This window comes from Pseudoalteromonas sp. L1 (assembly GCF_021728095.1).
Classification (GTDB): Bacteria; Pseudomonadota; Gammaproteobacteria; order Enterobacterales; family Alteromonadaceae; genus Pseudoalteromonas.
On sequence record NZ_JAKKCT010000007.1, the window covers coordinates 115,343 to 173,013 of the forward strand.

Here is a 57,671-nt window from a genome sequence, read left to right on the forward strand (position 1 = left end):
TATAAATAGCTTCCTTGAAATTAATCCGCAGTGTGAAAAAATGCGAGCTTGGTTAGAGTCAGCAACATAAACTATAAGCCTGCCTATTTGGGCTTTTATTTAATGAGCTTGCAAACTACCTAGTGGGTTATTGCTCAGATCCCTAAAATACCTTCAAGATTCATTTTAAAACGGCGCGATAAATTTAAAATCGCATTGCTTTTTAAAATGACTTTATAATCACCACAGTCGGTCGGTATCAACTCACTGATTGCTTTTTTACGAACTAAAGTAGAGCGATGAATACGAATAAACCCTTTACTTGCCAGCTTCTCTGTTAAGTTTTTCATCGTTTCGCGATGTAATATTGGACGAGGACTATCTTGGCAATGCAACTCTACATAGTTACCAGCCCCATTTATCCATACGATTTCTTCAATATCTACGAGCCTCACTTTGCCTACATCCCGAACGATTAAGTGAGAGTTTTCTTGTTCTTCTAAGTACCTTTGATGATGTGCGTTGACAAGCGGACACAAGTGAATAAGCTTTTCAAAACATTGGTTTATACGCATAGAATTTGCAGTCGTAAGTATAAAGTCAATAGCGCCTATTTCATAAGCTAAGTTCGCTAATTGCGCTGAGTCAGCAACAATAACGAGCTTTAAATGCTTGGCTAGCTCCGTTAGTTGTAGCAACTCAAGTGAAATAGGTGACGAGTTAAGTTGATAAAACGCAACGTGAGTATTTTCAAAATTAAAGTTACTAATGTTATTAATAACAGTGACGGCGTTAAAGCTATGATGCCGTGTTATTGCGCTTTCAAGCACTTGTGCAAATTGCGGCTCAGTTATATTTATTATGCTGTTAAATAAAATGCTTTGCATTGTAGCTCCGAATGTAGCGTACCTGTTAAAAACAATAAGACCGTGTCTGTTCCTATTTTCTATTCAAATTATTTTACAATTTAGTTATCCCTCAAAATATTCCACTTATCCCTAATTTTAATCCGCTTACAAAATGCAGCTATCTGAAATGCATAAAGCCCAATAATGTGGCGAGCTGTAACTAAGTGGTTACAAATAATTTTCAGGGGAATTACCATGATAAAAAACGAAAAAAATCCACGTCCATTATTTGTCTATTCTGCAATTGCGATGGCAATGATGGGAGGCGTGTCGGTAAATGCGGTGGCACAGGATGAAGAATTAGAAAAGGTTGAGCGTATTCAAGTGACAGGGTCGCGAATTCGCTCTGCAGAAGCTATGTCTTCAGCCCCTATTCAAGTTGTTGATAGCTCGGCTATTGATGCTTCAGGTTCATTAAACATTCAAGACTTATTACTTGAAAACCCAGCATTTGGTACACCGGCAATTAGTCGTACAAACTCAAACTTCAATACTTCAAGTGCAGGTGTTGCGACGGTAGATTTACGTAACTTAGGCTCGAACAGAACGCTTGTACTTGTGAATGGCCGACGTTATGTCGCCGGTGTTCCTGGTAGCTCAGCCGTTGATTTAAATACCATACCAAGTCAGTTTATTGAACGTGTTGAAATTATGACTGGTGGTGCATCGTCGGTGTATGGTTCTGATGCTGTAGCGGGTGTAGTTAACTTTGTCCTTAAAGATGATTTTGAAGGAATAGAGTTTGAAGGCCAGTATGGTGAGTCTAAAGAAGGGGATGATCAATCTAGACAATTCTCAGTGACTTCAGGCTTTAGTGGCTTGGATGATAAAGGGAAAGTGATGTTTCACCTAGGTTATTCTGACCAAGGTGGTGTTTTCGCTCGAGACCGTTCACGCTCTTCTGTTGACCAAATTGCTCAAATTGCTTTTGAAAATAGCGAAACAGGTCAAGCGAGTGATATTTTTGAAGCTGTACGTCCATTTTTCTCATCGTTTCCTCCACAGGGACGATTTGATGCGGGTGACACGCGCTTTACGTATAACAGTAACAACGTCTTACAAGACTCATTCAGCACCAATGGTGGTGACGGTGTTGAAGCAAATGGCTTTAACCGAAATGGTGTAAGGGCACTCGCAATTCCTACAGAGCGTTACTTGTTTGCATCTAACGGCAGCTACGATATCACCGATAAACATACTTTCTTTTTTGAAGGTACATATGCATCAACATCAACTCAATCTGAGCTAGAGCCTTTCCCTTTTGCTTCAGATGATATTTATGCTAACGGGCGTGTTCCTATTGAATTTTTGGTTAATGATGAGCTACTGCGCAATGCATTTGTACCGGATGAAATCTATAACGCAGCAACAGACACTGATGGTGATGGTTTAAGAGATATATTCTTTGCAAAACGACTCTCCGATATTGGTAATCGCGGCGCACGAGCTGAGCGTGATACTTTCAGACTAGCAGTTGGTTTCCAAGGTGAAATTAACGATAGTTGGTTTTATGACACCTACTATGTATACGGTAAAACAAAAGAAGCGCAGCTTTCTAGTGGTTTAGTTAACGTACAAAGCTTTCGCCGAGGTTTAGAGGCTGTTATTGATAGCCAAGATTTAGATAATGATGGAATTACCAACGAAGCAATTTGTTTGGATGCCACTGCGAGAAGCTTTAATTGTGCTCCAGTCAATATTTTTGGTTTTAACTCTATGTCGCAAAGTGCAATAGACTTTGTTCGAGCGCCAAGCATGTTGTCGACTTCTGTAGAGCAAGAGATTATCGGCGGTAATATCACTGGTGATTTATTTGAATTACCTGCCGGTATGGTCGGTATTGCAGCAGGTTTTGAATATCGTGAAGAGTTCTCACGTAGTGAGTTTGATGCACTACAACAAGCGGGCCTAAATGCAGGTAATGCAATTCCTGCTACAGAAGGTGAGTTTGATGTAACAGAGTATTATGTAGAGGCTAATATTCCAGTACTTGAATCTGTTACCATGAATGCAGCAATTCGTTTGTCTGATTATTCAACAGTAGGAAACACAGAAAGTTGGAATGTGGGTGTTGATTGGGAAGTTACTGAGGATTTACGTCTTCGTGCAACACGTGCTCGTTCTACTCGTGCTCCTAATATTGATGAACTATTTTCACCGCCTTCTCAAACTTTCCCTAGTGGCTTAAATGACCCTTGTGTAGGTGTCTCTAGTACGGGTGATGGTGCTCTAGGTGATGCGTGTCGTGCCGATGTTGGTATTGCAAATAACATCGCGACAAATGGTGAGTTTACGCTAAACCAGTCAGATTTACAGGGTATCAGTGGTTTCAATCGTGGTAATCCTGATTTAAAAGAAGAAGTGGGTGATTCCGTAACCGTGGGTGTTGTGTTTACACCAGAAAGCTTAATCTCTGGCTTAGATATCACAATCGATTATTTTGATATCGAGGTAACCGATGCAATCGTTCCAACACCACGCCAATTTATACTTTCGCAGTGTTATGGTGGCGGTGACGACAGTTTCTGTAACTTTATTACTCGTCGCAGTGCAGCAGCAGGTAATAACAGTGCTGGCTCACTTGAGTTTATTGACAGTGGACAATCAAATAGTGGTGGTATAAGTACTGAAGGGGTTGATTTAACCTTAACTTACTCTAGTGATATCGGTCCTGGTCAATTCAGAACGCGTTTAGCGTATACTTACCTAATTGATGGTTACACAATTCCACTACCGGGTGCCGATAAAGATGAATTTGCTGGTGAAGTAGGCTCTTCTGAGCATAAGGCTAACTGGAACTTTGGCTACAAGTATAATGATTTTGACTTTAATTGGAGCTTAACATTTATTGGTGATGCTGCTTTTGATGATCAATTCTTAAATTCGTTTGATAACATTCCTGCAGGGTCTGTAGGAGTTGGTTCCGTTACTTACCATGATGTTCAGGCAAGTTATCATATAACTGACTCAATAGAGTTGTATGCAGGTGCAAATAACTTATTTGATAAAGAACCACCACGTATCATTTCAGGTGTAACTGGCTCAGATACAGGAGCTGAAACTGATGCAGGTACGTATGATCCTATCGGTCGAACTGTCTATGTAGGTTTTAGAAGTAAGTTTTAAATAAGTGATTTAATGCCACTTATACCAATAAAAACGCCACTGATAACAGTGGCGTTGTTGTATCGAATAAGAGGCTTTAATGTAGATCATGAATCGCTTGTTGTTTAACGATTTTCCCTACGTAAAGCCCTCTTCTGAGGGCTTTTTATTTGCTCAAAGATTTATCATTTCGACTCTATAAATATTCATATTTACAAGTTATTTGGTCATCCAGTTGGATTTAAAAAAGGATATAGCGAGCAGGCTAAAATACACTTTATGAATGCAACCCGTTAAGCCCAATAAAAACGCCACTAATAACAGTGGCGTTGTTGTATGGATACTCAGAGTCTAATGTAGAAAATGAGTTATTCGTTATTTAACTATATTTCCTACGCAAGCCCTCCTAGAGGGCTTTTATATTTAACCTAAGTAAGATTTTAGCATCCAAACTAGTTTCTCTTGCTCTTTAATGTAGTCACTCATCAGCGCCGCAGAGCCTTCATCGTCAGCATCACCTGCTTGAGATAAAATATCGCGTTGCATTTGGATGAGTGTACTGTAGCCTGCTAATAAGTTTTCTACTGCAGCAGTGCCTTCAGTAATATTTTTTGCTTCGCTTATTTTACTTGCTTCAATGTACTCTGAAAATGCGTGTACTGGTGTGCCGCCTAAAGTCAGAATACGCTCCGCAATTTCATCAACTTTTTCAAGTAATAAGTTATAAATTTCTTCAAATTTAAGGTGTAATTCAAAAAAGTTACGACCTTTGATATTCCAATGAAAGCCACGTGCGTTCATGTATTGAATTTGGTAGCAGCTTAATAAAGAGTTTAGTGACTTTACGATATCTTCACTTTTTGCGCTGTTTAAACCAATTGCATTTACCTGTGACATAGATTGCTCCTTAAAAATAGCTGTTAATATTTTACTTTACTTGCTAGTGCGTGAGATTAAGTATTAGCCATTTCCAGTAATCTGTAAAATGGTTTAATTCGAACATGGTGATAGTTTAAACCTATCAGTGGCTGTTTTAGTTAATTTTCACACTATCAATATAAGATTGGACGACCTATTACATAGGTTTGGGGCGAGAGAGCAAAAAATCTACCTAAAAGCGTGATTATTTTAAAATAAGGCAGATAACATGATCTAAAACAAGGTTTAGATTGGCAAGCAACTAGGCTGATTTAGAAATTGATTTAGGTCAAAAAAACAACATTTCAGAAGCGCATAATGAGTTTACCGCATTTATTTAGGAGAAGAAAAATGGACGGTAAAACAGCGAAAGAAAACAAAGCTGAAATAGTGGTTGTAGTGATTGCATTACTTGCTTTTGTTATTGGTTTAGTAGGGCATTTAGCAGGTGCTAGCTTTGCAAATTTTGATACCTTTGGCTATATCGCTGCGCCTATCCCGCTTATTCTGGGTATTATCGTACTGATTTCATACAAAGTGGCAGCAAGTGCTGAAAAATAAGGCGCAACTAGTCTTTGTTGATAAGCTTTATAATGTAATCCATTACTTGGCGTGAGTAGATCATACTGGTGTGACTTAAATGAAACACCTTGTGCTCTGCCATGCCATTGAGCTTGGTTTCATCTATTAGCACTGTGCCATCGGAGACACTGCCTTTAGAAATTAATGGCATGAGTCCTATAGGTAAATCCCCAGCGATACTGTAAAGTTTCGCTTTAAATGGCCAGTCGCCGTTTTCAGACAATAAAAACTCGACACTATTTTTAAGTAGCATATCGAATCCTTTTTGCTGTATCTGTTTAGCAATATGGCTGCCTTTGTGTGGAGTGCCGAGCGTAATAACTTTTTCTACATACTTGCTTTGCGAAGAATTCGCTTCAAGGTAAGCGCGTGCAACGAGCCCCCCCAAAGAGTGACACACCATGGCTGTTGGTTTGTCGCCAATGAAGTGATCAATTTTATCAAAAATAGCCGCTCTATTAGGGGATAGCGTGTTGTAGGTCAAATTAAGTATTTTTAACCCAGACTTTTCAAGGCGTGTACACAAGGGGCGCATGACAAAACCTGACATATAAAGTCCATGTAACACTACAACTTGTCTAATTGCCATCGCATACCTTACATTAATTGCTGAGGTTTAATTTCAATATTTGCTGTATCTGAGCTTACCCACACCTCGCCATCTTGAATAGTGATTGTGAGCTTAATATTGCGATCTGCCAGTGCAGCTAATGCTTGAGTCGCTGCATAATCGAGACTAAAAATACGCAAGTTTTTAAAATCATACAACTTAGGTTGATGTTTTTGCCACCAAATAGTTTGGTTATTCTCGCCGTAAGTATACAAAACAACCTGTTTGGCTTTATTACAGGCTTTTTTCAAGCGCTTTTCATCTGGTAAGCCGAGCTCAATCCAAAGCTCAATTTCTTCGCTGTAGTTTACATGCCAAAGTTCGGGTTCATCATCAGCGCATAAGCCTTTAGTGAACTCTAAACCTTCACACGCATTTAGCGCAAAAGCGAGTAGGCGGATCATCAGTCTTTGCTCGGTCTCTGATGGGTGCTGTGCAAGGGTTAGATTGAAATCTTGATAAAGGTGGCGGTCCATATCGCTTAGCGATATTTGCGCTTTGATAATAGTTGATTTAAGAGCCATAACTGCTTACTTGAAAAAATTTGTGTCATTATAGCGCAATTCCAAGCTGAGCCAGTTAAAATAGCATGCAATTTATTTTTTAGGAGTAAAATATGGCCATCCAGTGGTTCCCAGGGCACATGAATAAAGCCCGTAATGAAATCAAAGAAATTATGCCACAAATGGATGTGATCATTGAGGTGCTTGATGCCCGTATTCCTTACAGCAGTGAAAACCCTATGGTAACAGCGCTGCGTGGCGATAAGCCGGTCATTAAAATCATGAATAAAGCTGACCTTGCAGATCCTAAATTAACGCAAGCATGGAAAGACTACTTTGAGCAGCAAAGTGGCGTTAAAGCGATTGATTTTGGGAATGATAAAGCAGGTGAAGTACATCGTATTAATGAGCTTTGTAAAAAATTAGTGCCGCATAAAGTGGGCGCTGATAAACAAATTAAAGCCATGATCATGGGTATTCCCAATGTTGGTAAATCAACACTAATTAATACCCTAGCAGGCCGAATTGTAGCAAAAACGGGTAATGAACCTGCGGTAACTAAAGCTCAGCAACGAATTAAACTTGATGATGGCATTATGCTTTACGACACGCCAGGCATGTTATGGCCAAAAGTAGAAAACGAAAACTCAGGTTACCGTTTAGGGGCAACGGGTGCAATTCGTGATACGGCCATTGATTATGAAGAGGTGGCAAGTTACACCGCCGAATATTTACTGCATGCATATCCTGAGCTTTTAAAAAGTCGCTATAAAATTGATGAGCTACCAGAGTCTGACTGGGAGTTTGTAGAAATGGCAGGCAAAAAGCGTGGCTGTATTCGTGGTGGAAATCAGATCGATACTTATAAAATGTCTGAAATTCTTATTAATGAATTACGAGATGGCATTATTGGTCGCATTACTATGGAAACACCAGCCATGCGTGAAGAAGAAGAGCAAATGGTTGCACAGCTTCGCGCCGCGTTAGAGGCAAAAAAAGCTGCTAAAGAAGAAGAGAAAAAGCAGCGCCGTGCCCGAGCGCGTAAAAACCGTCGTTAAAATTAAAACGTTAATTTTTAGACATAAAAAAAGCCCTGAAAGGGCTTTTTTAGTTTCATATCTACCGTCACCGATATGAGCAATGTAGCAAGTAAAATAAGTAGGGGTGCCCACATATTGCCAACATCAAGGGGCGTTGCGGCTAGCAATATGTGAGCTAAGCTTTAACGTGGCGACACGTGTTTCAGGGTCTTGAAACAATCAGGTTATCCCGTACAAGTCGTAATGCTCTTCCGGCTTGTTGATATTGATTATCAGTTAGATTTAATAAGCTGTCAACATCTAAATAAAAATAATTATCATTTCAGTGTTTTATTTTTCGACACATTGATTACTTTGTTTCAGGCATAAAAAAAGCCCTGCAAGGGCTTTTTTAGTTTCATATCTACCGTCACCGATATGAGCAATGTAGCAAGTAGGTGATCACCTGTTGCCAACATCAAGGGGCGTTGCGATCAGCAACAGGTGATCTTAGCTTTATCGTGGGCCACACGTGTTTCAGGGTCGAGAAACAAATCAGTTTATTCCGAACAAGTCATAAAGCGTCACTGACTTGTTGATAGTGATTATCAATTAGATTTAGCTATGTGTCAACAACTAATTGAAAATAATTCTCATTTCTTTGCGTTTGTTTTTTAACCTTCTCAAATACAATGCATTAGCACTAAAGTTGGGCTGTAAATTATGACTAATAAAAACTATGCTGAAGCTATAATAATTAAAATAATCAAATGCGATGTTCTCAATTTGGTCAATAAGCCTACTTGCGATTGTTTACCTAGCAATTCTATTTGCTGTTGCAGGCTGGGCTGATAAAAGAAAAGTACTGCCTTTTAAAGGCTTAACCTATGGTTTATCGCTTGGGGTATATTGTACTTCTTGGGCGTTTTTTGGCACCACGGCACAAGCAGCATATAACGGCTGGTGGTTAGCACCGACTTATGCTGGCACTATTTTACTGTTTATTTTTGGCTGGCAGGTATATTGTCGCATTGCACATATTTGTCGGCAGCAAAAAATAACGTCGATGGCAGATTTTATTGCCACCCGCTATGGACAATCTTCAAGCTTATCAGGGCTAATATCACTTATTTCTGTGATTGCGATTGTGCCTTATATCTCTTTACAGCTTAGTGCGACCGCACAAAGTATGAATTTACTTACCGACAAAGCCGTCACACAAAGCCATGAAGTGTGGGCCGATAGCACTTTTTACATCACCCTTGTTTTAGCGTTATTTGCTATTTTGTTTGGTGCAAGGCGGCTAAAACCCAGTGAGCATAACCCTGGCCTTATTGCGAGTATTGCTTTTGAATCAGTGGTTAAGTTATTGGCATTTGTTGCAGTGGGTTTATATGTGTGCTTTGCATTATTTGACAGCCCTATGGCACTGTTTGAAAAAGCACAGGCGCTGAATATCGATCAGCAAGTAGCTGTAACACAAAGCCCAACCTATGTGTATGTTGCCCATACATTACTCGGTATTTTGGCAACCCTATGTTTGCCAAGGCAGTTTCACATGAGCTTTATCGAAAAAAATAACGATAAAGAGTTGGCTTCGGCACGTTGGCTATTTCCGATTTACTTATTACTTATCAATCTGTTTATTTTACCGATTGCATACGCCGGATTAATTTATTTTCAAGGTCAAGAAGTTGGCTACGATACCTTTGTACTGGCACTTCCTATGGCAGCTGACAATGCTTTTGTAGCATTACTGGCATTTTTAGGCGGCTTTTCAGCTGCAACCAGTATGGTAATTGTGTCATCAATTGTACTTTCTGTGATGATAACCAATGACTTTATAAATCAGTTTATTTTACGCCGCTCGCAGCTTACATCGAGTAGCCGTGGACTCGATAAAAATAACCTTCTACACGCGCGTAAAATCGTTATCGTACTCATTTTATTACTTAGCTATTTCACTCACCGGGTACTGGGCGAGAGCACAACGCTTGCTAATGTTGGTTTAATGTCGTTTACCTTGGTTGCACAATTTTCACCAGCTATGATTATTGGTCTGTGGTGGCGACAAGCCTCTTGTAGAGGTGCGCAGCTTGGTATACTAAGTGGCTTTATCATCTGGGGTTACACGCTATTACTGCCAAACCTAGCAGGCGGATTAGGTAACGATAGCTTGTGGCTCGTGAATGGGCCTTGGGGGATTAGCTGGCTTGCACCCACCAATTTATTCTCATTAGGCATGGAAAGCATTAGCCAAGCCTTGCTGTTATCGTTAGGTGCGAACTGTTTAGTGTATTTTTTGGTGCCGTTATTTAGTCGTGCAACTTTGGCTGAACGCTTGCAGAGTAATAAATTTGTTTCTCAATTAAGTGACTCACGGATCAGCAACCACCTACATCCACTTAGTTATCATGATTTAGGAGCTTTATTGCAGCGATTTGCCGAGAAAGAGGCCGCGCAATCTCTGGTAAACCATTATTTCCCTGATGATAAAGGTAAGTGGAAACGCCCTGCTAATGTTGAATTAGAGCTACTGGTTGAGCGTGAGATGTCAGCGGTGATTGGCGGGGCATCGGCACGGCTTATTTTAGATGTAGCTAAAAATGAGCAGCGCCAGCCACTAGAACAAGTTGCTGAGTTTGTTGATGAAGCAAGTCAAGTTCTTAAATTTAATCGTGACTTACTACAATCAACCATAGAAAACATCCAACAAGGGATCAGTGTAGTCGACAGTGAACTGCGACTTGTAGCGTGGAATCAAGGTTATAAGAATATGTTTGCTTACCCTGACGATGCTCTATATATAGGGCGTCCGGTGGCTGATATTATTCGTTTTAATGCTGAGCGTGGCCTGTTCAGGGGCGAAAGTGTGACCAGCGAAGTCGAAAAACGTTTAGCGTATTTACGCCAAGGCAGTGCATATAAATACCAACGTTCGCACAATGATGGCCGTGTGTTTGAGATGCAAGGTAATCCACTGCCAGGGGGAGGGTTTGTAACAACCTATACAGATATTACTGAATTTGTTAAGCAACAGAAAGCGCTGACAGAAGCCAATGTCAGCCTGGAGGAAAAAGTAACAGCACGTACATTAGCACTTACTCAAGCAAATCAAGAGCTATCAAAGGCAAAACAGGTGGCGGAACAAGCAACAGTCAGTAAAACACGCTTTTTTGCTGCTGCGAGTCATGATTTACTTCAGCCCTTCAATGCCGCGAGTTTGTTTTGTTCATTAATGAATGAAAAAGCACAAAGCACTGAGCTTAAAGAATTAGCGATGAATATTAAAAATTCATTAGGCAGCGCTGAAGAACTGTTATCGAGTATTTTAGAACTAACGAAGCTCGACTCAGGTTCGTTTAAAGTACAAATGAGTGAGTTTGCAGCCAGCTCACTTGTAGAGCCGCTGCGCAATGATTATGAAGCGCTCGCAACTGATAAGGGCCTAAAGTTTATAATTGAGACTTGTGATGTGCGTTTGCACACAGATAAAGCGTTGTTACGCCGAGTATTGCGAAACTTACTCAGTAATGCCATTCGTTACACTGAGCGAGGCGAAGTACGCTTAAAAATGCATCATGACGATGATGATCATGTGTCATTCATTGTTGAAGATACAGGAATAGGTATTGCTGCAAGTGATCAGCAAACCATTTTTCAAGAGTTTAAACAGCTTGGTGCTAAACCAAGTGCTGAAGGGTTAGGGCTAGGGCTTGCAATCACAAAGCGTATTTGCGACCTCTTAAAAATCCCTTTAGTGATGGGCTCTGAGCTTGGAAAAGGAACGCAGTTCACTTTAACACTGCCATGTAAGGTCAGCCGTCAAGTGAGTAAAGAGCAAAGCGCAGAAGCGCAGCAAGAAACAGAGCTTGGTCAACTGCGTATTTGGCTGCTTGATAATGACCGAAATGTGTTAGAGGCATTAAAGCAGTTACTAGAAAATTGGGGCTGCGAGATCTCCACAGCCACTAATTTAGCAGACCTTGAGCAGTTAAAGGCAAGCCAAGCACTACCGCAATTACTGATTATCGATTATCAGCTGGATGATGGGGTAACGGGCCTTGAAGTGATTGAGCAAGCGGCACTAACACGCTTACCTGCCATCGTTAATACCGCGAATCATGATGAAGGTATACGTGAGTTAGTGCTCGATGCGGGCTACCCATTGCTTTATAAGCCTCTGAAAGCGCCTGCCTTAAAACGCATGATTAAGCGACTTACTTAATCAGCGTTTTGCTCAGTTGATGGGGCATTGGCTTTCATTAAGCGCTCTACCTCAGCGACAAATTTTTTATCTAAACCATCTTCATGACTTAAAAATAACATCATTTCATCACCATTGTGGTCAATTACCGTTACCGTGGTGGTTAGTAGGGCACTTTTAGCATAATCGACGTTGAGCTTTTTAATGTCACTAAAGCTGCGCTGATCTTTTTCGAGCACACCTTGCTCATTTTCCCAGTAACTAAAAATTGTGTTTTCTGTGATGCCGTTTCCATCAGTTTTAAAATCAACAAAGGCATCACTATAAAAGTATTGCACATTCTCATTTGCTGGGATGATCTCTTTTCGTTTTAAAAAGTTAACTTGATACGACCATAGCTTATCGCCGGTTACTATGGTTGAATTTGGCAACAAATATAGCTCATAAATTAAGCCATAAAATAACCAAGGCAACATGAATATCGACATGATAACCTGCCTCGCTCGCCATTGAGAGTGGTACTCAAGAGCCTGTTCAGGTTGCTTGAGGTTTTGAATGTAATTAACCAGCGGCAACCATAAAATAGGTGTCACTAAAAACAGCCAGGTACCATATTCCCAATTATAGCTTACGACTTCAGAAATGATAATCGCCAGCCATAACACGAACCCAACCGCAACGGGCATGATCTTATTTTTGCCAAAGGTTTGCTCGCTATGCTTGCAAAGCTCAAGTAACAACGGAATAAAAAACAGTGGTGCAAATATCCCTCGGGCAATCGGCATTATATGGCTTTGTTGCTGCTCTTTTATCGCTTTCCAGTTGCGATAGCTCCAGTAGTTAATGAATATTCCTAAGCTCAATAAGCTGTAAATAACAAACTTACTGTTACTGACAGGGTAGAACTGTTGCTCAGCAAAAAATGGGCGGTTACTTGCTTCTATACGCCAAGCGCCGATGAAAAAGATGATTGCTGCCAAGTAACTTAAAATAAAAACGCTATACCAATTGGTTTCGTCATCCACTGGTGTGGTTGTGGCGCTATTTGTGCCGTATTTAATGATGCCGTAATGGGTCGCGTTATTGAGTTTTTTGCGTTCGCTTAGGTAAAGGTCTATTTGATCGGCTGGAATATGATCCTGCTTAGCACTGTAATCAAAGAATAAGGTCAACACCGAGTCTTTAAATGTCACGCGTTTTTCGAGATGAAAAAATGGGTTATCGATCGTGACCTGCTCATCATCAAACTGCCAATTAGAGTCCGTAAAAGTAACCTCTATTGTTGTTTCGATATTATTGGGGTAACGAAACCACATTGGTGCCTTGTTACGTTCTCGCTGTTCAGGTTTATAAACCGAGCTTCGAATGTCACTGGCGTAAAAGTTGTTTTTAAAATCATTACCATCAGGTCGCCAAAAGTTATCAATAGTATAGTGCTCATTGGTAATTAGCTGACCGGTGTCCTCTGGAGATTCAACCAGCATAGGTTTGGCTGTTTTTAAGCCTTTGTAGGTATCTTGATAATATTCTCGATAATCATCTTCTACGCTTTTTAAGCTGTTTTTAGCGATTGAACTACGACGATTTATTGCTTCAAAGACGCCGTATTTATATTGAGTTGAGAAACTAACTGGCTCGTCAATACCTTCTGGGATCTGATAACTATCAAAAACCTGTATGCGTTTTAGGGCAGGCTCTGTGAACATATCTGTAAAGCCTGTTTCACCTTGCTTAATTATTAACGCTACATCGTAGTTCGGTTGAGCTAAATGTTCTAAATTGCCGCGCTGATAAGAAATGGTCGGATCGAGCCAATAGCGCTTACCTTGGTGCTCTAAAGTGACAATGACATGATCAAATAAGCTAGGAGATACCGGTAAGCTGGCAGTACGTTTTCTGCCTTCGGTGTTAACTAAAGCAGGGTGAGCCTCTGCGCCGAGCGCTTTAAGTAAAGAGATGAGCAAGACGGTTTTGTCTTTACAATCGCCATAGCGCAGTGCCAAGGTTTCTGATGCAGGAGTAGGTTGATGCGAGTTGGTGCCCATTTCTAGGCCCAAATAACGTACTTCGTCTTGGCTAAAGCGTAGGGCTGCCACAATTTGAGACTCTAAATCGGCATGTTGAAACTTAATTTGACGGGCAATTGTTTCAATAGCAGGGCTCACTTCGATGGCTGATTGGTACAAAGGTAACGACCAATTGATCACCTCTTGCCAATTATTTACTTCAGAAAAATACACTTCCTTGTAAGGTGAGTACCAATAAGGTACTTCACTTGCTGAGATCATTGTAGGCTCATTGTGTTGGCTAATTTGGTAGTCAAAACCCAAATCTAGCTTGGTTTTAGTAACTGGTGACTCGCCATTCATAAAGTTGATATATAAGGGCGTAGGCTTTTGCCACTTTACCCGCATAAATTGCTGCACTATCGGCACCGACCAGTTTAGTGTGCGCATGGTACTAAAGTGTTGATAAACCGGATTGCTGCCCGAAATCGTATAGCTGTAATCTAATATATCCATTACCCGCATATCATCAATAATGATATTTAGGCTTAATGTGCCATTGTATATTCGACTTGCTAGGTCGGTCTCACGTTGTAACACCTGTAGCTCGGCACTATTTAGTTTATCTATATATTGACCGTCACGAATAATGCCTAAGCTATTGAGCGTAAGAGATTGATAATTTGGGTCAAAATCAATATTCAGCTGGCTTATATAATCAACCCCAGACTGATTGACCGCTTGCATTACGGTGCGATTAAAGCGTTGCTGTGGGGCTTGCTCAGATACCTGAAGCTGAGTGTCGAGCATCAGGTAGAAAGTCCCGTCTCGTATTTGGTCTCGAGGAATCTCAGGGATAAGTAACTCATGGTGTTTTACCCAGTTAGCTGCGGGCGCAATCTGATAGTCTTCAGCGGTTGCAAAACAGCTCACAAAGAATAAAAAAACAGCCAGTACCTTAAGTTGTAAGTGCATCCATTTCATTGTTATTTTCTAATTCCATTATATCTATGAGATAAGTTACTGAAATAAGAAGCCGCTGCCAACTAAAACCCATTAAAAAATTAAGCTGATTTGTTAAGTGATAGAGCTATATAAAAAGCTACTCGATTTTGCCAACCTGCGAAAGCTGATTAAACAAAATGCCCGCTTGGGTGCGGTTATAGACATTGAGTTTGCGTAAAATCGCTGACACATGTTGTTTGATTGTGGTTTCTTGAATCGACATTTCAAAGGCGATTTGTTTATTCAATAAACCGTCGGCAATCATTGCAAGTACGCGGTATTGCTGCGGAGTTAGTTTTTCAAGGTTACGAGCAAATTCGCTTTGTTCGTCGTTGATCACTACATCGGTTAAATCTACTTCAGGTGGTAACCACGTATCGCCATTGAGTACATGGCTAATTGCTTCACTGATGACATCTAAAGAAGATGACTTCGGAATATAACCAGCAGCGCCAAGACTCATAGCTTGTTTGATTATAGCTGGTGTCTCATTGGCAGAGACCATGATGACTAAGATATCTGGGTAGTGGTTGCGCAGTTGCGAGAGGGCTTGTAGGCCATTTGCACCTGGGATCGTAAGGTCTAAAAATATCAGTTCAATCTCAGGGTGAGCGCTTAACAGTGTAAACAAACCCTCAATGTCACTGGTTTCTTTAATATGTTCTTCTGGCACAGATGTCGCGGCAGCTTGACGCAGCGCACTTCTAAATAACGGGTGATCATCGGCGATTATGGTGTTCACAGCTAAAGACATTCCCTCGATTCTCCAATGCGTTATGTTATAAGTGATTTTGCCTTTTGAAACAAGGTTTGCCTGAGGGGAAGTGTCAGACAAACCTTTCTCACACAAGGATCTAGATTCTATTTTAGAAACGGTAACCAACAGTGAAGGCTACAGTGCGAGGGTCGCCGTAGTAACCAATTAGCGTATTATCACCACCTAAACCTGGGGTGTATTTGCTGGTATCTGTTGGGTCTGTTGGATCAGGTGCCACGAACTGGTAACCACCAATCATGTACTCTTCATCCGTTAAGTTTTTACCGTAAAGACCCGCAGTCCAGTGACCATCTGTGCTGTACCAAGTAATACCCATATTAAAGATACCGTAAGCATCTTGCGTTAATAGGCTATCTTCTTCGAATAGTGCGTAGTCGCCTCTGTGGTAGTAGTTACCATTGACAACAAAGTCACCCATTTCTGTGTACATGCGGTACGTTGCACCCAGATTAAAGGTTAAATCAGGTGTGTTTGATACAGTAAAGCGATCTGATTTATCAAACTGCTCACCAGTCACTGGGTCGTAATCAATCACGTTATCGAAGTTACTGTCAATATAACCTATTGATGCATCAAAGCTGAGCGATTCAGATGCTACATAGTTAAGCTCAAGCTCAATACCATCAGATGTTGACTCACCAATATTACCTAAGCGTTGGTTTAGATCTGCATCTGTTTCACCGGGTAACACAGAAATATATTGACGATCTTTATGGTCGAGTGAGAATAAGGTGACGTTTGCACGTAAGTTATTGTTCCACTCACTCTTCATGCCGATTTCGAATGAATCAACAATTTCTGGTTTTGCAGCGGGCTCTGCTGTGCTTGCCCGAGGGTTGAACGTACCTGACTTAAAGCCTTGCGCGTAACTTGCAAAGAACATTATGTCGTTTGAATACTGGTATTCAACACCTGCACGCGGTGTGAAGCGTGACCATTCTTCCTCATCATCGAGTACCGTCGGTACAAGTTGGCCTTCTGGGCGAGTGTAACCTGGGATCCAATCTGATTCTGGATAAACAGTATCAAAAATTAAACCGTTATAAACATTCGCCTCTTTTTTGTCTTTGGTGTAACGCGCACCCAATGTCATTGACCATTGTTCGTTAAAGTCATAACTACCTTGGATGTAAGCCGCCTTACTTGTTGAGTTACTACAGCCACCGGTTTCACGGGTTAAGCTTGGGCCACCTAATGCCTGACCTAATACTTTCAAGATAGCTTGGAATTGACCACATGATTCACCGTCATAGTAATAAAGACCCGAAACCAGTTTGTAGTTATCGCCTTGATGGTTTAGCTGTAATTCATGAGTGGTTTGCTCATCATCGTAAATTGCAGGAACATCGAAAATTTGAATTGAAGTATTATCAAAGTCGATGTTGGTTGGTGAGTAGCTCTCACGGCTTGAACCGACATATTTAATGCTGGTGTAGTCAGTCATATCCCAACGAGCAGTCAGGCTGTAGCCTTCAAGTTCAACTTTGTTCCATGTTGGTAAGCTGGTGTATGAGTCATACACGCTGTCTGGAACTGGCGCATCGGTTAGTAGGCTTGGTAGTAAACGGTAGCCACCTTTTGCGTTTGATTTGTCTTCTGTTTTATCCCACGCTAAGCGAAAGAATAAGTCATCAGTCGGTGTGTATTCGAGTGTTACACGTGCTGCGGTCACGTCTTTGTTGTAGTTTTCGCGGTCTTGGTTATCAAGAGCCGATGTTAAAAACTCACCAAAGCCATCACGGTTAAGCGTTGCAAACCCAAAGCCCACGTAAAGTTTTTCGTCAACAATCGGTAATTGGCCGGTAATCTTTAAATCTTTCTGGTTATAGCTGCCCACAGTCCCCTGTACATTTAACGTGGCATCACCGCTCATTTCTTTGGTGACGTATTTAATTGCGCCACCTATGGTATTTTTACCGTAAAGTGTTCCTTGTGGGCCGCGTAATACTTCGATTTGTTGCACATCAAGTAGATCAAGCACGGCACCTTGTGGACGAGCAAGGTAGACATCATCAATATAAATACCTACGCCTGGTTCATAACCCCAAAGAGGATCTTGTTGACCTACACCACGAATAAACGCAGTAATGGTAGAGTTAGTACCACGACTAGCTTGCAAGGTGGTATTGGGTGAAAACTGCTGAACTTCGGTCATGACGACAATGCCATTTTCTGCCAGTTCTTCAGCACCAATTGAAGTGACAGCAACAGGCACTTCTTGCAGATTTTCAACAGTTTTACGTGCTGTTACCTGAATACGTTCAAGTTCACCTTTTTTTGCTGCAGGTTCGGCTTGTTCTGCCGCTTGAGCACTGACACCTGCCAAAGAAAGTGATACAGCCAGAGTAAGTGGCGCGACTTTTGGGTTAAGCTTTATCATGTTGTATTCCTTGTTATTGTTGTCATTAGTCTTATGGCCACTCACATTGATGTTGCCGAAGACTGAATAAGATTTGCCCGTGTCACCTGTCAGTTAATGTAGAAGATAGTTGCAGAAATTGAATTAGTACCATAGTGCTATACCCGCCACAGCCCTTTATTTATCAAGCAATTAAGCTATTTTTAAAGCAGATAGTACCTTAGTGTTATGTATTTTTTGAGCGCTTAGGGTAAGACTGAAAGCATTATTCCGATGTCACCTCATCTGTGTAATAACAATAATTATAGGAATGTCTATGCTGAGCATGATAGGACTGTTAGGCGGTTTAATACTGCTGATCATTTTAACGCTGCGTGGGGTAAATTTATTTATCGCTGCGCCAATCTGTGCACTGTTAGTTGCACTTAGTAGTGGCATGGCCATTTTCCCTGTATCGGCAGATACAAACTTTATTAACGCCTATATGGATGGCTTTGCAGGCTTCTTAAGTGCGTGGTTCTTTATGTTCTTACTGGGTTCGTTATTCGGTAAGTTTATGGAAGACACCGGTGCTGCAGACAGTGTTGCAAGCTACATTGTGGGGAAATTAGGTATGAAGCACGCCGTTCTTGCGGTGGTGATTGCCTGTGCTGTTTTAACCTATGGTGGCGTGAGCGTCTTTATCGTTGCGTTTTCTGTTTATCCAATGGCATTAAGTCTGTTTAAAGATGCAAACTTACCGCGCCGCTTTATTCCAGCAACACTGGCATTTGGTTCGGTAACCTTTACCATGACTTCGGCAGGCTCGCCAGAAATTCAAAATTGGATCCCGGTTAAACACCTTGGTACGTCACCCTATGCGGCATGGGAAGTCAGCTTAGTGGTGGCTATTTTCATGGCGACAGCAGGTTATTTTTGGTTAAACAAGATGATCAAAAAGGCCGTTGCTAACGGCGAAACCTTTGAAGCGCGTGATGATGATCCTGTCATTATTGAGCGTCGTCGTCCGCATCCAATCACGGGTGTGATCCCGCTAATCGTGGTGCTACTTTTATCATTTACGTTACATGATGTACTGCAGCAAACAGCGCTGATTGTCGCTTTACTTGGTGGTGTATTGAGTATTGTGATTATCAACTTTAAGCATTTTCACGATATGGGTAATGCTATTAATGTGGGTACAACCGGTGCTTTAGTGGCAATCGGTAATACCGCTGCCGTGGTTGGTTTTGGCGCTGTGGCGAAAGTGTCACCAGCATTTACCGCCGCTGTCGATGTGATGACCCATATGCCGGGCAATGAGCTGGTTGGTGCTGCGGTTGCGGTGAGTGTGATTGCCGGCTTAACAGGCTCTGCTTCTGGCGGGCAAGCCATTGCATTACCGCTTGTCGCACCTGGGTATTTAGATATGGGTGTGAATCCAGAACAACTACACCGTGTGGTGGCGATTAGTTCTGGAGCACTCGATACCTTGCCACATAATGGTTATGTGGTTACAACGATACGCGCTATCTGTAAAGAAACGCATCAACGAGCGTATTGGTCAATGGCAGCTCTGACTGCGGTTATTCCGCTTATCGGTGTCGCATTGGCACTTGGACTCTTTATTTTCTTTTAAGGAACAGCAATGAAAACCAAATTAATAATTTTGCTATGGCTGGTTGTATTTAGTAGCACTGCGTTTGGCGCTGCAAACAAAGCCGACACCATGCTGGTGGAAAAACAGCATTTTACAACAAAAGATTTTACCACTGTGTCTGGTGTGACCTTAGAGCAAGTGGATATTGGCTGGGAAAGCTATGGAAAACTAAACGCCAATAAAGATAATGTGATTTTAATCACTCATTACTTCTCTGGTACGTCTCATGCCGCAGGTAAATATAAAGCGGATGACGCCCTACCGGGTTATTGGGATGCGATTATCGGCCCAGGTAAAGCTATCGATACGAATAAATATTATGTGATTAGCTCAGATACCTTAGTGAATGCCAACTGGCATGATGAAAATGTAATCACCACAGGCCCTGCGTCAATTAATCCAAAAACAGGCAAACCTTACGGTTTAGATTTTCCTGTGGTCACGATTACTGACTTTGTGAATGTGCAAAAGCGTTTACTCGACAGCCTAGGTATCACTAAATTACATGCTGTGATGGGCGCATCAATGGGGTCGTTTCAAGCACTTGAGTGGGCAACACGTTACCCAGATAAAGTAGAGCGCTTAATTCATGTGATTGGTGCTGCAACGATGGATGCATGGACAGTCGCTGCACTTGAAAAATGGGCGTTACCAATTCGTCTAGATAAAAACTGGCAGCAAGGTAATTACTACGGCAAAGAGCGCCCGCTAGATGGTTTAGCGGCAACCATGCTTAATATTACCCAAGATGCGATGCATCCCATTATTTATAACGCGAGCTTCCCTGACTTTAACGTTTTGGATGAAGGTGCGTTAAAAGATATTCGTACCTTGCCTAAGCTAAACCAAGTATTAGCTGAGCGGGCAATGGCACGAGCTAAAACGCAAGATGCAAACCATGTACTTTATTTGGTACGGGCATCACAACTATTTACCGCTGGCATGCAAAGCGATTTAACAACGGCACTTAAAAATGTCTCTGCCAAAACATTATTGCTACCTGCAACGAACGACTTACTGCTTCGTCCTGAAAACATGCGTACTGTGTTTGACACCATGAAAGCGGCAGGTAAAGACGTTGAGATTTCAGAAATTGAAGGGGGCTGGGGACACCTTGATGGTCTTTTCTCAATTGCCCCGAAAGCGCAGCTTATCAGTGAGTTTTTAGAGGAGTAACCCGATGAGCAAAACAGTTTTAATTACCGGTGCAGCCAGTGGTATTGGTCTCTATGTTGCACAGCAACTGGCGATGCAAGGTCACACTATTATTGTGACTGATTTAAATCAGCAAGCAGCACAACAAGCGGCAGCAGGCATTGTTGAACAAGGCGGCAGCGCCGAAGGGTATGCACTTAATGTGGCTGATAGTGATGCAATAGAGCAGTTTTTCACTGAGCTTAATCAGCCAATTGATGTGCTTATTAATAATGCAGGTATTCAGCACGTTGCAAAGCTTGAAGATTTCCCGGCTGATAAATGGCAGTTCTTACAGCAAGTTATGCTCGTTGGCCCGGCGATGATGACCAAGGCGGTACTCCCTCGCATGCGTGAGCAAGATTTTGGTCGCATCATTAATATTGGTTCAATCCATGCCATGGTGGCGTCTAAATATAAGTCGGCTTATATCGCTGCAAAACATGGCTTAATCGGCTTTGCTAAAACCATGGCACTTGAAACTAATGATGCCAATATCACCATTAATACCGTGTGCCCAGCGTATGTAAAAACGCCGCTTGTTGAGCAACAAATTGCCTCGCAAGCCAAAGAACATGGCATTTCTGAGCAACAAGTGATCGACACAATTATGCTAGCACCGATGCCGAAAAAAGCATTTATCGGCTTAGATGAGATCCTGCATACCGTTAGTTTTTTAATGGCCGATGCAGCACGCAATATTACCGCCCAAGCAATCGCCATTGATGGCGGTTGGACTGCACAATAGGAGGAGCCAATGGCAGGTTTTGATAAAGTAGTTACAAGTTATAGCGAAGCGATGGCTGGCCTTGAAGATGGCATGACAGTGATAGCCGGTGGTTTTGGTTTATGCGGTATTCCTGAAGGACTGATTGCGCAAATTAAACATCAAGGCACCCGTGGTTTAACCGTGGTATCGAATAACTGTGGTGTTGATGGTTTTGGTTTAGGTGTGCTGCTTGAAGATAAGCAAATCAGCAAGATGGTTGCCTCTTACGTAGGTGAAAACGCGCTATTTGAGCAGCAGCTATTAAATGGTGAACTAGAAGTTGAGCTCACACCGCAAGGCACCTTAGCTGAAAAAATGCGAGCTGGCGGCGCGGGCATTCCTGCATTTTATACCGCAACTGGCGTGGGTACTCCGGTGGCTGACGGTAAAGAAACCCGCAATATTAATGGTCGTGACTATTTATTGGAGCCAAGCATTACTGGCGACTTTGCGATAGTTAAAGCGTGGAAAGCAGATCGTTATGGTAACTGCATTTATCGTCATACGGCAATGAACTTTAACCCAATGGCAGCAACCGCAGGCAAAATTACGGTTCTTGAAGTTGAAGAAATTGTTGAGCCAGGGGAGCTAGAACCAAGCCAAATTCACACGCCGGGTATCTATATTGACCGGGTAATTAAAGGTGAATTTGAAAAACGCATCGAGAAAGTTACCACTAAGCAAGAGAATCAATAAGGAGCACGCTGATGGCATTATCACGAGAACAAATCGCTAAACGCGTGGCGATGGAGCTACAGGATGGTTACTACGTTAACTTGGGTATAGGAATTCCAACCTTGGTCGCTAATTATGTCCCTGATGGCATCGAAGTGATGCTGCAATCTGAAAATGGTTTACTCGGTATGGGGCCATACCCAAGTGCGGACCAAGTTGATGCCGATATGATCAACGCAGGCAAAGAAACGGTCACCGCTGCAACGGGGGCAGCTATTTTTAGCTCTGCAGAAAGCTTTGCCATGATCCGAGGTGGGCATGTTGATTTAACCGTGCTGGGTGCGTTTGAAGTAGATCAAAACGGCAACATTGCCAGTTGGATGATCCCGAAAAAGTTGGTTAAAGGGATGGGCGGAGCAATGGATTTAGTGGCCGGTGCTAAAAACATTATTTGTACTATGACCCATGCCAACAAGCATGGCGAATCAAAACTGCTGACCGAATGTAGTTTGCCGTTAACTGGGGTTGGTTGTATCAATAAAGTGATCACCGATTTGGCATTGTTAGAAATTAAAGACGGTGCATTTCATTTATTAGAGCGTGCCCCAGGAGTCTCAGTCGATGAGATTATAGCCAAGACACAAGGTAAGCTTATTGTCTCTGAAGATGTACCTGAAATGACCTTTAGTTAGCAATTAAGCTCCTAATTTGACTGAATTTTATACTAAACCCTAGTAATGTGCTTTTTGTTCATGAATTTTATGAGCAAAAAGCCATTTATTATCATCAATGCAACTTACCTCCTAAACATTTCGTTAATCTATCGTTAACACTAAGCTCCAAACCAGATCGCCATTTGCAGTCGGCCGATCAACGACAACAAATAATTATAATCTGGTGTGGAGTAATTCATGAAAGCAAGTAACACACAGCTCGCTTTAGCCGTTGCAGCGGCGTTAGCAAGTACATCAGCATTCGCACAAAGCGACACTGAACAACTACAGCAACAACTCGATGCACTTCAAAAAGAAGTGGACTCATTAAAAACATCTAGCGGCTTTAACCTAGAATTTGGTGGTCGCGTACAACTTGATTACAACTATTTCGACGGCGCTTATAATGCCGACAATGATGGCGCTGGAGGCAGCGACTTCTTTCCTCGACGTATCCGTACTTATGTTGAAAGTGAACATGGTAACTGGGATCACAAACTATTACTCGAATTTGCAGAAGGCACGGCTGAAATTGTTTTAGCCCGTGTTCGTTATGCATTCGACAACGGCTTAAAAGTAAAAGCCGGTAAAATTCGTGAAGATATGTCGCTCAATGCGCTAACCAGCTCTAAGCACATTAACACCATTGAGCGCAGCACCCTTGCTAATACCTTCTCACCTTTCTTCCGTTGGGGGATTTCAGCTTATCAATACTTTAAGGACTCAGGCTTACGTTATGCCGTAGGTGTTTACAAAAATGATGCGTTTGGTGCATCAGGCCATGACGAAGACGACAAACTGACATTGGCTGTAACAGGTCGCTTAACGTGGTCAAGTGCGGCGCCTGGTGATGTGATTCATTTAGGTGCTTGGCACTCTTATCGCGATATGGGCGGTAATGATTTAAGCGCTCGTTTTGCCCGCGGTGAAGTGCGTGAAACCAATGTGCGCTTAGTGGATTACGCGGTAGGCGGTGAAACGGCAGCGCTAGATAGTATGTCGCAAACAGGCCTTGAATTTGCCTACCAAGCGAATGCATTCACGCTAGAGGCTGAATATGCCAGCCGTTACCTCGATACGGTGGATAGTAGCAATGTATTAGATGGTGAGCGCTTTGATGGTTTTCATGTTTCTGCCAGTTACTTCTTAGGTGGTCAGCAGCGCAATTACAAAGCGGGCTCTGCGTTATTTGTTCAGCCAAAAGGGATTAAAGACGCATGGGAGCTGGTTGCCCGTGTTTCACAAATGAATGCCAGCAGTAAAGACCAAGGCACAGACGTAACTACTTATACGTTAGGCACATCATATTACCTAAGCAGCGATATTAAGTTTATGGGCAACCTGATTTACAGCGATGTTGATGGTGCAGGCGCTTCTTCGCTGGTAGGTGATGAAGATTCAGGTATGGGCATCAGCGCTCGTATGCAGTACTTATTTTAGGAGTCGTGCATTATGACTATGTTTAAATCAATTAAGAGCTCTTTATTAGCAGCCTCGTTATTAGTAACCAGCCCGTTGGCGTTAGCTGACTTACACTTTTTAGTACCAGGTGGTCCAGGTGGCGGTTGGGATACCACAGCTCGCGGTGTGGGTGAAGCCATGGTAAAAGCGGGGATTGAAGATAATGCGTCGTTTCAAAATATGTCGGGTGGCGGCGGTGGCCGTGCGATTGCTTATTTGATTGAGTCGGGCACTAAAAAAGGCGATATGTTGATGGTGAACTCAACGCCTATCGTTCTGCGCGCATTATCAGGCAAAATTCCTTACAGCTATCGTGATTTAACGCCAGTTGCCAGCATGATTGCTGATTACGGCGCGTTTGTTGTACGTAATGATTCGCCTTATAAAACATGGCAAGACGTTATTGATGCCATGAAAAAAGATCCAGGCTCTGTAAAAGTGGCGGGAGGTTCAGCGCGCGGCAGTATGGATCACTTAGTGGCAGCACAAGCTGTGAAGGCGGCGGGTATTGATGGTCGTCGATTACGTTACATTCCATACGATGCGGGTGGTAAAGCGAAAGCAGGCTTGTTGTCGGGTGAGGTCAACTTACTTTCAACGGGCTTAAGTGAAGCACTCGAAGTCGCCAATGGCGGTCAAGCGCGTATTTTAGCAGTGACTTCAGCAGATGCTTTACCTGATTATCCTGAAATTCCAACCTTAAAGTCGCTAGGTTACGACATGGAATTCGTAAACTGGCGCGGCTTTTTTGCAACCCCAGATTTACCAGCAGACAAACTAGCCCAGTACACAGAAAAGTTGCGTAAATTACAAGCAACACCTGAGTGGGAAGCGGTTCGTGCGCGTAATGGTTGGTTAAACCTGTTTCAAGAGAAAGAAGCGTTTATTAAGGCGCTTGAGCAGCAGGAAGCACAGCTAAAAGTGGTCATGGAAGAGCTTGGTTTTATTCGTAGACTAGGTTAGTTGGGACTTTTTAATGTTAAACCGTGAACTAATTGGACCAAGTTTATTCTTGGTCCTCTTTACCCTTTACGCCCTTGTGGCTTGGCAAATTCCACTCATGCCATTTGAAGAGTACGAAAGCGTTACTTCTGCAACCTTACCTAAAGTGTATGCCGTATTCGGTATTGTGGTGTGTGTACTATCAATTGGTGCCAATTTATTAAAGCAAGCACCAGCAGAAAAAGCAGAGCTACTCAGTAAGGGCAACTTACTACGTACCTTTGCACTGTTAGTGTTAATGGTTGCCTATAGCGCCATGCTCGAGCCGTTTGGTTTTTTAATTGCCACCAGTGCCTTTTTAATTGCTGGCTTTTTTATTATGGGCGAACGCCGTAAAACGGTGTTGTTGTTTGCCTCTGTGCCTGTGGCCGTGGTTTTTTGGTTTTTAATGACACAAGTACTGGGCATTTACTTAGTACCTGGCAACCTGTGGAGTTAAGTTATGCTTGATGGAATTATGTTAGGTTTGTCGACCGTACTCGACTGGAACAACTTGTTATATGTGATTGTTGGCTGCTTTGTTGGCACCTTCATCGGTATGCTACCTGGACTTGGCCCAATTACTGCGATTGCATTGATGATCCCGATCACTTACAGCATTGGTGCTGATTCGGGCATGATTTTAATGGCCGGTGTTTACTACGGCGCTATATTTGGTGGCTCTACGTCTTCTATTTTGATTAATGCGCCTGGGGTTGCGGGGACGGTAGCGTCATCGTTTGATGGTTACCCGCTAGCAAAACAAGGTAAGGCAGGTAAAGCTCTGGCTATTGCAGCCTATGCGTCCTTTATTGGCGGGACCATTGGCGCCATTTTACTGATGGTGGCTGCGCCATTATTAGCGAAAGTATCATTAAGTTTCCAATCACCTGATTATGTTGTACTAATGTTTTTAGGCTTAACGGCCATTGCCGCATTCTCTAATAAAGGGCAATTTTTAAAAGCTATGATGATGACGGTATTTGGTTTAATGCTTGCAACGGTAGGGATTGATCCGTCTTCGGGTACTGAACGTTTTACCTTTGGCCAAGCCGATTTATTAGATGGCATTAGCTTTTTATTAGTGGCAATGGCGACGTTTGCGTTGGCTGAGGCACTGATTAATGTGGCGCGCCCTGAGGCTGAACCAGATAAAAAATTGGATGATCCTAATACGCCAAAAATTGGTTCAACAAAACTAACCAAAGAAGAAGTAAAAGACATGGCTCCTGTGGTTGGCCGCTCATCTTTACTTGGTTTTATTGTCGGTGTTTTACCTGGGGCAGGGGCGACGATTGCCAGCTTTATGGCCTACGCCACTGAACGTAACCTTGCTCCAAAGGCACTGAAAGATAAATTTGGTAAGGGCTCGATGCGTGGCTTAGCAGCCCCTGAATCGGCTAATAATGCAGCCTGTACCGGCTCATTTGTACCGCTACTTACGTTAGGTATTCCTGGCTCTGGCACGACAGCGATTATGTTAGGCGCCTTAATCGCCTACGGTATTCAACCAGGTCCTATGTTAATGCAAGAAAACCCAAGCGTGTTTTGGGCAGTCATTGTCAGTATGTATTTTGGCAATATCGTACTGCTTATTCTGAACCTGCCGTTGATCCCATATTTTGCTAAAGTGCTGGCTATGCCTAAATCGGTGCTTACCGTGATGATTTTGTTCTTTAGCTTAATTGGCGTGTATTTAGTGTCGTTTAATACCTTTGATTTATTTATGATGGTGGGCTTTGCGTTGGTGGCATTAGTACTTAGGTTGCTAGCTTTCCCGATGGCACCTTTGTTACTTGGCTTTATACTTGGCGATATGATTGAGCGAAATTTCCGTCGTGCGATGATGATTTCAGATGGCTCGCTGAGCTTTTTATGGGACCGCCCATTAACACTCAGTATTTTCGTAATTTCAATCTTAGTGTTGTTGTTCCCATTGAAAGATTATATTGTCCAACGTCGTAAAGAAAAAGCAGCCACGCAAGCACAGCAGCATGCGTAGCACAAGGCGATAAGATGAGATACACCAATAAGCTAAACCCATTTCAGCATATGGTTAAAAAGCCAAAGCGCTTAGAAACACGACTCATTATTTGGGTTACTGGTCTATGTGTTTTACAAGCTGTGTTGTTTGGCGCTTTGGTGTATCAGATCACAGCGCAGAGTCTACATAGTCACATGGGTGACAAGGCACTGGCGTTAGCAACGAGCATTGCATCGCGAGATGATGTACAAAAAGCGTTACTAACACAAAAAGACCACGCAAAGCTTAATATTGAAATAGAGCAAATTCGTGAATTAACGGAAGCAAGTTTTATCGTTATTGGCGATAGCCAAACAACACGTATTGTTCATCCTGATGCTAATAAGCTGGGTAAGCACATGGTTGGGGGTGATAGCCAAGCTGCACTAAGAGGTGAGCGCTATGTGTCTATTGCGAAAGGCAGCTTGGGTGAGTCAATTCGCGGAAAAGTGCCAGTCTATTCTGAATCAGATGAGATAATAGGGCTTGTTTCAGTGGGGTTTTTGGTGCAATCGATTGAGCCACTAATTCGTGCTCGAAGCGCCGAAATCATGCTTTGGGGCTTATTGTTAGTGGGGTTGAGCATTTTGGCTGCGGTGTATATTGGTCAACGGGTTCGTAATGCTATTTTTGGTTTGCAGCCAGATGAAATAGCACGGCTCTTTTCTGAGCAAGATGCTATTTTGAATACCGTTCGTAGCGGTATTATCGCCCTTGATCCAGAAGGTAATGTGCGTAACTTAAACCAACGAGCCTGCGAAATTCTTGGCAAACCGACTAGCTGTATCCATCAACCATTAAAGCTTGAAGACTTACTTCCTGAACATACCGAGTTTTTAATGCATAACCAGCAGCGCCCGATTGTTGGCTTTGAATTATTTGCTGCCGATAAACGCATTGTGTTGTCGCGATATGCACTACAGGTGCAAGGTCAGGCTGATGGTATTTTGTTGAGTATGCGCCCTGCTGATGAGCTTGAATATTTATCGCAGCAATTAACCAAAGTGCAAGCCTTTGCAGAGTTATTGCGGGTGCAAACGCATGATTACTCAAACAAGCTAAACTTAATTGGTGCGTTAATTCAAATGGGGCAAACGGATCAAGCTATTGAGTTAATAGGACAAGAAAGCAAAGGCTCACAAGCGCAGATCCATCATTTACTCGAAAGGATCCAAGATCCGGTACTTGCTGGGTTACTGGTCGGTAAATACCATAAAGCCCGTGAACTAAACGTAGTACTTGAGCTTAACCCAGATAGCTTATTAGGATCGATCACCCGTAAGGATATGCTGGAACGGGTTGTCTCTATACTCGGCAATTTGATTGATAACGCAATTGAAGCCGCTATTCGAGCTAGCGATACACGTACCCCTAAGGTTCGTGTTACGGTTGATGAAACCAGTAAAACCTTGTTGTTTGATGTTGAAGACAGCGGTTTTGGTTTAGGCGATGACAAGGATGTGATATTTACACCACAATACAGTTCTAAGTCAGGGGCTGAGCATGGCATAGGTCTTTATTTAGTTAAAACCAACTTAGATTCGTGTCGTGGTAGTTTAGAAATAGGTGAGTCTGATCTGATGGGGGCACGCTTAAGTGTCTACATTCCAAAATAATAAAAATGATCAGCCTATAATATAAAAGGTAAAGAAGATGACTTATTCGGTTGTCATAGTTGAAGATGAAGTCGAGGTTGCACAGCTGTTAGCGCAATACTTATTGCTCCCTCATGGTATTGCAGGTCAACAAGGAACGCGTCAAACTTTGCGCCAAGGACAATATCAAGTGGTTGGTATTGCTGGTAATTTAACGACAGCTAAAGCATTATTGCAGGCGGTTGATGCAGATTTAATTCTGCTTGATATTCACCTTCCTGATGGTAATGGTCTTGAGCTGTTAAATGAGTTACGTCGTAATGAGCTAAAAAGTGAAGTGATGCTGTTAACTGCGGCAAAAGAAGTCGAAACATTGGAAAAAGCCATGCAACTTGGTGCATGCGATTTTTTAGTTAAACCACTTATGCTTAATCGTTTAGATCAAGCTTTAGCGCGCTTTGAGGCAAGGCAGCAATGTTTGTCAGATGCAAATGAAGTCACGCAATCTATGGTTGATACCCTCTTTGGCTCACAAGAGCAGCAAAAAGCGCCTGTTAGATTACCTAAAGGTGTCGATCAGCTTACTTTGCAAAAAATTTTAAAAGCATTTGAAGCGAACCTAGGAACGGATTTTACTGCCCAGCAGATGGGTGATTTAGTTGGGGTAAGCCGCTCAACGGCTCGTCGATACCTTGAATATTTACTGGAAGCGGAAAAAGTCAGTGCCGATCAAAGCTATGGCAGTATTGGTAGACCTGAACGTTGTTATAAAATGCTTACTGGCTAGATGGCGGCATTTTATTAGTGTTTTCGCTGATTTTATGTGATTTTTACAGCGTAAAATCATTTCAAGATACTTTAAAAAGTCCCACTTATCTTTAGCATAGAAAAATTTTATAAAATTGATTGCATTTTAAGCGACTTCGATGGTGATGTTCGCTTTAAGTAATGCTATACTCCCGCCGAATAATTTTTCGACTTTATTAAGAGTAAAATAATGGCAGATTTATCGAAGTACAGAAATATTGGTATTTTCGCCCACGTTGACGCGGGTAAAACTACCACCACTGAGCGTATCCTTAAGCTTACGGGTAAAATTCATAAGACTGGTGAGGTACACGACGGTGAGTCTACTACTGACTTCATGGAACAAGAAGCTGAGCGTGGTATTACAATCCAATCAGCAGCTGTAACTTGTGAGTGGAAAGGCCACCGCTTAAACGTTATCGATACTCCGGGACACGTTGACTTCACAGTAGAAGTATACCGTTCACTTAAAGTACTAGACGGTGGTATCGGTGTATTCTGTGGTTCTGGTGGTGTTGAGCCGCAGTCAGAAACTAACTGGCGTTATGCGAACGAATCAGAAGTTGCACGTGTAATCTTCGTAAACAAACTAGACCGTATGGGTGCTGACTTCTACCGCGTTGTAGGTCAAGTTGAGAAAGTACTTGGTGCTAACCCACTAGTTATGACTTTACCAATCGGTATCGAAGACCAATTCTGCGGTGTTGTAGACGTACTTGAGAAAAAAGCATACGTTTGGGATGACACTGGTCTTCCTGAAAACTACGAAGTACAAGACGTTCCAGCTGACATGGTAGACAAAGTTGATGAATACCATGAAATGCTTGTTGAGTCTGCTGTTGAGCAAGACGAAGACCTAATGATGGCTTACATGGAAGGTGAAGAGCCTTCTTTAGAAGACATCAAACGTTGTATTCGTAAAGGTACTCGTGACCTTGCGTTCTTCCCAACGTTCTGTGGTTCTGCATTCAAAAACAAAGGTATGCAATTAGTACTTGATGCTGTTGTAGATTACCTACCTTCGCCTACAGAAGTTGATCCACAGCCTCTAACTGATCCAGAAACAGGTGAGCCTACTGGTGAAGTTGCTACAGTTTCTGCTGATGAGCCACTTAAAGCGCTTGCGTTCAAAATCATGGACGACCGTTTCGGTGCACTTACGTTCATCCGTATCTACGCTGGTCGCATGAAAAAAGGTGACACAGTACTTAACTCAGCAACAGGTAAAACAGAGCGTATCGGCCGTATGGTTGAGATGCAAGCTGACGACCGCAACGAGATCTCTGAAGCGCAAGCAGGCGACATCATCGCTGTTGTTGGTATGAAGAACGTTCAAACTGGTCACACTCTTTGTGATCCTAAGCACGAATGTACACTTGAAGCGATGATCTTCCCTGATCCAGTAATCTCAATCGCTGTTGCACCTAAAGATAAAGGTGGTAACGAGAAGATGGGTATTGCGATCGGTAAGATGGTTGCAGAAGATCCTTCATTCCAAGTTGAAACAGATGAAGATTCAGGCGAAACCATCCTTAAAGGTATGGGTGAGCTTCACTTAGATATCAAAGTAGATATCCTTAAGCGTACTTACGGTGTTGAGCTAGTTGTTGGTCAACCTCAGGTTGCTTACCGTGAAACTATCACGAAAGAAATCGAAGATAGCTACACGCATAAGAAACAATCTGGTGGTTCTGGTCAATTCGGTAAGATTGATTACCGCATCAAGCCAGGTGAGCCTAACTCAGGTTTCACATTCACATCTTCAGTTGTTGGTGGTAACGTTCCTAAGGAATTCTGGCCTGCAGTTGAGAAAGGCTTCAAGTCTATGATGGAAGAAGGTGTTCTAGCTGGCTTCCCTGTATTAGACGTTGAAGTTGAGCTTTTCGACGGTGCTTTCCACGCAGTTGACTCATCAGCAATCGCGTTCGAAATCGCTGCTAAAGGCGCGTTCCGTCAGTCTATCCCTAAAGCGGGTGCACAACTTCTTGAGCCAATCATGAAAGTTGACGTATTCACTCCGGAAGACAACGTAGGTGACGTAATCGGTGACCTTAACCGTCGTCGTGGTATGATCAAAGACCAAGAAGCAGGCGCAATGGGCGTTCGTATCAAGGGTGAAGTACCACTTTCAGAAATGTTCGGTTATATCGGCCACTTACGTACTATCACGTCTGGTCGTGGTCAGTTCTCTATGGAGTTCGCACACTACGCACCATGTCCACAGAACGTAGCTGAAACTGTAATCGCTGCAGAAAAAGAGAAAAAAGCTGCTAAATAATTTAGCCTTTTGACCTTTATAAAAAAACCCGCACTCGTTGCGGGTTTTTTGTTTTTAGGCTGCAGACGCTAATCGCAGCTTGGTTAAATATCTTACTGGTTGTTCTTTAACCATGTTGCTGCTTGCTTAGCAAAGTAAGTCAAAATACCGTCTGCACCTGCTCGTTTAAATGCAAGTAACGATTCCATGATGATTGCCTCTTCTGCAAGCCAGCCGTTGTCGATAGCCGCTTTATGCATCGCATATTCACCACTAACTTGATAAGCAAATGTCGGAACACCGAATTCATCTTTAACGCGGCGAACCACGTCTAAATATGGCATACCTGGTTTTACCATAACCATATCTGCACCTTCTTGAAGGTCCAGTGCAACTTCGCGAATTGCTTCGTCTGAGTTGGCAGGGTCCATTTGATATGTTTTCTTATCTGCACCTTTTAGGTTCCCTGCAGAACCAACAGCGTCACGGAATGGGCCATAGTAGCTTGAAGCGTATTTCGCAGAGTAAGCCATAATACGTGTGTGGATATGACCTTCAGCTTCGAGTGCTTCACGAATCGCACCAATACGACCATCCATCATGTCTGATGGGGCAACTACATCAGCACCTGCTTCGGCGTGAGATAAGGCTTGTTTTACTAAAATCTCAGTCGTGACGTCATTAATGACATAGCCATTTTCATCAATAATACCGTCTTGTCCATGCACCGTGAAAGGGTCAAGCGCAGCATCGGTGATAACGCCGAGCTCTGGGAATGCTTCTTTTAATGCGCGTACCGTTCGTTGCGCAAGTGCATCAGGGTTGTAAGCTTCTTCAGCTAGCAGAGATTTTTTATCACTTGGGGTTACAGGGAAAATAGCAACCGCTGGAATACCTAGGTCCACTAGTTCTTTGGCTTCCTCTAGTAATAGGTCAATTGAGAGACGATCAACACCAGGCATCGATTCAACCGCTTCACGACGGTTTTTACCCTCTAATACAAACACAGGGAAAATAAGGTCATTGACAGTAAGTTGGTTTTCAGCCATTAGGCGACGAGAGAAATCATCACGGCGCATACGGCGCATGCGGGTATAAGGGAAGAGGTCGAGTCCTGATTGGGCCATTCTTTAATGCTCCTAGTCTGGTAGAGGATAACTAACTACACGATTTCGGCCTGATTGCTTGGCATGATAAAGGGCTTTATCGGCATAGTCAGTGAATAAATTTGGGTTATTTATATCTTCAGCAATCGCGCTGTAAACGCCTGCACTTAATGTAAATTTAATCGTTGTTCCGGCGACTATTATATCAGTGTTCTGAGCAGCTTTGCGTATTTGCTCGGCAATTTCTAATGCGCCTCGATGAGGGGTGTTGGGCAACAGTACAACAAATTCTTCCCCGCCATATCTTGCTACATCATCAAGAGGACGTTTTAAGTGGGTTTTTATAATATTTGCAGCAGCCTGAATTGTTTGATCCCCTGTTAAATGTCCATAGTTGTCATTAATCGCTTTAAAGTGATCAATATCGAACATTATAATACTTAAGGGGGTTTGCTCGCGTCTCGAGCGACGTATATCCATCAATAGCTTTTTATCAAAGTAACGACGGTTTTTTGTTTTTGTTAATGCATCTTCCATATTGAGCTGTTCGAGGGCTCGGTTTTTCTCTTCAAGCTCTCTTAATGTTACTTGCAGCTCAAATGTACGTTCTTCAATGTTGCTTTCTAAGTCTTGCCTCGCTTGCTCTTGTATCGCTAAACGCTCACGCATGAGGGTGTCTTGCGCTTTACTTTCTGCAAGGGCATTTTGCTGTGCACTTACTTCAGCGTCTCGCTGCATTAAAAACATTTTTATCACGGCGTAACTCAAGCTAAGGCTACATATTAAAAAGCACACAAAAGTGAGCGATAACACGCCAATGTTTAAATCAAAGGGATTAAATACACCTAAGGCGCTGTAAATAATGGCACAGAAAAAAGCGCTGATTGCAATTAAGTAAGCTATAGAAGGCTGCTTGTAATGATAGTTATAGTGTTTAACTGACACGGCAGCAATTAAGCTAAGAAAAATGGGTAAACTCAATAAACATAACGACAGAGCAATATGAACGGGTACAAACCACGAAAACAGGCTGAGTAGTACTATTGTATACCCTAACCCATGTATAAGCCGGCGCTTAGCTGGACCAAAAATAGTTTGTTGCAGCGGTGCAAATAAAGCGCTACTTATAAACAGTAAACTAGGAATGGCGAGTTGCTGGAATGATATGCCATCAGGCTGTAAGTAGCGATAGCCATAGCCGTATAGGTAAGCGAGTGTAAGCCAAAGCAAAGTGAGCAATATGCCTGTATAAGCAAAATAATGTCGTCTAGAAAAACCATATAAAACAAAGTTTGTTATTGCAAGCGACAAGACAAAACCAACCAGCAAACCATAGAGTAAGTTAAACTTCGTTTTATGTTTTAGATACTCGTTTGGTGACCATAAACTTAAAGGGATACGTAGTCCTGCATCATTCTTTACTTGTAAATAGACCGTAGTATGGCTTGCTTTGGGGAGTGTGAGCGACACTAGCAAAGATTCACTCTTTATTTGCCGATTAGCAAGCGGTAATGCATCGCCTATCTTTGTGAAAAAAATAGTTTTACTGCCTTGAGTATGAAGTACGTTAACTTCATCTAAGAGGGGGTTATCAATAGATAAAATAACGGGTATATCTGTAAGGGAAGTATTATTTATTGCGAGTTTTACCCAGACAGGGGTTAAATTCATGCCCAAATTAAGGGATGTTCCATCACTGTCTAGCCACTCTATTTGATTGTTATTAAGAATCTGTTGTTCAGTGCTAGGCGCAAGGGTGTACTCAACATTTAAAAGCTGCTGAGACTTGAAATCAATGCCAACATTAATAGGATTAGCCACTAAATAGGGACTAAATAAAACAACAAAGAGTACGCTACACAGTGACCATAGGCGTGTCATTTTATCCCCTAACGGAAAATAATTGCTGAAAGTTGAGTGTAGTTTGTTTTGCCACCTCAGTAAATTCGCAGCCTTTTAAATCAGCAATTTGCTGACAAATATAGGTTAAATAACTGGGTTCATTACGACGCGATTTTGGTTTCGGTTTTATTGTTCTTGGAAGTAAAAAAGGCGCGTCTGTTTCAATTAATAAACGCTCTAGTGGTATGCTTGGTATTAATGACTGTAATTGCTCTCCTCTACGCTCATCACACACCCAGCCAGTAACGCCTATATAAAGACCTTTCTCTAGGTAACTTTGTAGCGCAAACTTATCACCCGTAAAGCAGTGAAGCACTCCTTTTACACTATACTCATTGAGTATTGCGAGCATATCGTTGTTCGCATCGCGCTCGTGTAAATAGACAGGCATATTAAGTGTTTCAGCAAGAGCGAGTTGTCTTCTTAATACGGCACGTTGCACATCGCGTGGTGAAAAGTCACGGTTATAATCGAGTCCACACTCGCCAATAGCAACGACTTCTGGGTGACTTGCTAGTAAGGTCAGCTGCTGTTCTAAAGATGTATCAGCCGTTTTTGCATCATGGGGATGAATACCTGAGGTGCACAGCAGGGAGTGGCGTTTTGCAAGTTGTAATGATGCTTGACTGCTCTGTATATCGCAGCCAATCAATAGCATCTGTTTTACTCCGACTTGAGCTGCACGTTGTAACACTTCATCATGATGCTCATCAAATTGATGATTGCTTAAGTTGACGCCAGCATCAACAAGCTCAATAGTCATTAGTTGGTACGTTTTACGCGAATAGAGCGATTTTGGCCTTTGATTTTCAATAAGAAAGAGTTGAAAACACCACGTTCAATTATCACTGTGTCATTTGCTTTTAAGCGCATACGATCAGAACCTACTTGACGCCATTGCTGACCGTTATCAAGCTCAATAATGAGTTCACCATAAGCAGCCTGTTCAACACTTTTAACAACCGCGCTGATTTCGTCATCGTTCTCTTTTGTGACCTCTTTGTGCTCTAAACCAAAGTTGTCATTTTTCGCTTGGATAGGTTGTTGAGTAGGTGCTGCCGCTACAACCGCTTTAGTATCCGTAGCAGAAGAGCTGGTTGCGGCAGGTTTTTCTAGCTGTTTGCTGGCTGCGGGCTTTGTCAGTGATTTACCTGCCATGATGTTGTCGTAGCAAAGTAAACGATTAAAATCATTCTCAACAAAAGTACAGGCTTGAAGTGCTTGGATATTTACTTCGTTAGCGTGCGCAGTGCCAGTAATCGTTAATAGTGCAACGATGGGAATGAGTTGTTTTTTCATTTTATTCCTCTGATTCCTGTTGAGGCTTGGCAGTGTAAAAAGCAGCCAAAATTAAGCCTAGTTCGAATAATAGCAGCATAGGTAATGCTAGTAATGTTTGTGACAGTACGTCAGGCGGTGTTAAGAACATGGCAACCACGAATACACCTACCACAATATAAGGTCGTTTTTCTTTTAAACTTTTTGTTGTTGTTGCGCCACTCCAACATAACAGCATAATAGCCACAGGTATTTCAAACGCAATGCCGAATGCAAAAAACAGTTTTAAAGCAAAGCCTAAATAGCTACTAATGTCAGGCGCTAATGTCATCATATCAGGGCCCGTGCTAGTGAAAAATCCTAAAATAATAGGCAACACCACAAAGTAGCAAAATGCGATACCACTATAAAACAGCAAAATGCTAGATGCTAGAATAGGCATGAGCATACGCTTTTCATGTTGATATAAGCCCGGTGCTATAAAACTCCAAACTTGATGCAATATCATTGGAATAGCAGCAAACAAGGCGACAAATAAAGTGAGTTTAAACGGAGCAAAAAACGGTGCTGTTACATCCGTTGCGATCATGGTGGCTGTGCTAGGCAAATTTGCGATTAATGGCGCTGCAACAAAGCTATAAATATCATTGGCAAAATACACCAAGCCGATAAATATTAGCAAAATGCTTAACAACGCTTTCATGAGTCGATTTCGTAACTCAATTAAGTGGCCAACAAAGCCTGTGTGAGCTTGCTCGGTCATAGTTTATTATTCATCTTCATTATCATTGACCATAAAAGCAGAAATTAAATTCACTTTTTTTCATCATTATTCTTCGTTTCTACTTGTTCGGATGTACGTTTCTTGTAACTATGAGTTACTGATTGGGCTGCTTTTTGAAGCTCGTCCACTGAGCTTTTCAATTCAGGAGAAAGCTCCTGTAGGTTTTGTTGCTCTGCTTTTTTTAAGTCTTCATGAAGTTCATGGATACGAAGCTCTTCATTCACTTCAGCTTTGACTGAGTTAGCCACTGACTTTAGTGTTTTTATCCAGCGGTTTACCGTACGAATCGCCACAGGCAAACGCTCAGGCCCTAAAACAATTAGACCTACTATCATTACAACAACGAGTTCCCACATCCCCATGCTGATTAAACCTTATGGTCGTCTTTGCTTTTCTCTGTGGTTTCTTTGTTTTGCGTATTAGACGCTTGCTCTATTTTTTCACTTTTTGAATTTGCTTGTTCATCATCAGATACTGCTTTTTTAAAGCCTTTAACAGCACTGCCTAAATCACCGCCGATGCCACGTAATTTTTTTGTGCCAAATAACAAAACGATGATTGCTAAAATGATGACTAATTGCCAAATACTGATACCACCAAAACCCATGGGTTACTCCAATTATTGTCAAATTTAATGAATTTACTTGTTTAGATTATACTCGCCAAAACATAAATAGCACTTAGTTTATGCGCTTCGCCATGCAGCAGCAAAACCAACAACTGCAAGCGCTGTTGTGATACCCGCAGCAATGAGGTCATCCTGCAAATAACACAGGCCTGATACAATAAAGCAACTACCCGCAACAATACTTAAAAGTAAAGGTTTTGACGAGGGCTGTGGCGGCAACTGTACAGGTTGTTGATGACGCTTTAAGTTTTGATAGATTAAATCTGGTAATTCAGGCATTTTTTCAGCCCAAAATGGTAGGTTTGCGTACATTTTTTTCATGACAGCCAGCGGGCCCACTTGCTCTTTGACCCAGTCTTCTAAAAATGGTTTAGCGGTTTTCCACAAATCGAGTTGAGGATAAAGTTGTCTACCAAGTCCCTCAACATACAACAGGGTTTTTTGCAGTAACACTAATTGTGGTTGAACCTGCATATTAAAGCGACGAGCTGTGTTGAACAAATTGACCAACACATGGCCAAATGAAATTTCAGCCAGTGGTTTATTAAAAATAGGCTCACACACAGTGCGAATAGCAAACTCAAATTCTTCAATACAGGTATCGGCGGGCACCCAGCCTGAATCAACATGCAGCTGTGCAACTTGGCGGTAATCACGGTTAAAAAAGGCGATAAAGTTTTCTGCAAGATAGCGTTTATCTTCACGGTTTAAAGTGCCCACGATACCGCAGTCAATGCCAATATACTGCGGATTGTGCGGGTTTTCTCGCGAGACAAAAATATTACCTGGGTGCATATCTGCATGGAAAAAACTGTCACGGAACACTTGTGTAAAAAATACTTCAACGCCTCGCTCAGCGAGTAATTTCATATTGGTATTTTGTGCAAGTAGTGCCTCTGTATCAGATACAGGAATACCATATATGCGCTCCATAACCAGCACATTACTGCGGCTATAGTCACTGTAAACAAAAGGAATATAGAGTGAATCAGATTCTTCGAAATTACGGCGCAGCTGAATCGCATTTGCACCTTCACGCATTAAATCAAGTTCATCAAGCAGTGTTTTTTTGTATTCGTTTACGACTTCGATTGGACGTAAGCGTTTTGCTTCTTTTAGTAGCTTGGCAACCAGCCTCGCCACTTTTTGCATGAGCATTAAGTCGGCATCAATTTGCTCTTTGATGTTAGGACGGATCACTTTGATCACCACATCTTGTGGTGCACCTTGCTCATCAATTAAGGTGGCAGTATGTACTTGTGCAATGGAAGCGGATGCCAGTGGTGTTTGCGAGAAATCGCTAAATAATTCGCTAATATCGTTAATGCCAAGTGCTTTTTCAATCAGCTGTTGAGCAAGCTCACCTTCAAAAGGTTCGACTTGATCTTGTAATAACGCTAATTCTAGAGCGACATCGTGAGGGAGTAAATCACGACGGGTCGAAAGCATTTGTCCAAATTTAATCCATACAGGTCCGAGTTTTTGCAAGGCTAAACGCAAACGCATCCCTGCAGGTTTATCTTTATGTTGGTTACGCAACCAAAATAAACTACCGCGGGCAAGTTTGGCAAACCAAGGTACTTTTTTTTGTGGGATGAGCTCATCAAGGCCGTAGCAAAGTAATGTTTTAGTGATGAAATATAGACGTGTAGTAGACACACAATATCCTTAGCAAACTAGCATGATTTCAATAGCGCATTGACTCGCATCTCCAGTTGAGATACTTGGCTTTTTAATTGACGGTTTTGTTGTTTAAACTCTGCTAATTCAAGCGGGTGGATTGTAACGGCTAGCTCATCTTGGCATAACGTTGTGAGTGTTTTTTCAAGTTTGCCTTTCATTTGCACGCCACGTGTTTTGAGCGTTTGTAATGAAAGCCATAGTTGTTGAGCAGGCGCGTCACCAATATAACGTGAGAAATGCTCTGGCCAATCAATATCAAGCTCTGCAAACGCATTACTGAACCCTTGCGCTATATTTAAATCGCCCTGTAAGTCTAATTTATCTTGGCGAATTAGCTGAGTTAGCATTGCGGGGTTTTTGAGTGCTAAAAGTGTATTTATATCAGCACTGATCATACAATCAAAACTTAGTTCCTCAGTGCTGTATAAATGGATTTGCTCGTTGCTGTAAACGCACAAAATGCGCTGTTGCCAGTCGCGGATCTCTATGAGCAATTGCTTATCGGCAATAGCAGCTAATCTATCTTTCAAAGAGGTATCTAGCTGCAAGACATGATTAACAACTCGTTCTACCAGTGATAATAGAGCATTTGCTAACATAATTATGCCTTTTAGTATTTAAAGCCGCGGTGCAGGGCGACAATGCCACCTGTTAGGTTTTGGTAACTCGTTTGTTCAAAGCCTGCGTCTTCCATCATATCTTTGAGTGTTTCTTGATCTGGATGCATGCGAATAGATTCTGCAAGGTATTGATATGACTCGCTGTCATTAGCAACAAGTTGGCCCATTTTAGGTAGGATGTTAAACGAGTAGAAGTCGTAAGCTTTGCTGAGAATTTCTTGTTCAGGCTTTGAAAACTCAAGTACTAATAAACGGCCACCAGGCTTAAGAATTCTATACATTGAACGTAGTGCTTTATCTTTATCGGTCACATTACGCAGGCCGAATGCGATAGTGATTAAATCAAAGCTATTGTTAGGGAATGGCAGTGCTTCGGCATTCATTTGCACATATTCAATATTGCCAACGTGGCCTAGGTTTCTTAGCTTTTCACGGCCAACTTTAAGCATTGAAGAGTTAATATCACCAAGAACGACTTGTCCTGTATCACCAACAAGCTGGCTGAATTTAGCTGTTAAATCACCTGTGCCACCGGCTAGGTCTAATACGCGATGACCCTTGCGAACACCTGAGCTTGCTATGGTTTGACGTTTCCATAAACGATGAATACCAAACGACATGAGATCATTCATTACATCATATTTTGCTGCAACTGAGTGGAATACATCTGCAACCATGGATGCTTTATCGTTTTCAGCAACGGTTTTATAGCCAAAATGCGTGGTCTTTTCTCGATTCTCGTTCATGATTAATCTCTATCGTGGCAATAAAGTCTAGTGTACTTGATTGTGGCTGTAGGGTGCAATTTGATTATAACTAAATCACCAGATTAGCGATTATTTTTATGATTAAGCGCAGGGTTACTGGCCTGCAATGAAACTGCTTTGACCCAGAGATTTAGCTTTCGCTGCTGCATGAGATGCTTTGCGGGCAAGATTGGTAAAGTCACCCTCGTTTTCATATTTGGCAATACCAAGGGCTAAGTGGATTGGAGGTAATTTAGTACCATTCTTTGAACTAACAAAACGAAGCTTCTCAACGCCATTACGGACTTTTTCAGCAATGACATTGGCCGTTTCAGGCTCTATGTCGGCAAGTAAGATAGTAAATTCATCTTTGCCTGTACGGCCAGGTAAACCACTTTCAAGTACATATTTTTGTACTTGCTTGGCGACTTTATTCAAAATAACCTCGCCAATGACATCACCATAATTATCAATAAAATGGTCAAGGTTTTCGATATGAATCGCAATTGCACATATCGCTTTGTTTTGGCCGAGCCATAACTGTGTCTGTTGGTTTAAATAATGACGCTTGTATAAACCTGTTTGCTGATCAGTTATGTGTTGCTTACGTAATTGAGTGAGTTGTTTTTGTGTTTTCTCTTGTAACGACTTGGCTTTGGCTATTTCTTGTTTAAATTGGCGATGCTGAGCAAGTAGTTGCTCAGATTGCTTGCTCAGCATTTTTAACGCGTGGCGTGTTTGTTCTTTGTTGTTCTCATCAATTGCATGAACACAATCATTTATATGCTCGGCAAAACGGACAATGTGTTGTTCATTATTATTTGCGCCGCGAGATAAGGAATTAATAACAGAGTCAACGTTGCGAACAATGGCCGTTTTCATTTTGTGGCCTTGCTCAATGAAATCAAAATAAAGCTGTTCTATATAAACTGAATCGATAGAGACTTTTTGGGCTATTGCACGGTCGAGAGTGGCATTGAGTTTAGGGTTTACTTGGCTGACGTAAGTGTAAACTACTTGGTAATTTAGCGGCGACGGCGGTAATGCGTGATGTTCTAAAAAGATACACACCTTCGTCATTTTTTCTTGGGCAATTACCATGGAATCATGGAACATCATTTTCAATACCACTAAATACGCATAACAACCATAAAATCATCTCCTCCGTAAGGTTTCTTTTGCTTCCAAGCAATAATCCGCAAATTATATTGATAATTTGTGTTCAATTAATTTGGGTATATTAGTCTACAGTAATCTGTAATGAGTCTATTTAAAAGCAAAATCGCTAACTTTGGAACATAAATTTGTTTCGTTTGGGTCCATTAGTTGATTTTATCAGCAACTTTAACAAGTGTAACTGAGAGCTGTATAAACACTGTACATTGTTGATTCTGCAATGGTGTTTATTTGACCGTACTTTAGGTGGGCTTGGTCGCATTTGTTTGGGTTTTTTCACATGCTACGCTACTTTATCGATAAAGATTAAAATGAATAAGAAGCCCATGAGACAAACCCTATCTAGAACATTAAATCATTCACTGATTGCTGTTGCACTCGCCTGTACCTTAAGCGCATGTCAAATAACAAAAGTGGATGCTGATCAGCAGTTTACTCAAGTTGCGCAACACATTGTTGATTATCGAGCGAGTATTAATCCATATGGTAAGGCCGAAGGTGTTGATGGTTATTTATTAGAGAACCTTTCAGCCTCATTTCTTGAGAAAAAATATCAAAAAAATACTGAATTACTTGCTGAGCTAGATGCAATTGACCGCGATAAGCTGTCGGAAGAAAATCGCATAAATTTAACGATTTTACGCGGGCAAGTACAAAATAGTGTCGATGAATATGTCTTTAATACGCATTATATGCCACTGACATCTGAGTATGGTTTTCACTCAAGCTTGTCGTTTATGATTTCAAGCTCAGACTACACAAAAGCAAGTGATTACGAGCTATATCTAGCAAAATTACAGCAAATACCACGCTTTTTTGAACAAAACATTGGTTGGATGCGTAAAGGCCTTGAAGTAGGGTTAACACAGCCCAAAGCGGTTTTAGAAGGGTATCAAGATTCAATTACTGCTTATATTGTTGATGATGCCACTCAGTCTGAGTTCTACAAACCATTTTTAAAAAATACTGCTGGTGTGAGTCATAGTAAATTCGTGAACTTACAACAGCAAGCAAAAAAAATTATCAAACAGCAAGTTATTCCCGCTTATAAAGATTATCTCACCTTCTTTAATGATGAATACCAACCAGGTGCACGCACTGATATTGGTATTTCTAGTACGCCAAACGGTAAAGCATTTTACGAAAACCGTGCAAAGTACTACACCACGACTGATATGACGCCAAAAGAAATCCATGAGTTGGGCCTTAAGGAAGTGGCGCGTATTCGTGCTGAAATGGATGAAATAATCAAAGAGGTAGGCTTTGAAGGTAGTTTTGCTGAATTTGTACATTTCTTGCGTACCGATCCGCAGTTTTATGCAAAAACACCAAAAGAATTATTGAAAGAAGCATCTTATATTGCGAAAAAAATGGATGCACAATTGCCTAAGTTATTCCATACCTTACCAAGAATGCCTTATGGCGTTGCGCCAGTGCCTGAAAGTATTGCTCCTAAGTATACGACCGGACGATACTCGGGTTCGCGTCGTGATGATCAAGCTGGCTACTATTGGGTCAATACGTATGCACTGGATAAACGTCCACTCTATGTACTCGAAGCGTTAACACTCCATGAAGCTGTGCCTGGTCATCATTTACAAATATCACTCAATGCTGAGCTTGAGTCATTACCAAGCTATCGTCGAAATGCATATTTGTCGGCATTTGGTGAAGGTTGGGGACTTTATTCAGAGTTTTTAGGCATAGAAGCTGGCTTTTACCAAGACCCTTACAGTGACTTTGGTCGCCTAACTTACGAAATGTGGCGAGCTGCACGTTTAGTTGTTGATACTGGCATGCATATGTATGGCTGGAGCCGTGAGCGGGCTATGAAGTTTATGAGTGAAAATACTGCACTGTCATTACATAACGTTAAAACGGAAACCGATCGTTATATTTCTTGGCCAGCACAGGCGCTCTCTTACAAAATTGGTGAGCTAACAATTAAGCGCTTGCGTCATGAAGCGGAACAAGCACTGGGGCAGGATTTTGATGTGCGAGAGTTCCATCATCAAATTTTGCGTCATGGCTCGGTTCCTATGTCTGTACTTGAAGAGCAAATTCAGCTTTATATTAACGCTGAACTTGCAAAAAAAGCGTAACAGACAGAGAGTTTAAAAAAGGCGTGTTTAAAACACGCCTTTTTGTTTATTGCGTGTATTTTAAACTACTTATATGATTTGCAGGAAATCGTCACTACAAAGGGGCCTTGAATGAGTGATTTTATAATTTTCAGTATTGATGTATTTGCCAGCTTATTTATCTTTTTACTTGGCGTTGGATTGCTGGTGATAATCTGTTTTTACATCAGTGATGTAACCCAGTCTAAGCAAGCTATTCGTCGCAATTATCCTGTGATAGGACGGTTTCGTTATTTTTTTGAACGCCAAGGCGAGTTCTTTCGTCAGTACTTTTTTGCAATGGACAGGGAGGAGCTTCCTTTTAACCGTGCAGAACGTAGCTGGGTGTATCGAGCAGCTAAAAATGTGGATCGCACGACCGCATTTGGATCAACACAAAGTTTAGAAACAACAGGCACTGTAATGTTTATGAACTGTGCATTTCCAACGTTGGATGAAGAAGCGCTTGAACCTAGCCATGTCACTTTAGGCCCATATTGTGAACAGCCATATTCTACTAATTCGTTATTTAACATTTCTGGCATGAGTTTTGGGGCACTGTCTAAACCTGCTGTGCGAGCATTATCGCGAGGCGCTAAACTGGCTGGTTGTTGGATGAATACGGGGGAAGGGGGATTGAGCCCATATCACCTTGAAGGTGGGGCTGACATAGTATTTCAGATTGGTACGGCTAAATACGGTGTGCGAGATGAGCAAGGCAAACTCAGTCTCGAAAAGCTAAAGACCATCGCTGAGCATGAACAAGTGAAGATGTTTGAAATAAAGATGAGCCAGGGCGCTAAACCCGGTAAAGGCGGGATGCTGCCTGGCCGTAAAGTCACAGCTGAAATTGCTAAAATTCGAGGGATCCCAGAAGGGCATGATTCTATTAGCCCCAATGGTCATCCCGAAATTAAAACACCCGCTCATTTGCTTGATATGATCGCAACCGTGCGCTCGACAACAGGTAAACCAACAGGCTTTAAGGCTGTAATTGGTGAATATGCGTGGCTGGAAACTTTATTTAGTGAAATTAATAATCGTGGGATGGAGTCAGCACCCGACTTCATAACAATTGATAGCGCGGATGGTGGTACAGGTGCTGCACCACAACCTTTAATGGACTCTGTTGGTTTGCCGCTTAAGGAAAGCCTACCTTTAGTGGTTGATTTATTGAAAAAACATGGTCTGAGAGAGCGTGTTAAAGTGATTGCTTCTGGAAAGTTAATTGTACCTTCAAAGGTTGCATGGGCTCTTGCACTGGGTGCTGATTTTATTGTTTCGGCGCGCGGACATATGTTTTCATTGGGCTGTATTCAAGCACTGCAATGTAATAAAGATACTTGCCCTACTGGCATAACAACGCACAATGAACGCTTACAACGAGGTTTAGACGTAACGGACAAAGCACAGCGCGTCGCTAACTATAATAAATATATTCACTACGGTGCAGGGCTCATTGCTCATTCTTGTGGAGTATCAAGTGCCAGAGAGCTTGCTCGCCATCATGTACGTGTGGTGCAAGAGAATGGCTTATCAGAGCCGCTTGATAAAATGTACGAACATTATCAGTAAAGAACAAAGGCGCTCTATGCGCCTTTATTTAATTTAATAAGCTGACAAGTAATGAGTAAAACTCATCTTTAGAGGTACAACTTGTTGCATTGAGCATGAGTTGTTCACCCAGTACCAACGTTTGTTGTTGTACAGCCAGTCGAGCTTGCTCATCTTCTATACCATCAATATCAGCAACATGTGCGAGGCCAATCGTACGGCGAATAAGCTCAGCACCACAATAACCAATCGCGTCACGCAATACATCGTGTAAATAATCTTCAGTAAATGCGTTACTTGCAAAGCTAATATCAGTTGTTTCGCTACTTGCAAGACGTAGCCAGTGTTGTTCAAACTGGTTATAGCAATCTTGTAAGCAGGTTAATAAATGTGTTTGATATTGACGGCGCTTTGCAAGCTCAGTAATACGGCCATTTTGAGCACAATAGTTTAGTAACAGGTTCCCCATAAAAGAACCAATATCGAAGCCAATAGGGCCAAAAAAGCCAAACTCGGGGTCTATCATTTTGGTGGTGTTTGCATCCACAAAAATACTGCCGCTGTGTATGTCACCGTGTAATAAAGTTTGTGGGCTCGATAGGAACTTAGCTTTTAACTTGGCTGCTGCGAGTTTTAGAGCCTGATTATTACGAATACTCTCTACATGACTTTTAAGTTCGATAGGAAAGTTATTTCGCTCATGCTCAATATAGGGATCGGTAAAGAACAAATCTTCTGTAATTTTGCACAAGTCAGGGTTAATAAATTGACTGACTTTGGTCTTTTTTTCTTCTGCAGATAAATAAAAATCAGAGTTATAAAAGCTTGTATAGCTGAGGTAAAGTGCGACATGGCTTGCCAGCTTTGGAAATTGTTCTGCATTGATTTGTGCACCACGCAATATTTGTAGGTGCCCCAGGTCTTCAAGAACCGTTAATGCTAAATCAGCATTATGATGCAAAACTGTGACGGTATGCTCAGGGCATAATTGACCATGATTGATAAGTACTTCGGCTTCAATACGAGCTCTATCTAATGATAATGGCCACGACTCACCAACACAGCGGGCGTAGGGTAAAGCTTGTTTGAGAATTACGCTGTTACCATCTTGATCTGCGATACGAAAAACGAGGTTTAAATTACCATCACCAAACTCATAAGCGTTGAGCTCTGCATTGTCAGCGAAAACAGTAATCAACTCTTTTTTGATGATTTCTTTAATATAATCAATAGCATGTTCTGCAGTGAAGGCTATGTAGTTCGCCATGGTTTCATCTCATTGAAAAGTAACTTTAAGCATTCTATACCTTCATGCGTTTAGATGTCCATACATCCAGCTTGTTAGTTGTAAAAACTGCTGTAGAATAGCAATCTGCTAATTAAGTAACTTGGACTTACTATGAAAGACCTCATCGCAAATAGCATTAAATATCAAAGTGGTACTTTAACAGTGCTTGACCAGTATTTACTGCCTCATCAACAACATTGGCATGTATGTCACGATGTTGCAGTAATGAAAGATCTGATTTTAACGTTGAAAATACGTGGAGCACCTTTGATTGGTCTTGGAGCGAGTTTGCTTGTAGCTCATTTGGCTGAGCAAGGCATGAGTAAAGAATCGCTTGCAGATGCGATTGATGAGTTAGAGGCTACCAGACCAACGGCTGTGAACCTGATGCATTGCATGACTAAGCTGCGAGAGGCTTTAGCAAAAAGTGACTTTGTTGAAGAGATAGTTAAAACAGCAGAGCAGTTATTTAATGAGGATATAGCGCTTTGCGATAGCATGGCTGAACATGGTGCAAACCTTGTATTAAAAGGCGATAACATTCTTACCCACTGTAATACAGGTGCATTAGCTACTGCGGGCATTGGTACTGCACTAGGCGTGATATATAAAGCACAGCAACGCCACGGTGATATTCATGTATGGGTTGATGAGACAAGGCCTTTATTACAAGGTGGTCGTCTTACTGCATTCGAGCTTGAACGTTGGCAAATACCGTACACATTAATTTGCGATAATATGGCTGCAAGTCTAATGGCAGCGGGTAAAGTCGATAAAATCTTTGTTGGAGCAGACCGCATTGCCGCTAATGGGGATTTTGCCAATAAAGTAGGCACCTACAATCTTGCTGTTTTAGCTCACTTTCATAATATCCCATTTTATGTTGTTGCGCCTCTCACTACGTTAGATACAAAAACAGCCTGCGGTGATGATATTGAAATCGAACAGCGCAGCCCCATTGAGGTGCGTGGTGTGAGTGGCAGCTTTGGCGAAGCCTTGTGGGCCCCTAATAATGCACAGGTTTATAATCCTGCTTTTGATGTCACGCCGGCTAAGCTAGTAACAGGGTGGGTACTTGATACGGGCGTTTATAATCAAGCAGACATTGCCCGTGGAGCATTAACAGAGTTAAGCTAGCGATTTGGGAAAGCGCTTACTTATAAGCGCTTTACTGGTTTTAAAGGGAGCTTTTCACCACATAAACCCACGCATTTGCTCCACACTGAAACTGCTGTGCAATCCGTTGATAATCATCAACCTCATACTCATCAGCTTGGGCAAGCTCTTGCTTTGTAATTGCGTAAATTGTGCCATTAACTGCGTCGTTTTGATTCCCTGTGTAAAGTAGGGCAGGATGAAAACGCTGTCCACTACTTTTTAAAACTGCCGCATCAGTAATTTCAATTTCGCCAATGACATAACCTAATAAGGTGGCTGACTGACCTTCGAGTAAGCGCCCGAAAGTGTCTAGCTGAACTTGTGGGTATTGCAACGTCCCATATGAAAACAACTTTTCCATATTAATCCAGTAACGGGAAACTTTTAGCGATTGCTGATTCTGTACTTTTAGCAACCCATCCTTCGGTATTATTAAATAAGCGAATTGCTGTAAATTCAGGATTACTTCCCATGTCAAACCAGTGGGGGGTAAGCTCTGGCACAGAAATCAAGTCACCTTGCTCGCAAAGCACTTGATAGACCTTATCGTTTAAATGTAAGCAAAATAACCCTTGGCCTTTTACAAAAAAGCGCACTTCATCTTCGCTGTGAGTATGTTCAAATAAAAACTTGCTACGTAATTCCGCTGCATTAGGGTTACCTTTAGCAAGTGAAATAACATCGACAGTTTGATAGCCCCCTTCAGTCTTAAGCTGTTCTATATCGTTAGCATAGGCAGCTAAAATCGCGTCATGACTGGTGCTTTCATCAATATGCTGAGGTGCTTTCCATTGCTCGAAACGTACACCTACTGCTTTAAGTTCTTTTGCAATGGCACTTAAGTCTTCACTATAAAACAATACATCGTCAGCGTTGTTATGATTAAAAATCGTTAATTGACTCATGCTAAAAGCTCCGCGCTAAATGTCGTAAAATCATTAATATATGGATGAGCGTCGCTCACTTGTTGGCCATCACGAACAAGGTGTAAGGTACGAAGGCCTGCGGCTTTGGCAGCATTAAGTTCTGCTTCCACATCGCTTAAGAACAACACCTCTGCGGCGTCAAATGGCAACTCTGCAATAATATTCTCGTACGAGCGCTGTTGTTGTTTAGCGCCAACTTTAGTGTCGAAGTAGTTGCTGAACAAAGGTCTCATATCGCCGTAATCAGAAAACTCAAAAATAAGGTGTTGCGCTTTTACTGAGCCAGAAGAGTACACATATAGATTTTTTCCTGCTTGTTTTTGAGCTTGCAAGAAATCATAAGCATCAGGGTAAATATGACCTGTAAAATCGCCATTTTCATAGCCTGTTTGCCAAATTAAACCCTGTAATTGTTTTAATGGTGTGACTTTTTGATCTGTTGCAATCCAGTGTAGCAAGGTATTTATTACTGTTTCTAAGTCAGCCTCTGGCTGCTCAATGTGCGCTTTGACTGCGCTTATCTGCTCGGCAACGTCAGGGTCGTTCTTGTGTGTTTTAATAAACTCAGGGAGTTGCCCTGCAGCATAAGGAAATAACACATCTTTGACAAACGAGATGCGGGTAATCGTTCCTTCAATATCGGTTAAAATTGCTTTGATCATAGTTGTACTCCAGCTTGAATGCCTTCTAGTTTTAGACGTTCGAGCTCACAACTAAATAAAAACTCTAGCCCTTCTAAGTGGCGTAAAACTTCTTTAACGTCTCTGCCTACAACGTATAAACCATGACCACGAATAAGCACTGCATGTTCAATTGGTGTGTGTAAGTGATGGTCACTGACCAATAAGCTTAAACGGTCAATATCTTGGTCATTATCAAAAATAGGAATACTAAGTGTATCTAGATGTGATTTTACACCACTCAAGGCTTTTTGCATTTCATAGCCATGCAAATGAATAGCATGACCTTTGATTACGCGAGATAATACTGTTGCAGCTACTGAGTGGGTATGAAGAACAAATTTTGCTGACGGGATCAGCTTATACATGTTCAAGTGAAGCTCTGTTTCTGCGGATGGTTTACCTGAGCCCTTAGTGCGGTTTCCGTTATGATCAAACTCAATAAATGCATGGGTACCAAGTTGGCCTTTATCAAAACCACTGGCGGTGACCACATAACCACTTTCTGTACGTGCTGAGAAGTTACCACCAGTAGCAGGAACCCAACCACGTTGGCTTACCCACTTACCAGCTTCAATTAGTTCTGAAATAGCGGTATTGTTATGCATACATTCCTCGACATTCTAAAAGTTTTTTAGACGGCTATACATCTGTTTTAAGCAATGATAGCATCGCTTCGGGCGCAAAACCATCTTTAAGGAATCTCTGTGTTTGAAAGTAAATTGCCAAACTTAGGCACCAGTATTTTTAGTCAAATGACAGCTTTGGCAAATCAGCATCAAGCTATTAATTTATCTCAGGGTTTTCCTGAATTCGATGTGCCTGAACTGCTAAAAAAACAGCTCAACCATTATGTGTTAGAGGGCTTTAATCAATACGCACCATCTAGTGGCATTGTGCGCCTGCAACAGCAAATTGCGGCACTGATAGCTAGAAAATACCATAACAACATAAATTATGAGCAACAAGTAACGGTGACATCAGGCGCAACCGAAGCATTATTTGTTGCCATTCAAACGCTTGTAAAAGAGGGTGATGAAGTAGTGGTGTTTGATCCCGCTTATGACTCATACCAACCGGCGATTGAGCTGGCTGGTGGGCGCTCGGTTCATGTGGCATTACAGGCTCCTGATTATTGTATTGATTGGCAAGTTGTTGCAAATGCGATTAGTGAAAAAACCCGTGCTATTATCATTAATACACCACACAACCCGAGTAGCAAAACGCTTAAAGCTGAAGACTTTTCAGCACTTAAGGATCTTGTTAAAAAACATGATTTATACGTCATCAGTGATGAAGTTTATGAGCATATTATTTTCGATAAAGAAGCTCATTTAAGTGTACTCACTGACGCAGAATTGTTTGCTCGCAGCTTTGTTATTTCAAGCTTTGGTAAAACCTTCCACAGTACGGGGTGGAAAATGGGTTACTGTGTGGCACCGAGTGAGTTAATGAAGGAGTTTCGTAAAATTCATCAATACGTGACATTTTCTAGTTTTACTCCTGCGCAGCATGCACTCGCTGATATGTTAGAGTTAAAACCTGAGCATGTTGAACAGTTAAATGAATTTTACCAGCAAAAGCGTGACTTACTAAGTGAAGCATTAAAAGAAAGCCGTTTCACTATTTTGCCAAGTGAAGGAACCTATTTCTTATTGCTTGATTACAGTGATGTGTCTGATTTGGATGATGTTGAGTTTTGTCATTGGTTAGTTGAGCAAGCAGGTGTGGCGGCAATTCCATTGAGTGTGTTTTACAGCACTCAGAGTCACGATAAAGTGATACGGTTATGTTTTGCCAAAAATGATGACACGTTAAAACGTGCCGCGGAGATTTTATGTCAACTTTAACCTTAGCCTTAGTACAGTCATCACTGCATTGGCTTGATAAAAGCGCTAACCTTGCACACTTTACTGAGCAGCTTAATAGCTTCAATGAGCAAGTTGATTTAATCGTATTACCAGAAACCTTTGCCACTGGTTTTGCGATTAATCTTGATTGCAGTGAGCCAGAGCAGGGTGAAGTACTAAATTGGTTACAAGCCATGGCAAAGCAAAAGAATGCCGTGATTGCTGGATCTGTGCTGGTTGCGCAAGGAGACAAAAAGGCAAACCGCTTTTATTGGGTTTGGCCAAATGGTGAAGTGAGATTTTACGATAAACGCCATTTATTCTGCTTAGGTAACGAAGGCGATTATGTTATTGCAGGTAAACAGCGTGAGGTGTTCACCATCAATGATTTTCGTATTCTCCCACAAGTGTGTTATGACTTACGCTTTCCCGTGTTCCAGCGTAACAATGATGATTATGATGTAATGATTAATATCGCAAACTGGCCAGCAGCCAGACGTCATGTATGGGACACATTATTAAAAGCACGAGCGATGGAAAACCTTTGTTATGTTGCAGGTGTCAATCGTGTCGGTGAAGATGGCAATGATGTTGCCCACAGTGGTGGCACAGCAATTTATGATTTTAAAGGGGATACGCTTGCTAAGCTTGATGATAATCAGTCGGGTATCATTATTCAGCATTTAGAAAAATCACCACTGGAGGATTTTCGCCGTACTTTTCCTGCCCACTTAGATGCTGATCAATTTCAGTTACTCTAAGCCGAACTCTAAAAAGTTTGTTAAACTCATGGTTGGTTTTTTACTGTAAGCAATCATGAGTTACAAAATCACGCCTGTTATTCTTGCTGGCGGCATAGGCTCTCGTCTATGGCCATTGTCGCGTAAAGCAATGCCTAAGCAATTTTTATCTTTGCTTAGTGATGAGTCACTACTACAAAGTACATTGAAACGAGTGACAAGCTCGCACTTCAATCCGCCTATTTTGGTATGTAATGAAGAGCACCGCTTTATTGCGAAGTCACAGGTATCAGAGGTCGTTGATGACTTTACTTTGCTACTTGAGCCAGAAGGTAAAAACACGGCACCAGCTATCGCACTAGCCGCTGAATATGCAGTGCAAAATGGTTTAATGGATCCGCTATTAGTCATGCCCGCTGACCACCATATTAGTGATTTTGAAAAGTTAATAGCGCGATTAGATGACGCTATTGCTCTTTGTGAACAGCAGCAACTAATAACGTTTGCAATTAAACCGACCGTACCCCATACCGGTTATGGCTACATCCGCCAAGGTGCAGAATTGAGCCGTGAAGGATGCTTTAAAGTTGCAGAGTTTAAAGAAAAGCCGGCCCAAAAGCTGGCTGAGCAATACGTGCTTAGTGGTGACTATAACTGGAATAGTGGCATGTTTTTGTTTCTACCTAATGTGTATTTAAACGAGCTTAATCGCTTTGCACCAAAAATAGCACACAGTGTCACTAAAGCTGCTGAATTTAAAGAAGATCTGGGCTTTCTCAGGCCGAATGATAAAGTACTTAGTGCATGCCCAAGTGATTCAATTGATTATGCTATTTTAGAGCGTAGCGACAATGTCGCAGTGATCCCGATTGATTTACATTGGAGTGATATAGGGAGCTTTTCTGCGCTTTCTACACTTGCAGATAAAGACTCGTTTGGTAATTACTTAAGCTCACAAGGGGTGAGCGTTGATAGCAACAATAATCTACTAATAAGCGAAGCCGACCATACAATTGCCGCGTTAGGTGTGACTAATAAAGCAATTATACATACCCATGATGCGACTTTAGTGGCTGATAAAAATGCCCTTAATAAACTCCCTGAATTACTCAAACAACTTGCTGTATCAGCAAGCGATAAACTAACGCACCATCAGGTCGTATTTAGGCCGTGGGGTAACTATCGCACATTGGTAGAAAGCGTTGGCTTTAAAGTAAAAAAAATTAGTGTCAATAGTGGCGCTAAGCTGTCTACACAACGGCACCAACATCGAGCAGAGCATTGGGTTGTGGTTTCAGGTATTGCAAGTGTACGTGTAGGTGATGATGAATTTGAATTAAGTGCCGATCAGTCTTGCTATATTGCAGCAAAGCAAATACATCGTTTAGCTAACTATTACCATGAGCCACTTATTGTTATTGAGGTGCAAACCGGAGGTATTTTAGATGAATGTGATATTGAACGTTTTGAAGATGAGTATGGCCGAAATGGCCACAACTCTGATGTTTAAGTAAGTTGCGCTTACTGAAAACGTTATTATGTTCTTTACTCAAGGGGAGCCACAGAGGGCAAGCTAAACTAAACCAATAGCGAGCCCTAAAATGAGTACCAGCCAAAAAATAGCGGTATCCCTAAAATGGTTCAACAGCCAAAAATAAATTAACGCTAATACCCCAGAAATGGCAGCGCCAACAATGGATGTAATGAAACCAAGGCCGAACATTAGGTTAAACAACAACACAATAGCTGTGTAAATACCCGCACATAGGCTGGGTCGTTCGGTATTTATTAACAGCTTTAATAATGCAACTAAAATTAAAATTTTAAAAATCAGCATAAGTCCTATCCTTGGTTCTGGAGTGTTTTAAATTATCATTACTTGAGTAACGGCACCTAATTTAGCTCAGCTCACTTCTTACATGTGCCAAATATGCCTGCAAGCTTTCTTGCCAAAGGCCTAGCGCACCGGTGAGAGATTCCTTTAGGGGCTTATTATCGAGTAATTTACGTTCTACTTTTTTTAACTCTAAGCCATAGCGGTTAAAGCCAAGCTGTAATGCAGTACTTGCTTGGCGGTGCAATAGCTTTATACATTGCTCTTTATCATCTTCAACGAGTTGCTGGCAGCGAATTAGCTTGTTGCGGGCTGATAAAACAAATTCATTATAAATAGAGGATACTTCATCTTCATTGAATGAACTAATAAGTGCTGCGGCAGCTGTTTCATCATAAAGAGTATCTCGAAGCTCGACTGCGATGCTCGCTGCTTGATTTGACTGTGAGTCACTAAGCGCTTGGCGCAGCTTTTGCTGTTTAATTGGTTTGCCAACGATGTCTTTTATACCTAGAGCCAAGTATTCTTTTATTTCATCAGGACTGAGGCTTGCAGTAAAAGCAAGCACAGGGGTACGTTGGTTTAGATGGTCCATCGCCTTGAGCCTTTTAAGCACTTCTTGACCTGTGAGATCCGGTAAATTCATATCGAGAAGTACGACATCAAAGTGGTGTTTTTGCATCAGCTCGATAGCGCTATTTCCGTCTTTTGCCAGCTTAATTTTATGCTCGTCATCAGCCATAAATTCAATCGCAATTTTTTGGTTTAAGTCGAGGTCTTCTACTAACAAAACATCCAAGCCGGTGACATAATCTTTAGATTGATGGCGTTGTTCTACAAGGCTTAATTCACCAACAGCAAGGTTAATATCAAAGCTAAACGTACTGCCTTTTGACAGCTCACTCTCTATATTCAATTTACTGCCGAGCTTTTCAAGCAAGCGACTGGTAATCGCAAGGCCAAGGCCTGTACCGCCTTTTTCTTTTCCTGCGCTACTTTGTACATAGGGTTCTGTTAGATATGCTATTTCTTCATCTTCAATGCCAGGGCCTGAGTCAATAACACTGATGCGAAGTCGGTTTTCAAACTGACCTTCTTGAAGTAGTTTTACATGAATTTTGACTGAGCCGTGATCTGTAAATTTAATCGCATTACCGACAAGATTGATGATGACTTGTCTGAGCTTTTGTTGATCACAGTAGTAACATGCTTGCTCAGGAAGATCATAAATAAGTTCAAACTTTAAGTGCTTTTGTTCAGCCAGAGGACTCAGCAATAGGCACAAGTTATTGAGCCATGTTTTTAGTTCAACGTCTTCTTCGTAGAGGGCTTCGTCTCGCTGGTCGAGACTTGCATAATCAAGTACCTTATCGACCAGTAAATTAAGGGATTCAGCTGAGTTAATAATCGCTTCGCAATAAGGTTTATCTCGAGGATCGCTAGATTGGTTCATAATTAGCTGCGCACTGCCTAAGATACCGTTTAAAGGAGTACGAATTTCATGGCTGATAGTTGATAAAAATAACCCTCTGATTTCGAGATCTTTATGCGCTTTTTCAGTGAGCTGATTTAAATTCTGCTCGCGTCTTTCATTACAAAGTAAAGCCATACCAGTGGCGTAAAACATAGGTGCAATGACACCATTGATAAACAGCGTGATACTAAACCAGTTCTCAGATAATAAATTGGCTGTACTGACATCACCCATCATTAACGTGCGACCAGTGAATACCGCAAGAATAATTATTAAAATCATGATGTATACAATGCTGCCATTCGGATAGTTTTTACGACCATTACGAATAAACAGAGCCAGCAAAAATAATGATTCAATAATGTGCTGTAAATCTGAGACGAGTATTCGACTACGCAGTTCGGTATTGTCTGTGGCAAGGTAAATCATTGTTAGTGCTAGCGTGATAGTTATGCCAATAAAGATTCTCAAGCCAATACATTTCGCATTAAAAAATTGGCAAATTGCGAGAACGTGGATGATTGATGCGCTAAACATAAATGAGTTAGCAATAGAAATACTCGCGATATTATTGATATGACCATGCAGTGCAAAGCTCATAACTGAAATAAACATCACCAATGGGTAAAAAATATAAAGTAAGGTGCCTGGAGTATTTTTGTTGGTTCGCCACGTGAGATAACTAAGTAATGTCATCACAGCCATCATGGCTGCGCTTGCATAGTAGAGGGTCGCTGAGTCGAGCATTGTATTTCCGAGGCATTAATGAACAGCTTGAGAATAAAGTCTATTGTTATGTTTAGCAACCAGAAACAAAAACAGACGCAATGTGCGTCTGTTTTTTTAGAGAATAAATCTTAACGAATTTCGTCAGGAATATTTTGCTGTGCCCAAGATAAAAGCTCAATACGGTTACGGCATTTAGTTTTTCTAAATGCACTGTATAGATGAGTTTTCACCGTGTGCGGACTAATACTTAAGTCCTCAGCAATCTCTTTGTTTTTAGAACCTTTGCTCATTAGCGAAATGATCGCTTTTTCGCGTTTCGTTAGTTTAACAGGTTCAATATCACCATCAGTCAATTTATGTAATGCATCTTTGTTGAACTGCAACATGCGATTTAATGCGTTACACATTATTTCACGGCGATACCAAAGTTGGTCTTCTAACAATAAACGAATGCCTTTCATTAACACGTCGGCATTATCAGTTGTGTAGAACACACCACGAATACCCGTTAATAAAGCGCGATTCGCAAGTTCTGGGTTTTCATCAAGATTAAACAATACAATGTCGCATTTAATACGAAGATTCACCAGTTGCTCTTTAAGTTTTCCCCACGCGTCGGTGCTTGATGTTTCAATGAATAACAAGCGTGTACCTTCCGGAACTTCAGAAATATCAGTACCAGATGTAACCGCAAGGCCTTGAGTCTTTAATAAAGGTTCTAAGACATTAATGCCAATTGTGTTAACCGGTTCCGAATCTAATAGTAAAAAGGCTGAACTACTCATATTTATACACTCTTGAATAAAGTTGACTCTTGCATCCTACCATGCCATCCACCCCTTTCGTATTAGAAATTTCTGAGTCTTGCGCAGGAAAAGTACAGTTTGTGTCTATTTTGTTTCAAAAAATACCCTTGGTTAACCTTAATATTTATGTTAACTCACTGATATCTATTTATAATAGACAGTATTAGTTAATTTGTATTGTTTTTTACAATTATTAACATTAAAACGTATTAGATTTGTTGTTTCTTCTTATCTTGATAAGGAGGCCAACCCATCTCTTTACCTGCAAGCATGTGTAGGTGGATATGGTACACGGTTTGGCCGCCATGGTCATTGCAATTCATAACGACACGAAAACCATCATCACTAAAACCAAATTGTTTCGCGAGTTTTGCAGCCACTACATATAAATGACCAACAAGAGGGGCATGCTCCTGTGTGATGTCGTTAATCGTTGCAATAGGCGTTTTTGGAATAATTAATACATGAAACGGCGCTTGTGGGTTTATATCTTTAA

The 57,671-nt window shown here is 41.7% G+C and carries 50 protein-coding genes (2 of these 50 running past the window's edge); 23 read left to right on the forward strand and 27 right to left on the reverse strand.

Annotation, left to right across the window (positions count from 1 at the left end):
- A protein-coding gene (locus tag L3V38_RS18070) for a hypothetical protein (protein ID WP_193988008.1) crosses the window boundary here: on the forward strand, nucleotides 1-70 show its final stretch. The gene continues 341 nt to the left of window position 1, outside the view; only the last 70 of its 411 coding nucleotides appear in the window; its start codon lies off the left edge, out of view; it ends in the stop codon at nucleotides 68-70.
- 64 nt (nucleotides 71-134) lie between these two features.
- Here L3V38_RS18070 and L3V38_RS18075 read toward each other — a convergent pair whose 3' ends face one another.
- Nucleotides 135-866: a LytTR family transcriptional regulator DNA-binding domain-containing protein gene (locus L3V38_RS18075; RefSeq protein ID WP_130150936.1), complete on the reverse strand. Its 732-nt coding sequence runs from the start codon at nucleotides 864-866 to the stop codon at nucleotides 135-137.
- 216 nt (nucleotides 867-1,082) lie between these two features.
- On the opposite strand from L3V38_RS18075, the gene L3V38_RS18080 reads away from it, so the two are divergent.
- Nucleotides 1,083-4,013 carry a TonB-dependent receptor gene (locus L3V38_RS18080; RefSeq protein WP_130150937.1) on the forward strand — a complete coding sequence of 977 codons (2,931 nt, stop codon included), beginning with the start codon at nucleotides 1,083-1,085 and terminating at the stop codon, nucleotides 4,011-4,013.
- Nucleotides 4,014-4,415: 402 nt separating this feature from the next.
- Here the strand turns inward: L3V38_RS18080 and L3V38_RS18085 are convergent, their stop codons facing one another.
- On the reverse strand, nucleotides 4,416-4,889 hold the full coding sequence (locus L3V38_RS18085; protein ID WP_062567494.1) for a Dps family protein: 474 nt from the start codon (nucleotides 4,887-4,889) through the stop codon (nucleotides 4,416-4,418).
- A 372-nt stretch (nucleotides 4,890-5,261) separates the two neighbouring features.
- Between L3V38_RS18085 and L3V38_RS18090 the strand changes: the two genes are divergently transcribed.
- Complete coding sequence (locus tag L3V38_RS18090) at nucleotides 5,262-5,471, forward strand: hypothetical protein (protein WP_130150938.1); 210 nt, start codon at nucleotides 5,262-5,264, stop codon at nucleotides 5,469-5,471.
- A gap of 7 nt (nucleotides 5,472-5,478) precedes the next feature.
- Here the strand turns inward: L3V38_RS18090 and L3V38_RS18095 are convergent, their stop codons facing one another.
- Nucleotides 5,479-6,081, reverse strand: a complete 603-nt coding sequence (locus tag L3V38_RS18095) for an alpha/beta hydrolase (protein WP_237120242.1) — start codon at nucleotides 6,079-6,081, stop codon at nucleotides 5,479-5,481.
- 8 nt (nucleotides 6,082-6,089) lie between these two features.
- A complete protein-coding gene (locus L3V38_RS18100; RefSeq protein ID WP_237120243.1) occupies nucleotides 6,090-6,626 on the reverse strand; it encodes a YaeQ family protein in 537 nt (178 codons plus the stop codon).
- 92 nt (nucleotides 6,627-6,718) lie between these two features.
- On the opposite strand from L3V38_RS18100, the gene ylqF reads away from it, so the two are divergent.
- Nucleotides 6,719-7,663: a ribosome biogenesis GTPase YlqF gene (gene ylqF / locus L3V38_RS18105; RefSeq protein ID WP_062567498.1), complete on the forward strand. Its 945-nt coding sequence runs from the start codon at nucleotides 6,719-6,721 to the stop codon at nucleotides 7,661-7,663.
- A gap of 736 nt (nucleotides 7,664-8,399) precedes the next feature.
- Nucleotides 8,400-11,852: a PAS-domain containing protein gene (locus L3V38_RS18110; RefSeq protein ID WP_237120244.1), complete on the forward strand. Its 3,453-nt coding sequence runs from the start codon at nucleotides 8,400-8,402 to the stop codon at nucleotides 11,850-11,852.
- On the opposite strand, the gene L3V38_RS18115 is transcribed toward L3V38_RS18110, so the two are convergent.
- From L3V38_RS18115 to L3V38_RS18125, 3 genes are all read right to left on the reverse strand, one after another.
- Nucleotides 11,849-14,821, reverse strand: coding sequence for a DUF3857 domain-containing transglutaminase family protein (locus L3V38_RS18115; RefSeq protein ID WP_237120245.1), 2,973 nt, complete (start codon nucleotides 14,819-14,821; stop codon nucleotides 11,849-11,851). The two genes, L3V38_RS18110 and L3V38_RS18115, sit on opposite strands and share 4 nt — an antisense overlap.
- A 118-nt stretch (nucleotides 14,822-14,939) precedes the next feature.
- Nucleotides 14,940-15,596, reverse strand: a complete 657-nt coding sequence (locus tag L3V38_RS18120; protein WP_237120246.1) for a response regulator transcription factor — start codon at nucleotides 15,594-15,596, stop codon at nucleotides 14,940-14,942.
- A 112-nt stretch (nucleotides 15,597-15,708) separates the two neighbouring features.
- Nucleotides 15,709-18,000 carry a TonB-dependent receptor gene (locus tag L3V38_RS18125; protein WP_237120247.1) on the reverse strand — a complete coding sequence of 764 codons (2,292 nt, stop codon included), beginning with the start codon at nucleotides 17,998-18,000 and terminating at the stop codon, nucleotides 15,709-15,711.
- 295 nt (nucleotides 18,001-18,295) lie between these two features.
- Here L3V38_RS18125 and L3V38_RS18130 point away from each other — a divergent pair, with 295 nt between their 5' ends.
- The 12 genes from L3V38_RS18130 (at nucleotide 18,296) to fusA (ending at nucleotide 32,114) form a co-directional block, all read left to right on the forward strand.
- Nucleotides 18,296-19,597: a GntP family permease gene (locus tag L3V38_RS18130; protein WP_054552324.1), complete on the forward strand. Its 1,302-nt coding sequence runs from the start codon at nucleotides 18,296-18,298 to the stop codon at nucleotides 19,595-19,597.
- 9 nt (nucleotides 19,598-19,606) lie between these two features.
- A complete protein-coding gene (locus L3V38_RS18135) occupies nucleotides 19,607-20,794 on the forward strand; it encodes a homoserine O-acetyltransferase (RefSeq protein WP_237120248.1) in 1,188 nt (395 codons plus the stop codon).
- 4 nt (nucleotides 20,795-20,798) lie between these two features.
- Nucleotides 20,799-21,560, forward strand: a complete 762-nt coding sequence (locus L3V38_RS18140; protein WP_237120249.1) for a 3-hydroxybutyrate dehydrogenase — start codon at nucleotides 20,799-20,801, stop codon at nucleotides 21,558-21,560.
- 9 nt (nucleotides 21,561-21,569) lie between these two features.
- Complete coding sequence (locus L3V38_RS18145) at nucleotides 21,570-22,277, forward strand: CoA transferase subunit A (protein ID WP_119853699.1); 708 nt, start codon at nucleotides 21,570-21,572, stop codon at nucleotides 22,275-22,277.
- A gap of 11 nt (nucleotides 22,278-22,288) precedes the next feature.
- Nucleotides 22,289-22,948 carry a CoA transferase subunit B gene (locus tag L3V38_RS18150; RefSeq protein WP_237120250.1) on the forward strand — a complete coding sequence of 220 codons (660 nt, stop codon included), beginning with the start codon at nucleotides 22,289-22,291 and terminating at the stop codon, nucleotides 22,946-22,948.
- Nucleotides 22,949-23,167: 219 nt separating this feature from the next.
- The gene (locus L3V38_RS18155) at nucleotides 23,168-24,409 is read left to right on the forward strand and encodes a porin (protein WP_237120251.1); all 1,242 of its coding nucleotides are present in this window, start codon (nucleotides 23,168-23,170) and stop codon (nucleotides 24,407-24,409) included.
- 18 nt (nucleotides 24,410-24,427) lie between these two features.
- A complete protein-coding gene (locus tag L3V38_RS18160) occupies nucleotides 24,428-25,393 on the forward strand; it encodes a tripartite tricarboxylate transporter substrate-binding protein (protein WP_130150990.1) in 966 nt (321 codons plus the stop codon).
- A gap of 13 nt (nucleotides 25,394-25,406) precedes the next feature.
- The gene (locus tag L3V38_RS18165) at nucleotides 25,407-25,871 is read left to right on the forward strand and encodes a tripartite tricarboxylate transporter TctB family protein (protein ID WP_130150954.1); all 465 of its coding nucleotides are present in this window, start codon (nucleotides 25,407-25,409) and stop codon (nucleotides 25,869-25,871) included.
- 3 nt (nucleotides 25,872-25,874) lie between these two features.
- Nucleotides 25,875-27,413, forward strand: coding sequence for a tripartite tricarboxylate transporter permease (locus L3V38_RS18170; protein ID WP_237120252.1), 1,539 nt, complete (start codon nucleotides 25,875-25,877; stop codon nucleotides 27,411-27,413).
- 14 nt (nucleotides 27,414-27,427) lie between these two features.
- Nucleotides 27,428-29,050: a sensor histidine kinase gene (locus L3V38_RS18175; protein WP_237120253.1), complete on the forward strand. Its 1,623-nt coding sequence runs from the start codon at nucleotides 27,428-27,430 to the stop codon at nucleotides 29,048-29,050.
- 37 nt (nucleotides 29,051-29,087) lie between these two features.
- Complete coding sequence (locus tag L3V38_RS18180) at nucleotides 29,088-29,816, forward strand: response regulator (protein WP_130150957.1); 729 nt, start codon at nucleotides 29,088-29,090, stop codon at nucleotides 29,814-29,816.
- A 210-nt stretch (nucleotides 29,817-30,026) separates the two neighbouring features.
- Nucleotides 30,027-32,114, forward strand: coding sequence for an elongation factor G (fusA, locus tag L3V38_RS18185; protein WP_237120254.1), 2,088 nt, complete (start codon nucleotides 30,027-30,029; stop codon nucleotides 32,112-32,114).
- A 92-nt stretch (nucleotides 32,115-32,206) separates the two neighbouring features.
- Here fusA and hemB read toward each other — a convergent pair whose 3' ends face one another.
- The 11 genes from hemB to L3V38_RS18240 all read right to left on the reverse strand — a co-directional run bounded on the left by hemB (nucleotide 32,207) and on the right by L3V38_RS18240 (nucleotide 41,941).
- On the reverse strand, nucleotides 32,207-33,220 hold the full coding sequence (hemB, locus tag L3V38_RS18190) for a porphobilinogen synthase (protein ID WP_062567514.1): 1,014 nt from the start codon (nucleotides 33,218-33,220) through the stop codon (nucleotides 32,207-32,209).
- 12 nt (nucleotides 33,221-33,232) lie between these two features.
- Nucleotides 33,233-35,080 (reverse strand): diguanylate cyclase, encoded by a 1,848-nt coding sequence (locus L3V38_RS18195; RefSeq protein WP_237120256.1) that lies wholly within the window; start codon nucleotides 35,078-35,080, stop codon nucleotides 33,233-33,235.
- A 1-nt stretch (nucleotide 35,081) separates the two neighbouring features.
- Nucleotides 35,082-35,864 carry a TatD family hydrolase gene (locus L3V38_RS18200; RefSeq protein WP_237120258.1) on the reverse strand — a complete coding sequence of 261 codons (783 nt, stop codon included), beginning with the start codon at nucleotides 35,862-35,864 and terminating at the stop codon, nucleotides 35,082-35,084.
- Nucleotides 35,864-36,400: a hypothetical protein gene (locus L3V38_RS18205; RefSeq protein ID WP_237120259.1), complete on the reverse strand. Its 537-nt coding sequence runs from the start codon at nucleotides 36,398-36,400 to the stop codon at nucleotides 35,864-35,866. Before L3V38_RS18205 ends, L3V38_RS18200 begins: the two co-directional genes overlap by 1 nt.
- A 1-nt stretch (nucleotide 36,401) precedes the next feature.
- Nucleotides 36,402-37,142 (reverse strand): twin-arginine translocase subunit TatC, encoded by a 741-nt coding sequence (tatC, locus tag L3V38_RS18210; protein ID WP_237120261.1) that lies wholly within the window; start codon nucleotides 37,140-37,142, stop codon nucleotides 36,402-36,404.
- 50 nt (nucleotides 37,143-37,192) lie between these two features.
- Nucleotides 37,193-37,525, reverse strand: coding sequence for a Sec-independent protein translocase protein TatB (gene tatB / locus L3V38_RS18215; RefSeq protein ID WP_237120262.1), 333 nt, complete (start codon nucleotides 37,523-37,525; stop codon nucleotides 37,193-37,195).
- Between the two features lie 5 nt (nucleotides 37,526-37,530).
- Nucleotides 37,531-37,770, reverse strand: a complete 240-nt coding sequence (tatA, locus tag L3V38_RS18220) for a Sec-independent protein translocase subunit TatA (RefSeq protein ID WP_130150965.1) — start codon at nucleotides 37,768-37,770, stop codon at nucleotides 37,531-37,533.
- A gap of 78 nt (nucleotides 37,771-37,848) precedes the next feature.
- On the reverse strand, nucleotides 37,849-39,450 hold the full coding sequence (gene ubiB / locus L3V38_RS18225; RefSeq protein ID WP_237120263.1) for a ubiquinone biosynthesis regulatory protein kinase UbiB: 1,602 nt from the start codon (nucleotides 39,448-39,450) through the stop codon (nucleotides 37,849-37,851).
- Nucleotides 39,451-39,467: 17 nt separating this feature from the next.
- Nucleotides 39,468-40,073: an SCP2 sterol-binding domain-containing protein gene (locus L3V38_RS18230; protein WP_237120264.1), complete on the reverse strand. Its 606-nt coding sequence runs from the start codon at nucleotides 40,071-40,073 to the stop codon at nucleotides 39,468-39,470.
- 11 nt (nucleotides 40,074-40,084) lie between these two features.
- Nucleotides 40,085-40,840, reverse strand: a complete 756-nt coding sequence (gene ubiE / locus L3V38_RS18235; protein WP_237120265.1) for a bifunctional demethylmenaquinone methyltransferase/2-methoxy-6-polyprenyl-1,4-benzoquinol methylase UbiE — start codon at nucleotides 40,838-40,840, stop codon at nucleotides 40,085-40,087.
- A 114-nt stretch (nucleotides 40,841-40,954) separates the two neighbouring features.
- On the reverse strand, nucleotides 40,955-41,941 hold the full coding sequence (locus L3V38_RS18240) for a GGDEF domain-containing protein (protein ID WP_062567552.1): 987 nt from the start codon (nucleotides 41,939-41,941) through the stop codon (nucleotides 40,955-40,957).
- Between the two features lie 401 nt (nucleotides 41,942-42,342).
- On the opposite strand from L3V38_RS18240, the gene L3V38_RS18245 reads away from it, so the two are divergent.
- Together L3V38_RS18245 and L3V38_RS18250 are read left to right on the forward strand one after the other, a co-directional pair.
- Nucleotides 42,343-44,118 carry a DUF885 domain-containing protein gene (locus tag L3V38_RS18245; RefSeq protein ID WP_237120266.1) on the forward strand — a complete coding sequence of 592 codons (1,776 nt, stop codon included), beginning with the start codon at nucleotides 42,343-42,345 and terminating at the stop codon, nucleotides 44,116-44,118.
- A 111-nt stretch (nucleotides 44,119-44,229) separates the two neighbouring features.
- Entirely contained in the window at nucleotides 44,230-45,711 is a 1,482-nt protein-coding gene (locus L3V38_RS18250; protein ID WP_130150970.1) for an FMN-binding glutamate synthase family protein, read from the forward strand.
- A gap of 28 nt (nucleotides 45,712-45,739) precedes the next feature.
- On the opposite strand, the gene mtnK is transcribed toward L3V38_RS18250, so the two are convergent.
- Entirely contained in the window at nucleotides 45,740-46,957 is a 1,218-nt protein-coding gene (gene mtnK, locus L3V38_RS18255) for an S-methyl-5-thioribose kinase (RefSeq protein WP_237120267.1), read from the reverse strand.
- Nucleotides 46,958-47,089: 132 nt separating this feature from the next.
- Here mtnK and mtnA point away from each other — a divergent pair, with 132 nt between their 5' ends.
- Complete coding sequence (mtnA, locus tag L3V38_RS18260) at nucleotides 47,090-48,115, forward strand: S-methyl-5-thioribose-1-phosphate isomerase (RefSeq protein WP_237120269.1); 1,026 nt, start codon at nucleotides 47,090-47,092, stop codon at nucleotides 48,113-48,115.
- Between the two features lie 40 nt (nucleotides 48,116-48,155).
- Here the strand turns inward: mtnA and L3V38_RS18265 are convergent, their stop codons facing one another.
- Genes L3V38_RS18265 through L3V38_RS18280 form a run of 4 tightly spaced genes read right to left on the reverse strand, consistent with a single transcriptional unit; the run spans nucleotide 48,156 to nucleotide 50,350 of the window.
- Nucleotides 48,156-48,497, reverse strand: coding sequence for a gamma-glutamylcyclotransferase family protein (locus L3V38_RS18265; protein WP_237120271.1), 342 nt, complete (start codon nucleotides 48,495-48,497; stop codon nucleotides 48,156-48,158).
- 1 nt (nucleotide 48,498) lies between these two features.
- Nucleotides 48,499-49,041 (reverse strand): acireductone dioxygenase, encoded by a 543-nt coding sequence (locus L3V38_RS18270; protein ID WP_237120272.1) that lies wholly within the window; start codon nucleotides 49,039-49,041, stop codon nucleotides 48,499-48,501.
- Nucleotides 49,038-49,724 (reverse strand): acireductone synthase, encoded by a 687-nt coding sequence (mtnC, locus tag L3V38_RS18275; RefSeq protein WP_237120273.1) that lies wholly within the window; start codon nucleotides 49,722-49,724, stop codon nucleotides 49,038-49,040. The genes L3V38_RS18270 and mtnC overlap by 4 nt, the downstream gene beginning before the upstream one ends.
- On the reverse strand, nucleotides 49,721-50,350 hold the full coding sequence (locus L3V38_RS18280; RefSeq protein ID WP_130150976.1) for a methylthioribulose 1-phosphate dehydratase: 630 nt from the start codon (nucleotides 50,348-50,350) through the stop codon (nucleotides 49,721-49,723). Before L3V38_RS18280 ends, mtnC begins: the two co-directional genes overlap by 4 nt.
- Nucleotides 50,351-50,449: 99 nt before the next feature.
- Here L3V38_RS18280 and L3V38_RS18285 point away from each other — a divergent pair, with 99 nt between their 5' ends.
- Genes L3V38_RS18285 through L3V38_RS18295 form a run of 3 tightly spaced genes read left to right on the forward strand, consistent with a single transcriptional unit; the run spans nucleotide 50,450 to nucleotide 53,842 of the window.
- On the forward strand, nucleotides 50,450-51,592 hold the full coding sequence (locus L3V38_RS18285) for a methionine aminotransferase (protein WP_346729925.1): 1,143 nt from the start codon (nucleotides 50,450-50,452) through the stop codon (nucleotides 51,590-51,592).
- A complete protein-coding gene (locus tag L3V38_RS18290; protein ID WP_237120275.1) occupies nucleotides 51,580-52,353 on the forward strand; it encodes an amidohydrolase in 774 nt (257 codons plus the stop codon). Before L3V38_RS18285 ends, L3V38_RS18290 begins: the two co-directional genes overlap by 13 nt.
- A 55-nt stretch (nucleotides 52,354-52,408) precedes the next feature.
- Nucleotides 52,409-53,842: a mannose-1-phosphate guanylyltransferase/mannose-6-phosphate isomerase gene (locus tag L3V38_RS18295; protein ID WP_237120277.1), complete on the forward strand. Its 1,434-nt coding sequence runs from the start codon at nucleotides 52,409-52,411 to the stop codon at nucleotides 53,840-53,842.
- A 63-nt stretch (nucleotides 53,843-53,905) separates the two neighbouring features.
- Here the strand turns inward: L3V38_RS18295 and L3V38_RS18300 are convergent, their stop codons facing one another.
- From L3V38_RS18300 to L3V38_RS18315, 4 genes are all read right to left on the reverse strand, one after another.
- Nucleotides 53,906-54,169: a hypothetical protein gene (locus tag L3V38_RS18300; RefSeq protein WP_193987982.1), complete on the reverse strand. Its 264-nt coding sequence runs from the start codon at nucleotides 54,167-54,169 to the stop codon at nucleotides 53,906-53,908.
- A 61-nt stretch (nucleotides 54,170-54,230) separates the two neighbouring features.
- Nucleotides 54,231-56,387, reverse strand: a complete 2,157-nt coding sequence (locus L3V38_RS18305; RefSeq protein ID WP_130150981.1) for an ATP-binding protein — start codon at nucleotides 56,385-56,387, stop codon at nucleotides 54,231-54,233.
- 110 nt (nucleotides 56,388-56,497) lie between these two features.
- Nucleotides 56,498-57,154: a response regulator transcription factor gene (locus L3V38_RS18310; protein WP_062567537.1), complete on the reverse strand. Its 657-nt coding sequence runs from the start codon at nucleotides 57,152-57,154 to the stop codon at nucleotides 56,498-56,500.
- Between the two features lie 230 nt (nucleotides 57,155-57,384).
- Nucleotides 57,385-57,671, reverse strand: partial view of a histidine triad nucleotide-binding protein gene (locus L3V38_RS18315; RefSeq protein ID WP_062567538.1) — the 3' portion only. The gene runs 85 nt beyond the window's last position; 287 of the gene's 372 nt are visible here — the last part of the coding sequence; its start codon lies off the right edge, out of view; it ends in the stop codon at nucleotides 57,385-57,387.

What these genes read in the sequence shown, in the direction of transcription:
- L3V38_RS18075 (WP_130150936.1), bottom strand. Translation starts at nt 866, where the DNA reads ATGCAAAGCATTTTATTTAACAGCATAATAAATATAACTGAGCCGCAA.
- L3V38_RS18080 (WP_130150937.1), top strand. Translation starts at nt 1,083, where the DNA reads ATGATAAAAAACGAAAAAAATCCACGTCCATTATTTGTCTATTCTGCA.
- L3V38_RS18085 (WP_062567494.1), bottom strand. Translation starts at nt 4,889, where the DNA reads ATGTCACAGGTAAATGCAATTGGTTTAAACAGCGCAAAAAGTGAAGAT.
- L3V38_RS18090 (WP_130150938.1), top strand. Translation starts at nt 5,262, where the DNA reads ATGGACGGTAAAACAGCGAAAGAAAACAAAGCTGAAATAGTGGTTGTA.
- L3V38_RS18095 (WP_237120242.1), bottom strand. Translation starts at nt 6,081, where the DNA reads ATGGCAATTAGACAAGTTGTAGTGTTACATGGACTTTATATGTCAGGT.
- L3V38_RS18100 (WP_237120243.1), bottom strand. Translation starts at nt 6,626, where the DNA reads ATGGCTCTTAAATCAACTATTATCAAAGCGCAAATATCGCTAAGCGAT.
- ylqF (WP_062567498.1), top strand. Translation starts at nt 6,719, where the DNA reads ATGGCCATCCAGTGGTTCCCAGGGCACATGAATAAAGCCCGTAATGAA.
- L3V38_RS18110 (WP_237120244.1), top strand. Translation starts at nt 8,400, where the DNA reads ATGTTCTCAATTTGGTCAATAAGCCTACTTGCGATTGTTTACCTAGCA.
- L3V38_RS18115 (WP_237120245.1), bottom strand. Translation starts at nt 14,821, where the DNA reads ATGAAATGGATGCACTTACAACTTAAGGTACTGGCTGTTTTTTTATTC.
- L3V38_RS18120 (WP_237120246.1), bottom strand. Translation starts at nt 15,596, where the DNA reads ATGTCTTTAGCTGTGAACACCATAATCGCCGATGATCACCCGTTATTT.
- L3V38_RS18125 (WP_237120247.1), bottom strand. Translation starts at nt 18,000, where the DNA reads ATGATAAAGCTTAACCCAAAAGTCGCGCCACTTACTCTGGCTGTATCA.
- L3V38_RS18130 (WP_054552324.1), top strand. Translation starts at nt 18,296, where the DNA reads ATGCTGAGCATGATAGGACTGTTAGGCGGTTTAATACTGCTGATCATT.
- L3V38_RS18135 (WP_237120248.1), top strand. Translation starts at nt 19,607, where the DNA reads ATGAAAACCAAATTAATAATTTTGCTATGGCTGGTTGTATTTAGTAGC.
- L3V38_RS18140 (WP_237120249.1), top strand. Translation starts at nt 20,799, where the DNA reads ATGAGCAAAACAGTTTTAATTACCGGTGCAGCCAGTGGTATTGGTCTC.
- L3V38_RS18145 (WP_119853699.1), top strand. Translation starts at nt 21,570, where the DNA reads ATGGCAGGTTTTGATAAAGTAGTTACAAGTTATAGCGAAGCGATGGCT.
- L3V38_RS18150 (WP_237120250.1), top strand. Translation starts at nt 22,289, where the DNA reads ATGGCATTATCACGAGAACAAATCGCTAAACGCGTGGCGATGGAGCTA.
- L3V38_RS18155 (WP_237120251.1), top strand. Translation starts at nt 23,168, where the DNA reads ATGAAAGCAAGTAACACACAGCTCGCTTTAGCCGTTGCAGCGGCGTTA.
- L3V38_RS18160 (WP_130150990.1), top strand. Translation starts at nt 24,428, where the DNA reads ATGTTTAAATCAATTAAGAGCTCTTTATTAGCAGCCTCGTTATTAGTA.
- L3V38_RS18165 (WP_130150954.1), top strand. Translation starts at nt 25,407, where the DNA reads ATGTTAAACCGTGAACTAATTGGACCAAGTTTATTCTTGGTCCTCTTT.
- L3V38_RS18170 (WP_237120252.1), top strand. Translation starts at nt 25,875, where the DNA reads ATGCTTGATGGAATTATGTTAGGTTTGTCGACCGTACTCGACTGGAAC.
- L3V38_RS18175 (WP_237120253.1), top strand. Translation starts at nt 27,428, where the DNA reads ATGAGATACACCAATAAGCTAAACCCATTTCAGCATATGGTTAAAAAG.
- L3V38_RS18180 (WP_130150957.1), top strand. Translation starts at nt 29,088, where the DNA reads ATGACTTATTCGGTTGTCATAGTTGAAGATGAAGTCGAGGTTGCACAG.
- fusA (WP_237120254.1), top strand. Translation starts at nt 30,027, where the DNA reads ATGGCAGATTTATCGAAGTACAGAAATATTGGTATTTTCGCCCACGTT.
- hemB (WP_062567514.1), bottom strand. Translation starts at nt 33,220, where the DNA reads ATGGCCCAATCAGGACTCGACCTCTTCCCTTATACCCGCATGCGCCGT.
- L3V38_RS18195 (WP_237120256.1), bottom strand. Translation starts at nt 35,080, where the DNA reads ATGACACGCCTATGGTCACTGTGTAGCGTACTCTTTGTTGTTTTATTT.
- L3V38_RS18200 (WP_237120258.1), bottom strand. Translation starts at nt 35,864, where the DNA reads ATGACTATTGAGCTTGTTGATGCTGGCGTCAACTTAAGCAATCATCAA.
- L3V38_RS18205 (WP_237120259.1), bottom strand. Translation starts at nt 36,400, where the DNA reads ATGAAAAAACAACTCATTCCCATCGTTGCACTATTAACGATTACTGGC.
- tatC (WP_237120261.1), bottom strand. Translation starts at nt 37,142, where the DNA reads ATGACCGAGCAAGCTCACACAGGCTTTGTTGGCCACTTAATTGAGTTA.
- tatB (WP_237120262.1), bottom strand. Translation starts at nt 37,525, where the DNA reads ATGGGGATGTGGGAACTCGTTGTTGTAATGATAGTAGGTCTAATTGTT.
- tatA (WP_130150965.1), bottom strand. Translation starts at nt 37,770, where the DNA reads ATGGGTTTTGGTGGTATCAGTATTTGGCAATTAGTCATCATTTTAGCA.
- L3V38_RS18230 (WP_237120264.1), bottom strand. Translation starts at nt 40,073, where the DNA reads ATGTTAGCAAATGCTCTATTATCACTGGTAGAACGAGTTGTTAATCAT.
- ubiE (WP_237120265.1), bottom strand. Translation starts at nt 40,840, where the DNA reads ATGAACGAGAATCGAGAAAAGACCACGCATTTTGGCTATAAAACCGTT.
- L3V38_RS18240 (WP_062567552.1), bottom strand. Translation starts at nt 41,941, where the DNA reads ATGGTAATTGCCCAAGAAAAAATGACGAAGGTGTGTATCTTTTTAGAA.
- L3V38_RS18245 (WP_237120266.1), top strand. Translation starts at nt 42,343, where the DNA reads ATGAGACAAACCCTATCTAGAACATTAAATCATTCACTGATTGCTGTT.
- L3V38_RS18250 (WP_130150970.1), top strand. Translation starts at nt 44,230, where the DNA reads ATGAGTGATTTTATAATTTTCAGTATTGATGTATTTGCCAGCTTATTT.
- mtnK (WP_237120267.1), bottom strand. Translation starts at nt 46,957, where the DNA reads ATGGCGAACTACATAGCCTTCACTGCAGAACATGCTATTGATTATATT.
- mtnA (WP_237120269.1), top strand. Translation starts at nt 47,090, where the DNA reads ATGAAAGACCTCATCGCAAATAGCATTAAATATCAAAGTGGTACTTTA.
- L3V38_RS18265 (WP_237120271.1), bottom strand. Translation starts at nt 48,497, where the DNA reads ATGGAAAAGTTGTTTTCATATGGGACGTTGCAATACCCACAAGTTCAG.
- L3V38_RS18270 (WP_237120272.1), bottom strand. Translation starts at nt 49,041, where the DNA reads ATGAGTCAATTAACGATTTTTAATCATAACAACGCTGACGATGTATTG.
- mtnC (WP_237120273.1), bottom strand. Translation starts at nt 49,724, where the DNA reads ATGATCAAAGCAATTTTAACCGATATTGAAGGAACGATTACCCGCATC.
- L3V38_RS18280 (WP_130150976.1), bottom strand. Translation starts at nt 50,350, where the DNA reads ATGCATAACAATACCGCTATTTCAGAACTAATTGAAGCTGGTAAGTGG.
- L3V38_RS18290 (WP_237120275.1), top strand. Translation starts at nt 51,580, where the DNA reads ATGTCAACTTTAACCTTAGCCTTAGTACAGTCATCACTGCATTGGCTT.
- L3V38_RS18295 (WP_237120277.1), top strand. Translation starts at nt 52,409, where the DNA reads ATGAGTTACAAAATCACGCCTGTTATTCTTGCTGGCGGCATAGGCTCT.
- L3V38_RS18300 (WP_193987982.1), bottom strand. Translation starts at nt 54,169, where the DNA reads ATGCTGATTTTTAAAATTTTAATTTTAGTTGCATTATTAAAGCTGTTA.
- L3V38_RS18305 (WP_130150981.1), bottom strand. Translation starts at nt 56,387, where the DNA reads ATGCTCGACTCAGCGACCCTCTACTATGCAAGCGCAGCCATGATGGCT.
- L3V38_RS18310 (WP_062567537.1), bottom strand. Translation starts at nt 57,154, where the DNA reads ATGAGTAGTTCAGCCTTTTTACTATTAGATTCGGAACCGGTTAACACA.